Here is a 55365-nt window from a genome sequence, read left to right on the forward strand (position 1 = left end):
GCACCGCCACGAAGCTCATGCCCGAAATGCCGCCCCACCAGAGGGCAGCGATGAAGACCGGCAGGCGGCGCAACGGCATGTCGACCGGATCAGATGTAGCGCACGGCCACGATTTCAAAGCGGCGCGTGCCGCCCGGTGCCTGCACCTCGGCGGTGTCGCCCTCTTCCTTGCCGATCAGCGCGCGCGCAATCGGGCTGCTGAAGTTGACCAGGCCCAGCTTGAGATCGGCCTCGTCTTCGCCCACGATCTGGTAGGTCACCTCGTTGCCGCTGTCTTCGTCGGACAGGTCGACCGTGGAGCCGAACACCACGCGGCCACCCGCATCCAGCGTCGACGGGTCGATCACCTGCGCGGCCGAGAGCTTGCCTTCGACCTCGGCGATGCGGCCCTCGATGAAGCCCTGGCGTTCCTTGGCGGCGTCGTAGTCGGCGTTTTCGCTCAGGTCACCCTGCGCCCGCGCTTCGGCGATCGCCTGGATCACCGCAGGACGTTCGACGGTCTTGAGCTTGTGCAGCTCGGTCTTGAGCATTTCAGCGCCGCGCTTGGTGATGGGATAGGTCATCTTCGAACTCCGGGATCGGCAAAAAGCAAACCGCCGAACGTTTCCGGTCGGCGGCCATTGGCCCGGATTATGCCTCGAAACCCCGGCCGAAAAGACCGGGGAAACGCCCCTGGCGCTCAGTCCCGGCCGGCCAGCTCGATCGCGTCCGCCAGCCGCTTCGGGTCGGTGAAACACAGCTCGTGGCTGCCGGCGCATTCGACCAGCCGGAACAGGCCCAGCTTTTCCGACAGGCGTGGGTGCCAGGGCAGGCTGTGCGGCAGCGCCGTGTCCTGCTGGCAGTTGATGTAGCTCTTGCCCATGGTCATCGCCGCCAGCGGCATCGAGAGCTTCGCCTTGTCGGTGAAGGTCTTGTTGGGGTGCGGGTTGAGCAGGCCAAACGCCTTTTCGGCCAGGGCCGCGTCGGCGTCGTTGATGAAGGCCTCGCGCCAGATCGGGTACGGCAGCATCACCGCGCCGTGGTTCGCGGCGGCGATGCCGTCGAACAGCGCCACGTAGTGCGGCGGCACCAGGTCGTTGAGGCTCTCGCCGTCCAGCGGAACGAAGGCGTTCCAGTAGATCAGGCGCCGGATGCGGTGGCCCACCTGGTCGGCAGCGTGGCTGATCACCATGCCGCCGTAGCTGTGCCCCATCAGGCGCACGTCCTTCAGGTCGTGCTGGTCAAGGTAGTCGACCAGGGACGCGGCGGCGTCGGCCAGCCCGGTCGTGCGGCGGTCGTCGCCGGGGCGGTTGCCCGCCAGCGTCGGGCAGTGGACGGTGTGTCCTTTGGCGCGCAGGTGCTGCGCCACGGGTTCCATCAGCTCGCCGGTGTGCCAGGCGCCGTGGACCAGAACATAGGTATCGGCCATGAATGTCTCCTAGGGATGGGGTTGCAAGATGGCGGCCATCGGCCGCACACCCGCCAATCTAGAAGGCCATCGGTGAGAAGAATCGCCGGTTCGCGCCAGCGGTCTGGCCGGAATGCGCCAGGGCTGCCGACGGCACGGCGGCTCAGCCGCCGCGCTGCGAGCGCACCCAGCGCAGCGGCGTCTGGCCGAAGGCACGCTGGAAGTCGCGGGCGAAGTGGGAAGCGTCGGTGTAGCCGCAGCGCAGGCCGATGTCCGACATCGCCAGACCCGTCAGCCTCGGTTGCAACAGCAGCGCCCGCGCATGCTCCATTCGCAGCTGGCGCCAGCGGCCGGCCACCGTTTCACCAGCGCCGGTGAACGCGCGGTGCAGTGTGCGCAGCGACACGCCCAGCTCGGCCGCCAGATCGGCCGAGCGCCAGCCCGGCTGGTCCAGCCGTTCGCGCATGCGCTCCTGCGCCTTCTGGTGCAACGTCTGGTGTGGCCTCGGCGATCGGTCCGCAGACGCCGGCTCCAGCGCCGCGGTCAGCAAGGCGCCGAACTGCGACTCCAGCCAGTCGGGCGCCATCTGCAGCGCCAGCGCCGGCTGCCGTCCCAGTTGCAGGCAGAGCGCCGACAGCATCGCGCCCCAGCCCTGCTCCCGGTGCGCCACCCGCGCATGTGCCAGGTCGACGGTGCGCAGCCACTCGCCCACCCAGCTGCGCGGCATCTGCACCGACAGGCAGCCCACCGACTGCGGAAAATGCAGCTCATAGGGCTGCGCGGCGTCGACCAGCACCGCGTCGCCCGGCCTCAGGTGCAAGGTGTGCCCGCCCTGTCGCACATGCCAGGCGTGTTCGGTCTGGGTGATCAGGTAGAACGGCTGGGAGCGGCTGCGCGCGATGCCGGCCGGCGTGCGGTACACGTCCTGGGTCGATGCCCGGACCTGGTTCACCGCCAGCCGCTGCAGCGGCAGATGGGTCAGCTGCCCGTCAAAACATTCCGCGGCCCGCGAACTGCAGTCCATTTCCAGAAACGCCTCGCAGATCGCGCCCACCCAGTAATCCAGGCGCTCGGGCACGCGCGCCTGTGCGGTCGTCCATTCGCGCAGGCTGGTGGCAGGGGCTGAAAGCACAGCGGGCATGGCCGCAATCTAGCGACCATGCCCGCCGGGGACAAGAGGACTAACGCGGATCAGGCCGTCAGCTGCGCATGCATTTCCTGCACCGAGATCACGCCCAGGCTGTTCATGTGCTTCATGCCTTCGACCGCCGCTTCGGCGCCCGAGATGGTCGTGAAGGTGGTCACACGGGCCAGCAGGGCCGAGGTGCGGATCTGGCGCGAATCGGCGATCGCATTGCGGCGCTCTTCGACCGTGTTGATGACCAGGGCGATCTCGCCGTTCTTGATCATGTCCACGATGTGCGGACGGCCTTCGGTCACCTTGTTCACGGTGGTCACCGGCACACCGGCGGCCGAGATCGCGGCCGCGGTGCCACGGGTGGCGACCAGCTCGAAGCCCATGCCGTGCAGCTCGCGGGCCACGGCCACGGCGCGCGGCTTGTCGCCGTTCTTGACCGTGAGGAACACCCTGCCCGAGGTCGGCAGCTTGGTGCCGGCACCCAGCTGGCTCTTGACGAAGGCTTCGCCGAAGGTCTTGCCCACACCCATGACCTCGCCGGTCGACTTCATCTCGGGGCCGAGGATGGTGTCGACGCCCGGGAACTTCACGAACGGGAACACGGCTTCCTTGACGCTGAAGTACGGCGGGCTCACTTCCGCGCCGATGCCCTGCTGGTCCAGCGTCTGGCCGGCCATGCAGCGCGCCGCCACCTTGGCCAGCTGGATGCCCGTGGCCTTGGAGACGAAGGGCACCGTGCGCGAGGCGCGCGGGTTCACTTCGAGCACGTAGATCACGTCCTTGCCATCGACTTCCTGGATCGCGAACTGCACGTTCATCAGGCCGACCACCGACAGGCCTTCGGCCATGGCCGCGGTCTGGCGCTTGAGCTCGTCGACCGTGGCCTTGGAGAGGTAGTACGGCGGCAGCGAGCAGGCGGAGTCGCCCGAGTGCACGCCGGCCTGTTCGATGTGTTCCATCACGCCGCCGATGAAGACGCGGCCCGAGGCGTCGCGCACCGCGTCGACGTCGCACTCGATGGCGTCGTTCAGGAAGCGGTCCAGCAGCACCGGCGAATCGTTGCTCACCTTGACGGCTTCGCGCATGTAGCGTTCGAGGTCGCGCTGCTCGTGCACGATTTCCATCGCGCGTCCGCCCAGCACATAGCTGGGGCGCACCACCAGCGGGTAGCCCAGGGCCGAGGCTTTTTCCAGCGCTTCGGGTTCGGCGCGGGCGGTGGCGTTGGGCGGCTGGCGCAGACCCAGGTCGTGCAGCAGCTTCTGGAAGCGCTCACGGTCTTCGGCCGCGTCGATCATGTCGGGCGTGGTGCCGATGATGGGCACGCCGTTGGCTTCCAGGCCGAGCGCGAGCTTGAGCGGCGTCTGGCCGCCGTACTGCACGATCACGCCGACCGGCTTTTCCTTGTCGACGATTTCCAGCACGTCTTCCAGCGTCAGCGGCTCGAAGTACAGGCGGTCGCTGGTGTCGTAGTCGGTCGACACGGTTTCCGGGTTGCAGTTGACCATGATGGTCTCGTACCCGTCTTCGCGCATGGCCAGCGCGGCGTGCACGCAGCAGTAGTCGAACTCGATGCCCTGGCCGATGCGGTTGGGACCGCCGCCGAGCACCATGATCTTCTTGTTGTTGGTCGGCTCGGCTTCGCACTCGCCGTCACCGTGACCTTCGTAGGTCGAGTACAGGTAGGCGGTGTCGGTGGCGAATTCGGCGGCGCAGGTGTCCACGCGCTTGTAGACCGGGCGCACGTTGAACTGCTTGCGGCGCTCGCGCACGGCGGTGTCGGTGGTCTGCAGCAGCTTGGCGAGACGGCGGTCCGAGAAGCCCTTCTTCTTCAGGCCACGCAGCGTGTCGGCGTCGATCGCGTCCAGGCTGGTCTTCTCCAGCTGCAGTTCGATCTTCACGATCTCTTCGATCTGGATCAGGAACCACTTGTCGATCTTGGTGAAGTGGTGCACCTCGTCCAGCGTCCAGCCGGCGGCAAAGGCATCGCCCACGTACCAGATGCGCTCGGGGCCGGGCTCGCCCAGTTCACGTTCCAGGATCTCGCGATCCTGGGTCTTTTCGTTCATGCCGTCGACGCCGACTTCCAGACCGCGCAGGGCCTTCTGGAACGACTCCTGGAAGGTGCGGCCCATGGCCATCACCTCGCCCACCGACTTCATCTGTGTCGTCAGGCGGCTGTCGGCGGTCGGGAACTTCTCGAAGGCGAAACGCGGGATCTTGGTGACCACGTAGTCGATCGAGGGCTCGAACGACGCGGGCGTCGCGCCGCCGGTGATTTCGTTGCGCAGCTCGTCCAGCGTGTAGCCCACGGCCAGCTTGGCTGCGACCTTGGCGATCGGGAAACCGGTGGCCTTGGAGGCCAGGGCCGACGAACGCGACACACGCGGATTCATCTCGATCACCACCATGCGGCCGTCGGCCGGGTTGATGGAGAACTGCACGTTGGAGCCGCCGGTGTCCACACCGATCTCGCGCAGCACGGCCAGCGAGGCGTTGCGCAGGATCTGGTATTCCTTGTCGGTCAGCGTCTGGGCCGGCGCCACGGTGATCGAGTCGCCGGTGTGCACGCCCATCGGGTCCAGGTTCTCGATCGAGCAGACGATGATGCAGTTGTCCGCCTTGTCGCGCACCACTTCCATCTCGTACTCTTTCCAGCCGAGCAGCGACTCTTCGATCAGCAGCTCGTTGGTCGGCGAGGCTTCCAGGCCGCGCTTGCAGATGGTCTCGAACTCTTCCGGGTTGTAGGCGATGCCGCCGCCGGTGCCGCCCAGCGTGAAGCTGGGGCGGATCACGGTCGGGAAGCCGGTCATCTTCTGGACGGTCCAGGCCTCTTCCATGCTGTGGGCGATGCCCGAGCGCGCGGAGCCCAGACCGATCTTGGTCATGGCGTCCTTGAACTTCAGGCGGTCTTCGGCCTTGTCGATGGCTTCGGGCGTGGCACCGATCAGCTCGACCTTGTACTTGTCGAGCACGCCATTGCGCCACAGGTCCAGCGCGCAGTTCAGCGCGGTCTGGCCGCCCATGGTCGGCAGGATGGCGAAACCGCCAGCGGTCAGCGGACGCTCCTTGGCGATGATCTTCTCGACCGTCTGCCAGGTGATGGGCTCGATGTAGGTCACATCGGCCGTCGCCGGGTCGGTCATGATGGTGGCGGGGTTGCTGTTGATCAGCACCACCTTGTAGCCCTCTTCGCGCAGCGCCTTGCAGGCCTGCACGCCGGAGTAGTCGAACTCACAGGCCTGGCCGATGATGATCGGGCCGGCGCCGATGATGAGGACGGTCTGGATGTCTGTTCTTTTGGGCATGGGTTCGCGTGTGTGTCTTTGCGCCGGACTCAGGCCTGGCGCTGGGTTTCCAGTTTGTTCAGCAGCGCCTGGATGCGCTCGGCGGGCACGTTTTTCTGCATCAGCTGCAGCAGGCCGTCGCCTTCGATGATGGGCTTGAGCACCTCGACTTCGGCCGGGTAGAACAAAGCGTCCCAGGCGGCCATCTCGGTGTTGAAGGTCTCGTCGTCCCAGGTCTTGCCCTTGGCGATCAGGGTCACCAGCGGCGAGGCCTTGTTCTCGATGAAGGCCTTGCGGTAGGGCTTCTGGGCCCAGCGCTGGGCGAACCACTCCTTGTGGGGCGATTCGAGCACCAGCATGCGCTTGGCAATGGCTTTCTCGATGGCGAAGACCGGGAAACTGAAGAGCTTCATGTCAGACCTTGGCTTGTTCCATCAGGCCCACGAAACGGTCGAACAGGTAACCGATGTCGTGGGGACCGGGCGAGGCTTCCGGGTGGCCCTGGAAGCAGAAGGCCGGCTTGTCGGTGCGGGCCAGGCCCTGCAGCGTGCCGTCGAACAGGCTCACGTGCGTGGGGCGCAGGTTGGCCGGCAGGGTCTTCTCGTCCACCGCAAAACCGTGGTTCTGGCTGGTGATGGAGACGCGGCCGCTGTCCAGGTCCTTGACCGGGTGGTTGGCGCCGTGGTGGCCGAACTTCATCTTGAAGGTCTTGGCACCCGAGGCCAGCGCCATGATCTGGTGCCCCAGGCAGATGCCGAACGTCGGCGTGCCGGTCTCGATCAGTTCCCGGGCGGCGGCGATCGCGTAGTCGCAGGGCTCCGGGTCGCCGGGGCCGTTGGACAGGAAGATGCCATCGGGCTGGTGCTTGAGCACCTCGGCGGCCGGCGTCTGCGCGGGCACCACGGTGACCTTGCAGCCGCGCTCGGCCAGCATGCGCAGGATGTTTTTCTTGACGCCGAAGTCGTAGGCCACAACGTGGAACTTCGGTGCGGCCTGCTCGCCGTAGCCGCTGCCCAGCACCCACTCGGACTGGGTCCAGGGGTAGGCGGCGGTGGCCGAGACGACCTTGGCCAGATCCTGGCCCGCCATGCTGGGTGCGGCCTGTGCCGCGGCAACGGCCTGCACGCGGTGGGCATCGGTGATGGCCTGGCCAGCCGGCAGGGCCACGATGCAGCCGTTCTGTGCACCCTTGGTGCGCAGCAGGCGGGTCAGCGCGCGGGTGTCGAGGTCGGCGATGGCCACCGTGCCTTCACGCTGCAGGTATTGGGACAGGGTCTCTTCGCTGCGGAAGTTGGACGCCAGAAGGGGCAGGTCTTTGATGATCAGGCCGGCCGCATGGATGCGGTCAGCCTCCACGTCCTCACGGTTCACACCGGTGTTGCCGATGTGCGGGTACGTGAGGGTGACGATTTGCTGGCAGTAGCTCGGATCGGTGAGGATTTCCTGGTAGCCGGTGATCGAGGTGTTGAACACCACCTCGCCGGTCGTCTGACCGGTGGCGCCGATGGAAATCCCTGTAAAGACCGTGCCGTCGGCGAGCGCTAGTAGGGCTTTCGGATGGACGGGAAGCACGGTTTTCTCCAGAGGTGATTCGGACACTCCCACTGCCGCCATGGGACACAGACCGAGGAGATTCGCGCCCGCTCCCGCAGGGCCGCACCGGGGCGCGACAAGGGGGGAAAGGACGGGGGACCTGGGCAGGAGGCCGGGGCGGACGCGGTGGGATGCGTCGATTGCGGGTAAACCCCGGAATTATAGCCGCTCACCCTCTCCGATCACCCTGACAGGGGCCTGTCTGAACACTGTTTTTGCGCAGGACCCGGGTAGCCGGGGCATTCAGCGCGCAGCGGCGCTGGCGTGCAGGCAGATCGCCGCGGCGGCCGCCACGTTCAGCGACTCTTCGCCGCCGGGCTGGACGATGCGCACCGACTGGCTGGCCATGGCCTCCAGCGCGGCACCAACGCCCTGCCCTTCGTGGCCCAGCACCCAGGCACAGGGCCAGGGCAACGCGGCCTGGTGCAGGAAATCGCCGCGGTGGGAGCTGGTCACCAGCATCGGCACGCCCAGATCGCCAAGGTCCTCGGGAGCGAGTCCTTCCACCAGATGCAGCGCGAAATGCGCGCCCATGCCGGCGCGCAGCACCTTGGGCGACCACAGCGCGGCCGTGCCCTTGAGCGCCAGCACCTGGGCAAAGCCCATGGCCGCTGCGCTGCGCAGGATGGACCCCACATTGCCCGCATCCTGCAGGCGGTCGAGCACCACAGCCGCCAGCCCCAGTTGCGGCCCCACCGCTGCGGGCAGGTCCCACGCGAAGCCCACGCCCGCCGGCGACTCCAGACCGCTGATCCCCGCCATCAAGGCCTCGGGGATCAGCACCCGGTGCTCGCAGGCATCGCGCAAGGCGTGCGGCGCGACCGGCCAGTATGGCTCGCTGAACACGGCCGTGGCCGGGCGATGCCCGCGGGCCAGCAGGGCGCGGCAGAGATGGTCGCCTTCCAGCCAGACCTGCCCCTGCTTGCGGTAGGCGGTGCTGTCCTGCGCCAGCACGCGCAGGCGCTTGAGCAGCGGGTTGTCGCGCGACGTGATCAGCGACGGAGGGTTCATGCGCCTCGCTCCTGCAGCAGTTGGGCCACCGGTGCGAACGAGCGGCGGTGCTCCGGCAAAGGCCCCAGTTCGCGCAAGGCACGCAGGTGCTCGGCGGTGCCGTAACCCTTGTGGCGGTCAAACCCGTAGCCGGGATGCTGCAGATGCAGTTCACCAAGCATCCGGTCGCGCGTAACCTTGGCCAGAATGGACGCGGCCGAAATCGCGGGCACCAGCGCGTCGCCCGAGACGATCGCCTCGGCCACCACATCGAGCACCGGCAGCCGGTTGCCATCGACCAGCACCTTGGCCGGCTTCAGGCGCAGGCCCTTGACCGCCCGCTGCATCGCCAGCATCGTGGCCTGCAGGATGTTGAGGCGGTCGATCTCCTCCACCGTGGCCAGGGCCACGCTGCAGCACAGCGCCTTGGCACGGATCTCGTCGAACAGTTTCTCGCGGCGCAGCGCCGTCAGTTTCTTTGAGTCGGCCAGCCCCTTGATCGGCGCGTGGTCGTCCAGGATCACGGCCGCGGCCACCACCGGCCCGGCCAGCGGTCCGCGCCCGGCCTCGTCGACGCCGGCAACCAGACCCGGCACGTCCCAGGCCAGCGGCACCTGCTCAGCCTTCAAGAACTTTTTCGATCGCATCGGTGGCCAGTCGCGCGGTGTCGCGCTGCAGCAGGTGGTGCATGTCGGTGAAACGGGCCTGCAGCGCCTGCACGCGCTGCGGTGCATCGAGCCAGGCCAGCGTGGCGTCGGCCAGGGCTTGCGGCGTCGCGGCATCCTGCAGCAACTCGGGCACCAAGAACTCCTGGCTCAGGATGTTCGGCAGGCCGACCCAGGGTTGCAGCTGCTTGCGCCGCATGATGATCCATGAGAGCCAGTGCATGTTGTAGGCGATCACCATGGGTCGCTTGAACAGCGCGGCCTCCAGCGTGGCCGTGCCCGACGCGATCAGGGTCGCATCGCACGCGGCCAGCGCCTCGTGCGAACGGCCGTCGAGAATCAGCACATCGTCCAGCCCGGCCGCGCGCGCATGCCCGGCGATGGCCTCGCGCAAGGCTGGCACCGCCGGCACCACAAAACGCAGGCCGGGTCGCTGGGCCCGCATGCGCACCGCCGCGTCGAAGAAGCGGCGCGCCAGATATTGCACTTCGGAGCGGCGGCTGCCCGGCAGGATCGCGACCACTTCGCCGTGTTCGTCGAGGCCCAGTGCGCGCCGCGCGGCCACACGGTCAGGCACCAGCGGAATCACGTTCGCCAGCGGATGCCCGACATAGGTCGCGGCCACGCCATGGCGTGCCAGCAGTTCGGGCTCGAAGGGAAAGATGCAGAGCACGTGATCGGCCGCGGCCCGCAGCTTCAGCACCTTCTTCGGACGCCAGGCCCAGAACGACGGGCAGACGAAATGCACCGTGCGGATGCCTTCGGCCTTCAGCGCGGCTTCCAGGCCGAAGTTGAAATCGGGCGCGTCGACACCGATGAACAGGTCCGGGCGCGACACGCCCACCAGGCGCTGCCTGAGTTGTTTTCGGATGGCGAGGATTTCGCGCAGCCTGGGCAGCACTTCCACATAACCACGCACCGACAGCTTCTCGCTGGGCCACCAGACCTCAAACCCCTGGCGTGCCATGGAAGGACCACCGATGCCGGCAGCCGTCAGACCAGGCCAACGTCCCTTGAGTCCTTGCAGCAGCAGCTCGGCCAGCAGATCTCCCGAGGCCTCCCCGGCCACCAGCACAAAACGGCGGGTCGCGTCCATGGGAAGGCCAGTCCGGTCAGCGGGCAATGCCACGCGTGGCGGCAGCGAGGAAGCGGATCATCATGTCCACGTCCTCCGCGCATTCGGGCGTTTCCTGGCCCAGTGCCTCGATGCCCACGCGGGCCTGCTCCAGCGTCAGACCCTGGCGGTAGAGCAGCTTGTGCATCTGCTTGACAGCGCTGATGCGGGCCTGCGAGAAATCGCGGCGGCGCAGACCCACCTGATTGAAGCCGCGCACCGCCAGCGGATTGCCGTCCACCAGCATGAACGGTGGCACGTCCTGCGTGACGGCGCTGGCAAAACCGACCATGGCGTGGGCGCCGACCGAAACGAACTGGTGGATGCCGGTCAAACCACCGACCGTCACCCAGTCGGCCAGGTTCACGTGTCCCGCCAGCGTGGTGTTGTTGGCCAGCGTGGTGTGGTTGGCCACATGGCAATCGTGCGCGATGTGCGTGTAGGCCATGATCCAGTTGTGGTTTCCCACGGTGGTCACGCCGCCCGCCCCCGGCACGCCGAGGTTGAAGGTGCAGAACTCGCGGATCGTGTTGTGGTCGCCGATGATCAGTTCGGTCGGCTCGCCCGCGTACTTCTTGTCCTGCGGCACCGCGCCGATCGAGTTGAACTGGAAGATGCGGTTGTGCGCGCCGATCGTGGTGCGGCCTTCGATCACGCAGTGCGCGCCGATCGTGGTGCCGGCGCCCACCTTCACATGGGGACCGATGACGGTGTAAGGCCCGACCGATACCGAGCTGTCCAGTTCGGCGGCTGGGTCCACCAGGGCGGTGGCATGAACCTGCGTCATGACGCGCTCCCGGCCGGTCAGGAGACCGTGCGCATGGTGCACATCAGCTCGGCCTCGCACACCACGTCGTTGCCCACCCGGGTCACGCCCTTGAACTTGTAGATGCCGGCGCGCACGCGGTCCAGCTCGATGTCCATGATCAGCTGGTCGCCCGGTTCGACCGGACGCTTGAAGCGGGCGCCATCGATGCCAGCGAAGTAATAGACCGTGTTGTCGTCCATCGTCACGCCAGCGGTGTCGAACGCCAGCAGGGCCGCGGCCTGTGCCATGGCTTCGAGCATCAGCACACCCGGCATCACCGGGCGGTTCGGAAAGTGGCCACCGAAAAACGGCTCGTTGATCGTGACGTTCTTCAGCGCCTTGATGCGCTTGCCCTTTTCCAGCTCAAGCACCCGGTCCACCAGCAGGAACGGATAACGGTGTGGCAGTTGCTTGCGGATCTGGTGGATGTCCATGGTGAGGCTCAATTCTTGTTGGAGTCGATGTCGTTGCGTTGTTCGAGGGCACGCACGCGCTCGCGCAGGCGGTTGAGCTGCTTGAGCGAAACGGCGTTCTTTTCCCAGGACGCATTGTCGTCGATGGGGAACATGCCGGTGTACAGCCCCGGCTTGTGGATGGAGCGCGTGACCACCGTCGCGGCCGAGATGTTCACGCGGTCGGCCAGCGTCAGATGCCCCAGCACGATCGCGCCGCCACCGACGGTGCAATGCGCGCCGATGGTGGCGGTACCTGCCACGCCGACACAGCCGGCCATCGCCGTGTGATCGCCGATGTGCACGTTGTGGCCGACCTGGATCAGGTTGTCGAGCTTGACGCCGTTGCCGATGACCGTGTCATCGAGTGCGCCACGATCGATGCAGGTGTTGGCACCGATCTCGACGTCGTCACCGATGCGCACGGCACCCAGTTGCTCGATCTTGACCCACTCGCCCTGGTGCGGCGCGAAGCCGAAACCGTCGGCACCGATCACCACACCCGGATGAAGAATGCAGCGCTGACCGACCACACAGCGTTCGCCGATGGTGACATGCGCATACAGCAGCGCGCCTACGCCGACCGACGAATCCCTGCCCAGCACGCAATGCGATCCGATGCGGGAACCCGCACCCACGTGGACGCCCTCCCCGATCACCGCAAATGCCGCCACCGACACGTTCGCTCCGATCACCGCCGAGGAGTGGATGCTCGCCAGCGGATCGATCCGCGGAGGATCTGCGGGGGCGTGCTGCGCGCGCCACCACTGGGTCAGGCGTGCGAAATAGAGATAGGGGTCGTCGGTGACGATGCAGGCGCCACGCACGCTGGCAGCGTCCTGCAGCGCAGGCGGCACGATGAGCGCACCGGCTGCGGTGGTCTGGATCTGACTGGCGTAACGCGCCTGGGCGACGAACGACAGTTCACGGCCACCGGCGGTGGCCAGCGGAGCAAGACGTTCAATGGACAGCCGGGCGTCGCCCAGCAACTGCCCACCCAGGGCTTCGACGATGGCGCCGAGAGGCCGGGACACGATGGACCCCGGACCTTACTTGGCGCTGTTCAAGCCGTTGAGCACCTTGTCGGTGATGTCGTGCTTGGGATTGATGTACACCGCTTCCTGAAGGATCAGGTCGAATTTCTCGGCCTCGGCCACCTGCTTGATGACGCGGTTGGCCTTGTCGAGCACCAGTTGCAATTCTTCGTTCTTGCGCATGGTGACGTCCTCCTGGAACTCCCGCTGCTTGCGCTGGAAGTCGCGGTCCTGGTCGACCAGCTGCCGCTGGCGGGCCACGCGCTGCGCTTCAGGCAGCGTGGGTGCATCGCGCTCGAATTTGTCTGAAGCGGCCTTGAGCTGGGTGCCAACGGCCTGCAGGTCTTTTTCTCGGCGGGAAAACTCCTGCTCCAGCTTGGCCTGCGAAGCCTTGGCCATGTTGGCCTCGCGCAGCACGCGTTCGGTGTTCACGAAACCGATGCGGAAATCCTGGGCCATGGCCGACAGGCTCACGCAGGCAGCCGCCATCAGGACAAACAGAGGGCGGAGATTGCGGCGCTGGAGGGTCTTCATCAAAACGAGGTTCCGATCTGAAACTGGAATTTCTGGATTCTATCGCCCGAGAACTTGCGCACCGGGTTCGCCAGAGCGAAACGCAGAGGGCCGACCGGGGAGATCCAGCTCAAGCCAATGCCCACCGACGAGCGCATCTTGCTCAGGTCGACGCTCTCGGACTCGCCATACACATTGCCAGCATCGACAAAGGCAAACCAGCGCAGCGTGCGGTCATTGCCCGCACCGGGGAACGGCGCGATGAACTCGGCATTGAGCACGATGTTGCGGGAACCGCCGACGTTGACGGTTTCCCCCGTGGTCGATCCGGTGACCGGCGAGGTCGGGCCGAGGGTGCCCTGCTCGAAACCACGCACCGAACCGAGGCCGCCGCCATAGAAGTTGCGCAGCACCGGGAACGGCTTGCCACCCAACCCCTTGCCAACGCCCAGCTCGGTGTTGAACGCGAAGGTGTACTGGCGGGTGATCGGGAGATATTGCTGAAACTGGTAAGTCAGCTTGGCATAACGGCGGTCACCGCCGAGGCCGAATTCGGAGTTGATGCGCTGCAGCCGGCCGGTGGTCGGCACCAGCGCGCTGTCGCGGTTGTCGCGTGCCCAGCCGATGGTGGCCGGCAGATAGGTCCCGCCCTGGTCCGCATAGGCCTCGGGCAGCTTGTCACCGGCGGTGACCTTGACCCGTTCGGCGCCCACGCCGAAGAACACCGTGTCGGTCTCGGTGAACGGCACGCCGAAGCGGACACCGACCCCTGGCGTGGCGATCTCGTAGTCACCACCCTGCGCATCGTACGGACGCGTGGTCTTGTAGTAGACGTCGAAGGTCCGGGAAATGCCGTCCTGCGTGAAGTACGGGTTGGTCGTGCTCAGCACGAACTGGCGGTTGTACTTGCTGGTGTTCAGGTCCAGGCCGAGGTAGTTGCCGGTACCGAACACGTTCTCCTGCTTGATGCTGGCGATGAACGAAAGCTTGTCGGCCTGCGAATAACCAGCGCCGATGGAGAGGTTGCCGGTGGGCTTTTCGGCGACCGTCACGGTCACATCCACCTGGTCGTTGGTGCCCGGCACGGGCTCTGTCTCCACACCGACTTCGGTGAAGAAGCCCAAGCGATCGATGCGGTCGCGCGAGAGGCGGATGCGGTCGCTGTCGTACCAGGCCGACTCCAGCTGCCGGAACTCGCGGCGGATGATTTCGTCGCGGGTGCGGTTGTTGCCTTCGATGTTGATGCGGCGCACATACACCCGGCGCGAGGGCTGTGCGCGCAGGGCAAACGAGACACGGTTGTTGGCACGGTCGACCAGCGGCACCGCTTCGACCTGGGCGAACGCGTAGCCAAAGGCGCCGAAATAGTCGGTGAAGGCCTTGACGGTGCGGCTGACTTCCTCCGCGTTGTAGGCCTCGCCCGCCTTGATGCTCACCAGCGACTTGAACTCCTGCTCCTTGCCGAGGTATTCGCCCTCCAGCGAGATGCCGGACACCACGAAGCGGCTGCCTTCGCTCACGTTGACCGTGACCGACATGTCGCGCTTGTCGGGCGAGATCGCCACCTGCGTCGAGTCCACCTTGAACTCCAGATAACCGCGCGAGAGGTAGTAGGAGCGCAGCGTCTCCAGATCGGCGTTGAGCTTGGCGCGCGAATAGCGGTCGGCCTTGGTGTACCAGCTCATCCAGCCGCCGGTATCCAGGTCGAACAGGTCACGCAGGGTGGATTCGGAGAAGGCTTTGTTGCCGACAATCCGGATTTCCTTGATCTTGGCGACGTCGCCTTCGACCACATTGAAATTGAGGTTCACGCGGTTGCGCTCACCCGGCGTGACCGTGGTCACCACCTGGGCCGCGTACATGCTCTTGTTGATGTACTGGCGCTTGAGTTCCTGCTCGGCGCGGTCGGCGAGCGCCTTGTCGAACGGACGGCCTTCGGCCAGTCCCACCTCGCGCAAGGCCTTCTTGAGGATGTCGGCGTCGAATTCCTTGATGCCGGTGAAGCTGACATCGGCGACCGACGGACGCTCTTCGACGATCACCACCAGCACATCGCCATTGATCTGCAGACGCACATCGGAGAACAGCCCCAGGCCAAACAGCGCCCGGATCGCGGTCGAGCCCTTGTCGTCGTTGTACTGGTCACCGATGCGAAACGGCAGCGAGGCAAACACGGTCCCGGGCTCGACACGCTGCAGGCCTTCGACACGGATGTCCTTGAGCAGGAACGGGTCGACAGCCCAGGCAGGCAGCGCCATCAGGAGAGCAGAGGCAACGGCGGACAGCTTCAGTCCACGCAGGCCGGAGGTAATTGGTTTCATGAAGAGAGAGATCGTTCAGCCCACGAGACGGGAGATATCGTTGAAGAGGGCAACGCACATGAGGGCCAGCAGCACAGCCACTCCCCCTCGCTGCAGCCGCTCCAGCCAGACGTCGGACACGCCGCGGCCGGTCACACCCTCCCAAAGATAATACATCAGGTGCCCTCCATCGAGGACGGGCAAGGGCAGCAGATTGAGCACGCCAAGACTCACGCTGATCAGGGCCAGGAACACGAGGTATTGCGTGAATCCCATGGCGGCGGATTTGCCCGCGTAGTCGGCAATCGTCAGAGGGCCGCTGATGTTCTTGAGCGAGGCCTCCCCGACCACCATGCGGCCCATCATCTTCAGCGTCAGCCAGGACACCTCCCAGGTGCGCTGCACACCCATCCAGGCGCCCTCGAGAAAACCGTAACGAACCGTTGTCATGGCCGGTGCCGCGCCCACGAAGGCCCCGATGCGACCGATCCAGACCTCGCCGGCTTTTTCCGGCCGGGGCAGCACCGCCAGACTCAGCGACTGACCGGCCCGCACGATGTCCCACACCTGCTCGACCGCCTTGCCGTCAGCGTCCACGCCCGCACGGATCCGCTGGCGCAACGCTGCACCATCGACCACGGGTCTGCCGTCGACGCGCAGCACCCGATCACCTTCTCGCAGGCCCGCGGCGGCAGCCGCGCCGTCCGCCACGATCTGACCCATGACCGGCTCGGTCCAGGGCGACACGATGCCGATGCGCTGGAACAGCCGCGCATCAGCCTCCTTGACATCGAGCTCGCTCAGAGACAGCGTGATTTCGCGCGTCGCGCCGCCCTCTTCCCGCGCCACCGCCAACCGCATGTCGGTGTTCGACAGCGCCGCCTGGGTCAGGCGCCAGCGCAGGTCTTCAAAGGAGCGCACGGCCGCCGCGTCGTCCTCGCCAACCGCCGCCTCACGCACCCACTCCCCGCCCGACAAGCCGGCGCGCTCGGCCAGCGAACCCGCCACCGGGGCCGCCAGGACCGGCTTGGGTTCTTCGACCCCGCTCCAGTTCACCACCGCATACAGAACGACCGCCAGCAACAGGTTGGCCAGCGGCCCCGCCGCCACCACCATCGCCCGGGACCGCAGCGGCTGGGTATTGAAGGCCAGATGCCGCTCCGCCGGATCGATCGGCCCCTCCCGCTCGTCGAGCATGCGCACATACCCTCCCAGCGGCAGCGCGCAGAGCACGAACTCCGTGGGGCTACCGGCCTTCTGCCAGCGCAGCAAGGGCTTGCCGAATCCGACCGAAAACCGCAGCACCTTGATGCCACAGGCCACCGCCACCCGGTAGTGCCCGTACTCGTGCACGGCAATCAGCAAGCCAAGGGCGACGACAAACGCGATCAAAGTGGTCATGAATCCTCCGAAGTTCAAAAGGCCCGGGGCAGCCTGTCTGGCGCGGACGGGATCGAATCAACCGCCGCAGCGCACCACCTGGGCCGATGCCAGGGCACGCGCCCGGACATCCAGATCGAGCAGGTCTTCGAGACTGTGCGGCTTGGAGGGCACCAGCGCTTCCAAAGTTGCATGGTTGACCGCGTGGATCTGGTCAAACCGAAGCTTGCGCTCCAGAAACGCCGCCACCGCCACTTCGTTGGCGGCATTGAGCACCGCGGTGGTTCCCGAGGGACCTGCCAGCGCTTCCCAGGCCAGCCTCAGTCCCGGAAACCGCCGGTCGTCCGGCTTCTCGAAGGTCAGCGCCCCCAGCGTGGAAAAATCCAGCGCCGAAGCACCGGAGGCCATGCGCTCCGGCCAGGACAGACCGTACGCGATCGGCACCCGCATGTCGGGCGTGCCGAGCTGGGCGACCACCGAACGGTCGTGGTACTGCACCATGGAATGGATCACGCTCTGCGGATGGATCACCACCTCGATGCGCGACGGCTCCAGACCGAACAAGAAATGCGCCTCGATGACCTCCAGCGCCTTGTTCATCATCGTGGCCGAGTCGACCGAAATCTTGCGCCCCATCACCCAGTTCGGGTGCGCGCAGGCCTCCTCCGGCGTCACTTGCGACAGCGTCGCCGGGTCGCGCTGGCGGAACGGACCACCCGAGGCCGTCAGCAGGATCTTCTCGACCCGGCGCGACCAGGTCGACGCGTCTTCCGGCAAGGACTGGAACACCGCCGAATGCTCGCTGTCGATCGGCAGCAGCGTGGCGCCGCCATCGCGCACGGCCTGCATGAACCAGTCACCACCGACCACCAGCGCTTCCTTGTTCGCCAGCAGCAGCTTCTTGCCGGCGCGCGCCGCCGCCAGCGCCGGCTCCAGACCAGCAGCACCGACGATGGCGGCCATCACGGTGTCCACCTGCGGATCGGCACTGACCTCGCACAAGGCCCCGGCACCTTCCAGCACGGTCACCGGCAACCCCAGTTCCCGGACCTTGGCGGCAAGCTCGCGTGCATGCACCGGATTGGCCATCACGGCGTACTGCGGACGGAGGGCCTGGCACTGCGCCAGCAGCAGATCCACCTGGGTCGACGCGGTCAGCGCAAACACCCGATACCGGTCCGGATGGCGCGCAATCACGTCCAGCGTGTTGGTGCCGATCGATCCGGTGGACCCCAGGAGGGTGACGTTCTGCAATCGCAAGCTCATGTCTCCAGAAGTTGGGTCAGCAGCATCGCCACCGGCAGCACCGGCAGCAAGGCGTCGACCCGGTCCAGCACGCCACCATGACCTGGCAGCAGCTGGCTCGAATCCTTCATGCCGGCACCCCGCTTGACCAGCGACTCCAGCAAGTCACCGACCACGCTGGTCGCGGTCAGGAACACCACGGCCAGCACCAGCCACAGCGGCCCGGCGTCCCACAGGCGGCTGAACAGACTGGGCGCACCCGCACCGTACCTGGCGTCAAACCAGAGCCAGAACCCCGCCAGCAGGCCGACGCCGACGAAGCCACTGATGGCGCCTTCCCAGCTCTTGCCCGGGCTCAGGGTCGGCGCCAGCTTGCGTCGGCCAAAGGCCTTGCCGCCCGCATAGGCCGCGATGTCGGCCGCCCAGACCAGCGTCAGAATGGACAGCAGGAACACGAGTCCGATCTGGCGCGCCTGCACCAGTGCCAGCCAGGCACAGGCCAGCAACACCAGTCCGACAGCCAGACGCGGCAGCGCGGGCCAGGCCTGCCAGCCCGCCACCCCACGGCGCAGCATCACCAGCGCCAGCAGCAGCCACATGGCCGAGGCAGCAGCCCAGACCGGGAACCAGCCCCGACCAAGCCCGCCCCACCACCAGAACGCCAGCATCAGCAACCCCAGCGCAAGGCCCACCACACGGGAAACCGATGCACCACATCCGTTCAGGCGGGCCCACTCCCAGCCTGCGGCACCGACCATCAGCAGCGCCAGCGCAGCAAAGGGCCCGATCGACGAATGAAACATCGCCGGCAGCAACACCGCCAGCAGCAACAGCGCCGTGATGATGCGCTGCTTAAGCATGCGTCCGGCCGTGCGTGGCAGGCGAAGCCTGCGTCACCTGCTCCGAGGTCTGCCCGAAGCGGCGTTCACGGCCGGCGAAATCGGCAAACGCCCGGTCGAGTTCGTCGGCATCGAAATCCGGCCAGAGGCAGGGAGTGAAAAACAGCTCGGTGTAGGCGCACTGCCAAAGAAGAAAGTTGCTGATGCGCATCTCGCCGCCAGTGCGGATCAGCAGATCGGGGTCACCCACGTGCGCCAGGGCCGTGGTCTCGCACAAGGCGGCTTCGGTGATCTCCCTGCCCTGCGCCACCAGCTTGCGGGCCGCCTGGGCGATGTCCCAGCGGCCGCCGTAGTTGAAGCAGACATTGAGCACCATGCGATCGTTGGCGGCGGTGGTCTGCCGTGCTTTCTCCAGGCCTTGCAGAAGGCGTGGAGACAGTCCGGTCTCGTCGCCGGGAAAATGCAGGCGCACGCCGTTCTTGTTCAGCTTGGGCACCTCCCGCGACAGCGCCAGCACCAGCAGCTCCATCAGGCCAGACACCTCTTCCTGCGGCCGGTTCCAGTTCTCGGAGGAGAACGCAAACACGGTCAGCACCTGGACATTGCGCTCCAGACACGCGCGCACCGTGCGCCGCAAGGCGTCCACACCCTGCTTGTGACCGGCCACGCGCGGCAGATGCCGCTTCTTGGCCCAGCGCCCGTTGCCATCCATGACGATGGCCACATGGCGCGGCACCACCATGGCTGGCATGTCGACAGGTTGAGAGCGGGAAGGCATGGGGTTGGGGAGGACGGCGCTGAGGTCAGACCGCCAGGATTTCCTGTTCCTTGGACGCGACCAGTCTGTCCACTTCGACAATCATGCGGTCGGTCAGCTTCTGGATGTCTTCCACCGAGCGGCGCTCGTCGTCTTCCGACGCCAGCTTGTCTTTCACCAGCTTCTTGATGTGTTCATTGGCGTCGCGGCGCAGGTTGCGGATCGCCACCTTCGCGCCCTCGCCTTCACCCTTGACCATCTTGGTCATTTCCCTGCGGCGCTCTTCGGACATGGGCGGCATCGGCACACGGATCAGGTCGCCCTGACTCTGTGGATTCAGACCCAGATCGGACTCGCGGATCGCTCTTTCGATCTTGGCACCCATGCCTTTTTCCCAGGGCGCCACCCCGATGGTCCGCGCGTCGAGCATCGACAGGTTGGCCACCTGAGACAGCGGCAGCATGGACCCGTAGTAGTCCACATGCACGGTGTCCAGAATCTGGGGGTTGGGACGCCCGGTGCGCACCTTGGACAGGTTGCCCTTGAGCGACTCCAGCGACTGCTGCATCTTGTGCTCTGCGGTCTGACGGATTTCAGCGATGCTCATGAATACTCCTAAGAATCACGGGGGCCTTGTGCCACGCCTGCGTCAGACGTGAACCAGGGTTCCCTCGTCGCCACCCAGCACCACATTGCGCAGTGCGCCGGGCTTGAAAATCGAAAACACCTTGACCGGCAGCTTCTGGTCGCGGCACAGCGCAAACGCCGTGGCGTCCATCACCTGCAGGTTCTTGGCCATGGCCTCGTCGAAGGTCAGCGAGGCGTAGCGCGTGGCCTTGGGGTCCTTGTTGGGATCGGCCGTGTAGACGCCGTCCACCTTGGTGGCCTTGAGCACGATCTCGGCACCGATCTCGGCACCACGCAGGGCCGCAGCCGTGTCGGTGGTGAAGAACGGGTTGCCGGTACCGGCGGCAAACACCACCACCTTGCCCTCTTCAAGGTACTGCAGGGCCTTGGGGCGCACGTAGGGCTCAACCACCTGCTCGATGGCGATGGCGGACATCACGCGCGCCACCAGTCCGGCCTTGTCCATGGTGTCGGCCAGCGCCAGCGAGTTCATCACCGTGGCGAGCATGCCCATGTAGTCGGCCGTGGCGCGGTCCATGCCGACCGCTCCGCCTGCCACCCCGCGGAAGATATTGCCGCCACCGATCACGATCGCCACCTGGACGCCCAGTCGGGTCACCTCGGCGATCTCCTCCACCATGCGGACGATGGTGGCCCGGTTGATGCCGAAGGCATCGTCGCCCATCAGGGCTTCACCGGAGAGTTTCAGCAGAATGCGTTGGTAGGACGGCATGGACAATTTCCTGTGATTCAACTCTTGTTGTAGCGCTTGCTGTGTACCCAACCGGCAAGTGTAGCGAGGACCGGCACCCGATTCGGGGCACCACGGTCATGACTCCGTAAAAATCGCCCCGCCAGATGTGACAACGGGCCTTGCGGCCCGTTGTCTGGATCAGCGGCAGGCGGGATCCGCGGTATCAGGCACCCTTGGCGGCGGCGACCTGGGCAGCCACTTCGGCCGCGAAGTCGTCGACCTTCTTCTCGATGCCTTCACCGACCACGTACAGGAAGAAGCCCTTGGCCGTGGTATTGGAAGCCTTCAGGTAGGCACCCACGGTCTGCTTGCCGTCGGCGGCCTTCACGAAGACCTGATCGAACAGCGAGACTTCCTTGAGGTACTTCTGCACCGAACCGTCAACCATCTTGGCGACGATGTCGGCGGGCTTGCCGGACTCGGCGGCCTTGGCGGCGGCCACCGAGCGCTCGCGCTCGATCAGCTCGGCCGGCACATCGGCGCTGGTCAGGGAAACCGGCTTCATGGCGGCCACGTGCATGGCAACGTCCTTGGCGGCCACGGCATCACCGTCGAACTCCACGACCACACCGATGCGGGTGCCGTGCAGGTAACCAGCCAGCTGGCCACCATTGGCCCAGCGCTGGAAGCGGCGGAACGACATGTTTTCGCCGATCTTGCCGATCAGGCCCTTGCGCACGTCTTCCAGGGTGGGGCCGAAACCGTCCTGCTCATAGGCCAGGGCACCCAGGGCAGCGATGTCGGCCGGATTGTGGTCGGCGACCAGCTTGGCAGCAGCGTTGGCGAGTGCCAGGAAGCTGTCGTTCTTGGTGACGAAGTCGGTTTCGCAGTTGACTTCAATCAGGGCACCGGTGTTGCCATTGATGGCTGCGGCGACCACACCTTCGGCGGTCACGCGGCTGGCGGCCTTGCCGGCCTTGGTACCCAGCTTGACGCGCAGCAGCTCTTCGGCCTTGGCCATGTCGCCATCGGCTTCGGTCAGGGCCTTCTTGCACTCCATCATGGGAGCGTCGGTCTTGGCGCGCAGTTCGGCGACCATGCTTGCGGTAATTGCCATGTCAGTTCTCCGTTGTCCGGACCCGTCCGGCGGGTCCACACTGTTCATTGATCGGTTTCGCTTGTGAAAAAGGGGCTACTGGAGCCCCTCGTTCGCACAGGCGGCGAGGCTCAGGCGGCCGCGTCTTCCTTGACTTCGACGAACTCGTCGGAACCTTCGGCAGCGGCCTTGACCACGTCGGTCACGGCATTGGCACGGCCTTCGAGGATCGCGTCGGCGATGCCACGGGCGTACAGAGCCACGGCGCGGGCCGAGTCATCGTTGCCGGGGATCACGTAGTCGATGCCAACCGGCGAATGGTTGGTATCCACCACGCCCACCAGCGGAATGCCCAGCTTCTGGGCTTCCGAGATGGCGATCTTGTGGAAGCCCACGTCGATCACGAAGATGGCGTCCGGCAGGGCGTTCATGTCCTGGATGCCGCCGATGTCCTTTTCCAGCTTCTCCATCTCGCGGGCGAACATGAGCTGCTCTTTCTTGCTCATGCTTTCCAGGCCGGCTTCCTGCTGGGCCTGCATGTCCTTGAGGCGCTTGATGGAGGTCTTGACGGTCTTGAAGTTCGTCAGCATGCCACCCAGCCAGCGCTGGTCGACGAAGGGCACGCCGGCACGGCGGGCTTCGGCAGCCACGATGTCGCGCGAGGTGCGCTTGGTGCCGACCATCAGGATGGTGCCGCGGTTGGCGGACAGCTGCTTCACGAACTTGGCAGCGTCTTCGAACATCGGCAACGTCTTTTCGAGGTTGACGATGTGGATCTTGTTGCGATGGCCGAAGATGAACGGCGCCATCTTGGGGTTCCAGAAGCGGGTCTGGTGTCCGAAGTGGACGCCGGCTTCCAGCATTTCGCGCATGGAGATGGACATGATGTATTCCAGAGGTTGGGTCTAAAATCCAGCCCCGACCGGTTCATGCATACACGCCTAAAGGCGACTGATCGCTTGAACCGGCACCTGGTTGGGCTGGTTTGGGATTTGCTTCGATGGTTCGGGTGCAAGAGCAGCCCTCACCAGCAAAGCCAATCGATTATAGCAGGCCCATCCTTCCCTTCACCGAATGCGATGGCTGCCCTGACCCTTTTCGGGCAGCGGCCTGTTGCTGTCGCATGTGCCTCCATCCATGTCAGCCCACCACCAGCCCTTGCACCCTGCCCCCGCACCGACCCGGGGCACCACCCATTTCCACGGCACATCGATCCGGAGTTTCTCTTGAGACTGGCGGTCATTGGAGCCGGGGTCGTGGGCGTCACGACCGCTTTCGAGCTGACGCAAGACGGGCATGAGGTCACGGTGTTCGAGCGCCACAGCACCGCGGCGGAAGGCTCCAGTTTTGCCAACGCGGGCCTGCTGGCGCCCGAATGGATGGCCGCCCGCGCATCGACCGACTGGAAGCAGGAGCAGGCATCGGGCATGGGCGCCTGGTGGCAGCGGTTGCGGCGCAACAGACGCTCCACCAGCCTGGACCCTGGCCCCGATCTGCTGGCGCTGGCCCGCCTGGGTGCCGAACGGCTGGACGGACTGTGCGACCAGTTGCAGCTGACCCTCGACAGCCACCAGGGGATGATGGTGGTCTGGCGCGATGAACGCGACAGTGCCATGGCCGAAGACCTGCATGCCCGTGTGCGCGCCATGGAAGGCGAAAGCCGTCTGATGACCGCCGAGCAGGCCCGCTCGCTGGAACTGGCCCTCAACACCGAAACCCCGCTGCATGGCACCCTGGTCATGCCCGACGTCTGGTCGGTCAACTGTCGCCAGTTCACGCTCTTGTTGCGGGCGCGGGCGCAGCAGGAAGGCTGCCGGTTCGAGTTTGGCCAGCCGGTCCCGGGGCTGCAGCCCGGCCAGCAGATTCGCCTGACAACCCCGTCGGGAGCAGGCAGCACGGATCCGTTCGACGGCGTGGTGCTCTGCGCCGGAGCCGCTTCCGACGCACTGCTGCGCTCCCTGGGCGTCTCCCTTCCGCTGCAGACCCTGACAGGACACTCGCTGAGTGCATCGGTGCGAGAGTCGATCGACGCACCGGTCGCCGTGGTCCATGACCTGCGCCACCGCGTGTCGATCGCCCGCATGGCACAACGGGTGCGCGTCAGCGGACCGCTGAGCACGCCCGGCAAGACCGACCGGGCTGACGACGCCTTCAAACGGCTCTACAAGGTGCTGGATGACTGGTTCCCGGGCGCCATCCGTCTTGGCCAGGCCGGTGGGGTGCAGGAGTGGAGCACCCAGGTGAACACCACACCCGACGCACTGCCGGTGATCGGCGAGACCTCGGTGCCGCGGGTGTGGATCAACAGCGGGCATGGCATGCACGGCTGGGTCATGGCCTGTGCGAGCGCCCGCCTGCTGGCCGATCAGATCGCCGGGCAGGCGTCCGTGATCGATGCGGCGCCCTACAGCGCACGGCGCTGGACCAACTGATGGCGGTTGCCATCGCAGTGCCACGGGTTCGTGGTGAAATGCCATCAGAAACGCCCGCGACTGCGCAGAATTGACGCAAACACCTTCGGACAGGCCGCGCACGCTGGCGGCCGTCTTGACGTGCGGTGAACAGCCCCGCAGGATCGGCAAGCATTTTTTCTCAACCCCGAAGGAGTCAGATCATGGGAATGTTCAGTTTCATCAAGGAAGCCGGCGAAAAGCTGTTTGGCATCGGCCATGCACAGGCCGCGCAAGCCGCAGCACCTGCAGCCCCCGGCGCCGACGAGATCGCCGCGCTGAACCAGACCGCCGCCCAGGCGATCGCCAAGTACATCCAGAGCATGAACCTCAATGTGGAAGCACTGGACGTGGGCTACGACGCCGCCAGTGAAACGGTCACGGTGGCGGGTGTCGCACCGGACCAGACCACCAAGGAAAAGGTCATCCTGTGCTGCGGCAACGTGGCCAACGTCGCCAGCGTCAACGACCTGATGACGGTCTCGACCCCGGAACCCGAGTCGCAGATGTATACCGTGGTCAAGGGCGACAACCTGTCGAAGATCAGCAAGGAGTTCTACGGCACGCCCAACAAGTACCCGCAGATCTTCGAAGCCAACCGGCCGATGCTCAGCCACCCGGACAAGATCTACCCGGGACAGGTGCTGCGCATTCCTCCCGCCTGAGTGGCATGCGGCGGATCGGCAGCCACCACTCGGAGCCGCTGTACAGCGTGCAGGCCACGCGCGCCATCGAGCAGGCGCTGGCCTCTGCCCTTCCGCCCTTCGCCCTGATGTCCCGCGCCGGGACGGCGGTCGCGCAACTGGCCCGCGCGCTCGCCCCCCATGCCCGGCGCATCTGGATCGCCTGCGGACCGGGCAACAACGGCGGGGATGGTCTGGTGGCCGCCCGCCACCTGCACGAGTCCCGGCTCACCCAGCCCGGCGCCGCAGAAGTGGTGGTCACCCTGTGCTGCACCGATCCCGGCCGACTTCCCGAAGACGCGGCGCGGGCACTCGCCGAAGCACTGGCGGCCGGCGTCACCATCGCCCATGCCCCACCCGACAACGCCGACCTGGTGATCGACGCTTTGCTGGGCATCGGTGTGCGAGAGGCCCCCACCGGTGCGATCGCTGAACACCTCGAACGCATGCATGCCGTGGGTTGCCCAGTGTTCGCCGTCGATCTGCCCAGCGGTCTGATGGCCGACACCGGCGTCTACCGCGGACCGGCAGCACACGCTGCAAATGCGCCGCGCCACACGCTCACTCTGCTGACACTCAAACCCGGTCTCTTCACCGCCGATGGGCGCGACATGGCTGGCACCGTCTGGTTCGACCCGCTGGAACCCCATGGATCGGCGGGCCCTGCACCTGTCGCGCAACTGTTCGGACAGGTCAGCCCCCTCCCCGCACACCGTCCGCATGCCGCCCACAAAGGCTCCCAAGGCGATGTGGTCGTGATCGGCGGGCAGGACATCACCCACAGTGGCGCCGGCATGACCGGCGCCGCCATGCTGGCCGCGCGGGCCGCCCTGCACGCGGGTGCGGGCCGTGTCTACATCGGCTTGCTGGGCGACCACGGCGACGCCGTCCGCTGGGACCCGCTGTGTCCCGAGCTGATGTTCCGCCACCCCGGATTGCTGACGCAGGCACGGGACCTGATGGTGGACGCGACCGTGGTCTGCGGTTGCGGCGGAGGAACGGCGGTGGCCGACGCGCTGCCGGTTCTGCTGTCGACCTGTGCGTCGCTGGTGCTTGACGCCGATGCGCTCAACCGCGTGGCGGAGGACACCACACTGCAATCCCTGCTGGCGCAGCGCCAGGCGCGTGGTGTCCACACAGTGATCACACCCCACCCTCTTGAAGCGGCGCGGCTGCTGGACATGGGAACCAGGGACGTGATGGCAGACCGGTTGCGGGCAGCCACCGCCTTGGTCCAGCGTTTCGGCGTCACCTGCGTGCTCAAGGGCTCGGGCACCGTGGTCGCAGCGCCCGGGCAGATGCCGCGCATCAACAGCAGCGGCAATGCCGCTCTGGCCACCGCCGGCACCGGAGACGTGCTGGCCGGCTGGATCGGCGCCCTGCTGGCCCAGGCCAGGCGTTCAGGGAGGGATCCGCTGTTGGCGGTGCTCGACGCCGTGTTCTCCCATGGGGATCGGGCCGACCAGTGGGTGCGGGAGAACCGAGAAACGCTCACCGCCCACCGTCTCACGATGGGCATCGGCTCGGCCGACGCGCGCTGATCAGCCCAGCAGGATCAGACCGACCTGCAGCAGCACGATCAGCACGAGCACCGACAGGTCCACACCGCCGATCGGCGGCAACACCCGGCGCACCGGCTTGAGCACCGGACTGCACAGCCGGTCCAGCATGCCCATCGCAGGCGATCCGGGTTGCACCCAGGACAGCACCGCATAGACCAGCAGCATCACCATCAACCCCTGCAACATCACCCGCACCAGCAGCCTGAACGCCAGTTCGGGAATGGCCAGCAGGATCGACGACGACACCGAGGCCGGCAGCAAGGCCGCCTGCAGCAGCACCCACAGCACCGCATAAGCGAGCGCCAGCACCACCGCGGCGGTGAGACTGCCCCAGTCGATCCGGCTCTGCACCAGCGTCCGGGGCAGCAGCTTGCGCAGCGGCGCCACCAGCCAGTGGGTCAGGGCCATGACGAAGCGCCCAGGCTGGGCCGACATGTTCACCTTCACCTGGTTCATCCAGGCGCGCAGCAAAGCCGCGCCCACCATCAGGAAGCCCGCCGTCTCCAGCAGGAACAACAACACCGCCCGCATCAGCGACGCCCTTTCCGGGTCTTGCCCGGCGCTCCTCGGTCAGCACCCCGATCGGCTCCCCGTGCCGCCTTGCGCGCCGCGCGCGAACCAGATGGCTTCGGTGCCTTGGCCGGCTTGCCCTTGTCGGTGGCGCGCTCGTTGCGCGGTCGTTCACGCCCGCGGCTTTCGTCAGCGACCGCCTGCCCGCCGGTCTTGTCCCGCATCGCGCGCAACACGACATCGTCGTTGCCCGAAACCAGCCGGAAGTCGATGCGCCGGCCGTCCAGATCCACCCGGCTGACCTGCACCTGGACGCGCGAGCCCAGCGCGTAGCGGATGCCGGTGCGCTCTCCTCGCAACTCCTGGCGCGCCTCGTCGAACCGGAAATACTCGCCGCCCAGTTCGGTGATGTGCACCAGTCCTTCCACATACATGGCGTCGAGGGTCACGAACAGGCCGAAGCTGGTGACCGAGGTCACCACGCCGCTGAACTCCTCGCCCAGATGCTCGCGCATGTACTTGCACTTGAGCCAGGCCTCGACGTCGCGACTGGCCTCGTCGGCACGGCGCTCGTTGGCGCTGCAGTGCAGGCCTGCAGCCTGCCAGGCCATCTGGTCGGCCGACGGCTTCTTGGTGGTTTCACCGGCGGACGGGGGCTTGACCCGGCTGGCCAGGCGCTTGCTGAGCTTGGCGTGTGCCTCACCCGGTGTGGGCAAATCGGGAAGCTGGTACTTCTGCTTGGCGAGGATGGCCTTGATGACCCGGTGCACCAGCAGATCCGGATACCGGCGGATCGGGCTGGTGAAGTGGGTGTAGGCATCGAAGGCCAGACCGAAGTGGCCCTGATTCATCGGCGTGTAGATCGCCTGCGACATCGAGCGCAGCAGCATCATGTGGATCTGTTGCGCCTCCGGCCGGTCCTTGGTGGCATTGGCGATCTGCTGGAACTCCGACGGGTGCGGGTTGTCGCTGATCGTCAGCGGCACTCCCATGGCCTTGAGGTAGTTGCGCAGCGTCTCCTGCTTCTCCGGCGTCGGGCCTTCGTGCACACGGAACAGGCCCGCCTGTTTGCCCTGGGCAATGAACTCGGCCGAACAGACGTTGGCCGCCAGCATCGCCTCCTCGATCAGCTTGTGCGCATCGTTGCGGGTGCGCGGCACGATGCGCTCGATACGGCCCGATTCGTCGCAGACGATCTGGGTTTCCACCGTCTCGAAGTCCACCGCGCCACGCGCATTGCGCGCCGTCAGCAGCGCACGGTAGACGTCGTGCAGATTCAGCAGGTACGGCACCAGCGGTTTGCGGTTCTGTGCCTCGGGTCCACGCGTGTTCTGCAGGATCGCCGCCACCTCGGTGTAGGTGAAGCGCGCGTGGCTGAACATCACGGCGGGATAGAACTGGTAGGCGTGGATCTCGCCTTTGGCGTTGATCAGCATGTCGCAGACCATGCACAGGCGCTCGACTCCCGGGTTGAGCGAGCACAGGCCGTTGGAGAGCTTCTCCGGCAGCATGGGAATCACGCGGCGCGGGAAGTACACCGAGGTCGCACGGTCGTAGGCGTCGACGTCGATCGCCGAGCCGGTATGCACATAGTGGCTCACGTCGGCGATCGCCACCAGCAGGCGCCAGCCCTTGGCACGGCCGACCTTGGCCGGCTCGCAATACACCGCGTCGTCGAAGTCGCGCGCGTCTTCACCATCGATGGTGACCAGCGGCACATCGCGCAGATCGACCCGGTTCTTGTGGTCGCTGGAGCGCACGTGGTCGGGCAAGGCACGGGCCTGCGCCATGGCCGAGTCGGAGAACTCGTGCGGCACCCCGTACTTGCGCACCGCGATCTCGATTTCCATGCCCGGGTCATCGATCTCGCCCAGCACCTCCTTGACCCGGCCCACGGGTTGTCCGTACAGCGCAGGCGGCTCGGTCAGTTCGACCACCACCACCTGGCCCGGCTTGGCGGCGCCGGTCGCGCCCTTGGGCACGAGAACATCCTGTCCATAGCGTTTGTCTTCGGGTGCGACCAGCCAGACGCCACTTTCCTGCAGCAGACGTCCGATGATGGGAGCCGAAGAGCGCTCGATGATTTCGGTGACGCGCCCCTCGGGGCGCCCCTTGCGGTCCAGGCGCACGATCCGCGCCTTCACGCGGTCCTTGTGCAGCACCGCCCGCATTTCGTTGGAGGGAAGATAGATGTCGGGCTGTCCGTCGTCGCGGACCACAAAGCCATGTCCGTCGCGATGACCGGAGACGACACCTTCAAATTCGGCCAGCAGGCTATTTTTTTCGGTCAAGATTTTTCGTTTCTGTTTTTACTGCTACAATCGCTGTCTTCCTGAGATGCCCAGGTGGCGGAATTGGTAGACGCACTAGTTTCAGGTACTAGCGCCGAGAGGCGTGGAGGTTCGAGTCCTCTCTTGGGCACCAATCATAAGGGCTTGCAAACTCAGAGTTTGCAAGCCCTTTTCTTTTTTTGATCTGCACCTCGCAAAGTCCACAAGGACACACTGAACTACAGGATATAATGCTAGCTTCCTGAGATGCCCAGGTGGCGGAATTGGTAGACGCACTAGTTTCAGGTACTAGCGCTGAGAGGCGTGGAGGTTCGAGTCCTCTCTTGGGCACCATACACAATGGCTTGCAAACACATCGTTTGCAAGCCATTTCTGTTTTCCCCATCAGACCGGCAGCGCCACGAGATCGTGCCCCTCGGCCGCCACGATGCGGGCCTTGGTGAACTCACCCACCTTGAGCGTCTTGCTGATCTTCTCGGGCGGCAGCAGGCGCACCACGCCGTCGATCTCCGGCGCATCTGCATAGCTGCGCCCCACTCCGCCTTTCTTCCCCAGGCCCGGCGCCGAATCCACCAGCACCTGCATGGTCGCACCCACACGGGCCTGCAGCTTTTCCGCTGACACAGCCTCAGCCACTGCCATGAAGCGGGCCTGCCGTTCGGCACGCAGCGCGTCGGGCACCGGGTCCGGCAACTCGTTGGCCACCGCCCCGTTCACCGGCGAGTAAGCAAAGCAACCCGCGCGATCGATGCGCGCCTCAGCCACGAAGTCCAGCAGATGCTGGAACTCTGCATCGGTCTCACCCGGGAAGCCCGCGATGAAGGTGCTGCGCACCACGATCTCTGGGCAAAGTTCGCGCCAGCGCGCGATGCGCTCCAGATTCTTCTCGCCGCTGGCCGGCCGCTTCATGCGCCGGAGCACGTCGGGGTGGCTGTGCTGCAGCGGGACATCCAGGTACGGCAGCACCAACCCCTCCGCCATCAGCGGGATCACATCGTCCACATGCGGGTACGGGTACACATAGTGCAGGCGCACCCAGGCACCATAACCACGCGCCAGTTCGCCCAAGGTGCGCACCAGGTCAAGCATGCGGGTCTTGACCGGCTTGCCGTCCCAGAAGCCGGTGCGGTACTGCATGTCCACGCCATAGGCCGAGGTGTCCTGACTGACCACCAGCAGTTCCTTCACGCCGGCTTCGAACAGCTTGCGAGCTTCCGTGAGCACATCACCGATGGGCCGGCTCACCAGATCGCCGCGCATCGACGGAATGATGCAGAAGGTACAGCGGTGGTTGCAGCCCTCGCTGATCTTCAGATAGGCATAGTGGCGCGGCGTGAGCTTGATGCCCTGCGGCGGCACGAGATCGATGAAGGGGTCGTGGGGCTTGGGCAAGTGCCTGTGCACCGCCTCCATCACTTCGTGGGTGGCGTGCGGGCCGGTCACGGCAAGCACGCTGGGATGCATCTGCTGCACCATGTTGCCACCACCCTCGCCTTCGCGCGCTCCCAGGCAACCGGTCACGATCACCTTGCCGTTTTCGGCCAGCGCCTCACCGATGGTGTCGAGACTCTCCTTGACGGCGTCATCGATGAAGCCGCAGGTGTTGACGATGACGATGTCGGCACCGGCAAAGGTCTTGGAGGTCTGGTATCCCTCGGCGCTCAGTTGCGTGAGGATCAGCTCGGAGTCCGTGAGGGCCTTGGGGCAGCCAAGACTCACAAACCCGACTTTGGGCGCCACGGCGCCCGGGGAAACAGGGGATTCACTCATCCCCGGATTGTCTCAGACCGGCGCCCGCCGCTCAGCGTTTGAGGCCAAAGGCCGCCAGCATCTGCTCGCTGTTCTTCTGCATCTGCTCCTGCATCTGCGTGAAGGCGCTGCGAGACTGCTCCAGATAGGTCCCCATCATGCCCTGCATCATCGGCGACTGAACATTCATGAACTGCTTCCAGACTTCGGGGTTGAGCCCCTTGGACTGCTCGGCCATCTTCGTCTGCAGGTCCATGAAGATCTGCACGTTCTTTTCGAGATAAGCCCCCATGAAGTCCTGCATGGCGTGACCATAGAAACGGATGATGTTGGCCAGCACCTGTTCGGTGAAGATCGGCACACCGGCCGTTTCTTCTTCGAGAATGATCTGCAGCAGGATGCTGCGGGTCAGATCTTCGTTGGTCTTGGCATCACGCACCACGAATCGCTCGTTGTCCATGACCAGCGCCTTGACCTCGGCCAGCGTGATGTACGACGAGGTATCGGTGTCGTAGAGACGGCGGTTGGGGTATTTCTTGATGACCCGCACAGCCTCCGGGCTGGAGGCGTGGGCATCGGCCTTGCTTTTTTGCACAACGGGACCTTCACGTAAGACCGGAAAGCCTCCGGTTGCAGGAGGCCGCCCAAACGCACCATTCTAGAAAGCCCAGCCCCTTTCGGTCAGATGGGTTTTCCCTGTGCGAAGAGTCTGGATCATGCCATGCCGCAAGCAGCGCACCGCAAAGAAAAAGGGCCTGACGAAAACGTCGGGCCCTTGCGGTTTCGGAGATGTTTGGTAGGCGCGATTGGACTCGAACCAACGACCCCCACCATGTCAAGGTGGTGCTCTAACCAGCTGAGCTACGCGCCTACAAACTGTCCGAAGCCTCGCAGTATAGCAGCTTCTGAGCGATTTTTCGAATTGCTCCGGATCATTTGCGTCGCACCATGCGAACGCCGGCCACATCACCGACCACCGACATGGCCCGGGACACCTGGCGCGCATCGGTGACCTCGATGGTGAAGGTCATCCAGGCGATGCCCTTGACCGACTGGGTCTGCACGCCGATCACATTCATCTTCTCGCGCGCAAAAACGTCCGAGATGTCGCGCAGCAAGCCCTGGCGGTCGTTGGCCTCGACGGCGACGTCGACCGGATACACCGCGGCCCCACCGTCCCTCACGCCGGAAACAGCCCCACCCCATTGCACCTCGATCACCCGATCGGGGTTGGAGCGCTGCAGGTGGGCGAAATCGCTGCAATCGCTGCGGTGGATGCTGACGCCCTTGCCGCGGGTGACAAAGCCGCGAATGTCGTCCGGGGGCGCGGGCTTGCAGCATTTGGCCAGCTGGGTCATGAGCGAGTCGACGCCCACCACCAGCACGCCGCCGCTGGACCCTCCACGGGCCGGGCGTGGCTTCTTCATCCACGGCGGCACATCGTCGACCACCGGCTGCTCGCCGGGCCGCAGATGAACTTCCAGCGCACGCAGGGACAGTTCGTCCTTGCCCACCTGTTCGAACAGTTCTTGCGCCGAGGACAGGCCAACCATGCTGGCCAGCTCCTCGAACCGCACCGCCGTGCGCCCCTCGCGCTGCAACAGCCGTTCGACCGCTTCGCGCCCGCGCGCCACGGTCTCCTCCATCGCCAGCTGGTTGAACCAGGCGCGCACCTTGCTCTTGGCGCGGTGCCCGACCAGATACCCCAGCTCGGCGTTGAGCCAGTCGCGCGACGGGCCGCCCTCTTTCGCCGCGATGATCTCCACCGTCTGGCCGTTCTGCAACGGAGTGTTCAGCGGCACCATGGCACCGTCGACCCGCGCACCGCGGCAGCGGTGTCCCAGGTTGGTGTGCACCGAATAGGCAAAGTCCACCGGCGTCGCACCTTGCTGCAATTCCACTATGGCCGCGTCGGGCGTCAGCACATAGATGCGGTCGTCGAACAGACCCTTGGACGGGCCACTGAGGTCGCGCTCCCAGGCCAGCAGCTGGCGCAGCACCGCAATCTTCGCGTCGTACTCCGAACTCGCCGACACGCCCGCATAACCCTTGGTACCCGCCTCCTTGTAGGCCCAGTGCGCCGCCACACCATGCTCGGCATGGTCGTGCATCTCCTGCGAACGGATCTGGATCTCGAACGCACGGCCCTGGTCGTCACGCACCACGGTGTGCAGCGACTGGTAGCCATTGGGTTTGGGCTTGCCAATGTAGTCGTCGAACTCCTCGGGCACCGGCGTGAACTGGGCATGCACCAGCGCCAGCACGCTGTAGCAGTCGTCCTTGTCCGGCACCACCACGCGCAGGGCCCGGATGTCGAACACGCGGCTGAAATCCAGCGACTTGCCGCGCATCTTCTTGATGATGCTGTAGATGTGCTTGGGCCGGCCTTGTACCGAAGCCCGGATGCCATGCGCCTGAAGGTCCGTCTCCAGCTGCTGGCGCACCTGCTCGATGTGGGCCTCGCGCTCGGCACGCTTCTCGTCCAGCAGCCGCGCCACCTGCTTGTAGGTCTGCGGCTCCAGGAAACGGAATGCGAGGTCTTCCATCTCCCACTTGATCTGCCAGATGCCCAGCCGGTTGGCCAACGGCGCGAAGACATGCAGGGACTCGCTGGCCAGCGCAGCACCCGGATCGCCCTTGCAGGCCGCGAAATAGCGCAGCGTCTGCAAGCGCGAGGCCAGCCGCAGCATCACGACGCGCAGATCGCGAGAAAACGCCAGCAGCATCTTGCGCACGTTCTCGGTCTGGCTGGCCGCCAGTTCCGACACCGCCGTTTTGCCAGGCGATGCCACGGGCAGAGCCGCCTCCAGTGCCGCCTGGCGCTCTTCGGTTTTCTTGGCCTGGGCCTCGGCCGACTTGATGCGGGCCTGCCGCTGCAGTTGCACCAGCTTGGTGGTCTCCATCGCCAGCGCCGCGAAGTTGTCGCCAAAGGCCTTGGCGATCACCTCCTGTGGGCGGTTCAGGTGCTGGCAGGCATAGACCAGATAGGCCGCTGCCTGCATGGCCTCGGAACCACCGATGTCGCGCAGCACCGCTGCCACCGCGTCGGCGTGCTCCAGGATGTTCTCACCGGTGTCCAGTTGCTCGCAGGCCAGCAGTGGCTCGGCAAATGCGCGCGCACGCGCCAGCGCCTGGGCTTCCTGTGGCAGGCTGTCGGAGGTGGCGGCAACGATGGCCGCCTTCGGCGCGGAGGGCGCTGGGGTCGGATACTGCATGACCGTGTGGCGTCCTCAGGCGGCTGTCAGGAAATCACGGACACAGGCCACCTGATCGTCCGCCACCAGCGTCGGCGCGTGCCCCACCCCGGCAAACTCGACACAGCGCGCGCCGGGGCCACGTTCGCCCATGCTGCGCGCCGTCTCGCGGCTGAGCAGGTCGGAATCGCCACCGCGCAACAACAGGGTCCTGGCGGAGATGGTGTCGTACAAGCCCCAGAGAAAAGCTTCGCCGTCGGCCACCGACTTGCGGGCCGCAGCCTGGTCTGCACTGTCCGTGAGCGCCCGCACAGGCACCGCGATGGACGGGTCGTAATGCAGCCACCAGCGTCCGTCCCGCTCCCGCAACATCGGCCGGGTCAGCGCCATCCACTGGTCGTCAGTGTGCGGCCCGAAACCGGTCGAAATGGAGCGCAGGTAATCGGCCGCCTCCTGCTCGCTCGCAAACGAGGGGTTGCGGCCGAGGTAGCTGCCGATGCGGCACAAAGCCTCCCACTGGATCACCGGCCCGACATCGTTGAGCACCAGGCGACGGATGCCGATCTGCGGCTGCGCCGCCAGCACCAGCCCGATCAGACCCCCCATGCTGGTCCCGACCCAGTCGACCCTCAGCTCGGGGTCCACGGACCGCAGGCTGGCGATCAACTGCGCCATGTCCGCGGCATAGGTACCCACCTGATAGGCCATCGGATCGGCCAGCCAGTCGCTGTTGCCACGACCAGCCACATCCACCGCGATCACACGTGAATGGGCACCCAGTGCCGTCGCCAGCACGTCAAAATCCCGCCCCTGACGGGACAGGCCGTGCACGCAGATCACCACACGGCGAGGGTCGGCGCCCTGCTGGCCCGGCCAGTCCCAATATGCCAGGCGCCGGGGTTGGCCGGAGGCGGCCACAGCGCCGCCGACTTCAAGGAAACGCTGCGCTGGCGGCTGGCTGGAACCGTACATCCCAAGGGACTCCGTGATAATGGTTTGCATGTTGTTCAACCAATCGTAATGGAACTGGAGATCCCCCATGCTCGCGAACAAAACCGCTCTCGTCACCGGCTCCACCAGCGGCATCGGCCTGGGCATTGCCAAGGCACTCGCCCGCCAGGGCGCCAACATCGTGCTCAACGGTTTCGGTGACGCCGAAGCGCCCAAGGCCGAGATCGCGGCGCTGGGCGTGAAGGTCGCTTACCACGGCGCGGACATGAGCAAGCCGGCCGAGATCGAGGACATGATGAAGTTCGCCGCCGCGCAGTTTGGCCGCGTCGACATCCTCGTGAACAACGCCGGCATCCAGCACGTCGCCCGCGTCGAGGATTTCCCGGTCGAGAAGTGGGACGCAATCCTGGCCATCAACCTCTCCAGCGCCTTCCACGCCACGCGCCTGGCCCTGCCAGCCATGCGCGCCGCCGACTGGGGACGCATCATCAACGTGGCCTCGGTGCATGGCCTGGTGGCCTCGGCAGAGAAGTCGGCCTACGTCGCCGCCAAGCATGGCGTAGTGGGCCTGACCAAGGTGACGGCCCTGGAAAACGCCACCACGGGAGTGACCTGCAACGCCATCTGCCCGGGCTGGGTGCTGACACCGCTGGTGCAGAAGCAGGTCGACGCCAAGGCCGCCGCACAGGGTCTTTCCAATGAAGACGCCAAGAAGCTGCTGCTGGGGGAAAAGGAGCCGTCGATGCAGTTCACCACGCCCGAAGAACTGGGCGAACTGGCGGTGTTCTTCTGCTCGCCCGCGGGCGCCAACGTGCGTGGCGTGGCCTGGAACATGGACGGCGGCTGGACCGCCCAGTAAACCGCCGAGCAACAGACCTCAGCGCAGCTGGACCGAGCCGGAGACCGTGACCGTCACCTGGCTCTTGCCTGCTTCGACCGGCAGTGGCGCATCGGATGCGACGGACGCGGCCATCGGTGCCTGCTGAAATCGCGCATACACCGGCCGGTCGCCCTGACCGGCCGAACTCACCGACACCTCACGCAGGGTGTATCCGGCAAAACCAAACCCCTTGGCCACTTCCGTGGCCTTGGCCTTGAAGCGCTCGATCGCCATCGATTGCGCGTCGGATTCGAGCTTCTGCTGGGTTTCGCGCGAGAGCGAAAACGCCACGTTGCCGATGCCCATGGACGTGGCCTTGCCGGCGGTGCTGCTGATGCGCAGGAAATCGCGGCCTTCCAGAATCAGCTCTGCGGTGCCCTGCCAGCCAGCGATCTTGCCGTTGCTGCCATGGCGCGGGTAGACGCCAAAGGAGCCGGTCCGCACTTCCAGCTGCTTGGCCGCGACCTGCGGCTTGACCATTGCCAGGGCCGCATCGACCGCCTGACGCAACTGGGTCTGCACCAGCGCCGCGTCGCCGCCATCGCGCGACACCGTCAGCGTCATCGTCAGCCAGTCCTGAGGCACGTCGAGCTGCCCGCTGGCCGAGATGATCACCACATTGGCTGGTTGTTCGGGTTTGGCCGCCTGTGCCCGAGCCGCCCCGGCCAGCAACACGCCGGACAGGACCACAGCCAGACCGCGGCCCACGGGCGACGTGGCCGCCTTGAACATGCAAGAACTCATTTTTCGCGGGAAGCTTCGGTGGTGGTCTGGCCACGCAGCTGCTCCCGCAACCGCTGGCGCTCCTCGGGGCTGAGGCGGTAGGGCTTGCCCAGCGCTTCACCCTCGCTCATCGGCTGGCGCAAGGCGTCACGCAGGCGTGGCGCAGCAGGCCGCCCGTCCCCGGCGTCGGTGGGCGAAGCCGTCACGGGCACCACCACCAGCGTATGGACCGGCTGTTCGCGCTGCTCCAGCGCCACCGCGCACAGCGGGACGCCCAGCAAGGCGGCGGCAAAGGGAATTCGGAGGTGGGTCATGAATCCGGCAAATCAGAGCAATGGAAAGGATTCTGGGCGGGCACATGGTAACGGTGTGGGTGCCCCGGGCAACATTTGTAACTGCGTGTCAAAAAATCAAAAATCTAGCCCTGACAAGCACTTGGCGCTGACACAATCGGCTTTGTTACATTTACCGGGAGTTGCTTCCATGCCACAAAACGCCACCCGCCCCAACAAGATCCTGGTTGTTGACGACGATGTCCGCATCCGCGACCTGCTGCGCCGTTACCTGATGCAGGAGGGTTTCGAGGTCATGCTGGCCGAAGACGGCAAGGCGCTGAACCGGGTGCTGCAGCGCGAAGCGGTGGACCTGATCGTGCTGGACCTGATGATGCCGGGCGAGGACGGCCTGTCGATCTGCCGGCGCCTGCGTGCCAACGGCGACCGCACGCCGATCATCATGCTGACCGCCAAGAGCGAGGACGTGGACCGCATCGTGGGTCTGGAGGTCGGCGCCGACGACTACCTGGGCAAACCATTCAACCCGCGTGAATTGCTGGCCCGCGTGCACGCCGTGCTGCGCCGCCGCCCGCCCGCCGAGGTGCCGGGTGCGCCCTCGCAGGACGCCGAGGTGGTCAATTTCGGCCCGTTCGAGTTCGACCTGAGCCTGCGCACGCTGCGCAAGGACGGCGCCGACCTGCCGCTGACCACCGGTGAATTCGCCATGCTCAAGGCGCTGGTGCGCCACCCGCGCCAGCCGCTGTCGCGCGAGAAGCTGGCCCAGCTGGCGCGCGGTCGCGAGTTCGAGCCGTTCGACCGCAGCCTGGACGTGCAGGTCTCGCGCCTGCGCAAGCTGATTGAAGAAGATGCGGCCTCGCCCCGTTACCTGCAGACCGTCTGGGGGGTGGGCTACGTGTTTGTGCCGGACGGCAACGCCTGATGATCGACGAATCGCGGGTCCCGAGCTTCGAGACCGAGCCTGCCGCGCTGGAGACGCTCCCGGCCCCGCTGGATTCCCGGCGGCCCAGGGAAGTCAGCCTGTTCTGGCGGACTTTCTTTCTGCTGGGGCTGCTGCTGCTCGGTTGCATCGTGGCCTGGCTGCAGACCTTCCGGGCCCTGGAGTTCGAACCCCGCACGCTGCAGAGCGCGCAGCAGCTGGCCTCGCTGGTCAACCTGAGCCGGGCAGCGCTGGTGCACTCGGACTCGATCGCCCGCGTCTCGCTGGTCAAGACCATGGCCGACGAGGAAAAGGTGCGCATCGCGCCACGCGAGCCCGGCGACAAGTTCCGGCTGTACGACACCGACCCGCTCAGCCGCACGGTCAGTGCCCAGCTGAGCGCGCGGCTCGGACCGGACACGGTGGTGGCGCGCGAAGTCAATGGCAAACCCGGCCTGTGGATCGGCTTCTCGATCGACGGCGACCCGTACTGGCTGCAGGCCGACCCGTCGCGGGTGGAGCTGGTCACCGGCACGACCTGGATGATCTGGCTGAGCACCGCGGCGGTGCTGTCGCTGATGGGCGCCGCGCTGATCGCCCGCCTGATCAACCGGCCGCTGCAGAAGCTCTCGTTCGCGGCCAGCCGGGTGCGCGAAGGCGACTTCACCTCCAGCCGGCTCAACGAAGCCGTCGCCACCAGCGAGATCCGCCAGGTCAACATCGGCTTCAACCGCATGGCGCAGCGCCTGTCCAAGATCGAACAGGACCGCGCCCTGATGCTCGCCGGCATCTCGCACGACCTGCGCACCCCGCTGGCACGGCTGCGGCTGGAGACCGAGATGAGCGTGGCGGACCGCGAGGCGCGGGAGCACATGTCGGCCGACATCGAGCAGGTCAACGCGATCATCGACAAGTTCCTCGACTACGCGCGGCCGGACCACATCGAGAAGCACCTGGTCAACCTCAACGAGGTGATCGAGGCCGCGGTGTTCTCCCTGGGCAATCCGCCGGACGTCGCCGTGAAGACCAGCATCCCGCCAGAGACCCTGGTCATGGGTGACGCGGTCGAGCTCAACCGGGTGTTCTCCAACCTGCTGCAGAACGCGGTGCGCTACGGCCGCAGCCCGGTGACCGGCGTGACCGAAATCGACATCGGCGCCAAGACCAAGGAGAACTGGGTGCTGGTGAAGCTGAGGGACCATGGGCCGGGCGTGAACCCGGACATGCTGGCGCAGCTGACGCAGCCGTTTTTCCGGGGTGACGCCTCGCGCACCGCCGCCACCGGCACTGGCCTGGGTCTGGCGATCGTCGAGCGCGCGATTGCCCGCATGGGCGGCCGTTTCGCGCTGGCCAACAGCAGCTCGGGCGGTCTGGCCGCCCACATCAAGCTGCCGGTCGGCGAAAGCGAAAAGAAGTAACGACCCTCACTCCGCCGGGGCGTGGGTCACCTGTTTCAGCGGCGCACCAGCAGTGCGACCGCCCTCGCCTCGATCGACAGCCCCTGCCCCACCGGGCCGAGCTTCTCGGCGGTCTTGGCTTTCACGTTGACACAGCCCACCGGCACGCCTAGCGCCTGCGCGATGCGTTCGCACATGCCCGGGATGTGCGGGCCCAGCTTGGGCGCCTGTGCGACCACCGTGCTGTCGACGTTGCCGATCTCGAACCCCGCCTCGCGCACGCGGCGTGCGACTTCGGTCAGCAGCACCACCGAATCGGAGCCCTTGAAGCGCGGATCGGTGTCGGGAAAGTGCCGGCCGATGTCGCCCAGTGCGGCCGCGCCGAGCAGCGCGTCGGTGATCGCGTGCAGCAGCACGTCGGCGTCCGAATGGCCCAGCAGGCCGGTGCTGTGCGGAATCGTGACGCCACCAATGATCAGCGGCCGGCCCGGCACGAGAGCGTGGACGTCCCAGCCTTCACCGATGCGAAAAGGAATGTGGTTCATGGCGGTGGTCAGGTGCGGCTGGCCAGGATGGCTTCGGCCAGCGCAAAGTCTTCGGGATAGGTGACCTTGAAGTTCTGGGCACTGCCGGGCACCAGCAGCGGCCGGTGCCCTGCCATCTCCATCGCGCTGGCCTCGTCGGTCACGCCGGCAAAGCCGCTGGCCTGTTGCGCCGCCAGCGCGCTGCGCAACAGGCCCAGGCGGAACATCTGCGGCGTCTGCGCCAGCCATTTGTCCGAGCGGTCGACGGTCGCCGACACACGTCCGTCGCGCTCCGTCTTGAGCGTGTCGGGCAGCTTGAGCGCCAGCAGGCCGCCGACCGGATCGTTCCAGCAGGCGTCGATCAGCGCGCCAATCTGTGCCGGCGTGACCAGGCAACGCGCCGCGTCGTGCACCAGCACCCAGTCGCTGTCCGCCGCGCCACGCGCCTTCAGTGCCTCCAGCCCGTTGAACACGCTGTGCGCCCGGGTCGCGCCGCCGCATTGCGCCAGCAGCAGTTCGGGATAGTCGACGGTCAGGAAACGGTCTTCGGGCGCCACCACCAGCAGGGTCTGCGCAATGCGCGGGACCTCGTTGAAGGCGGCGAGCGTGTGCAGCACCATCGGCAGGCCCGCCACCGTCTGGTACTGCTTGGGGCCAGCCGTGCCGGCGCGCGAGCCCGTGCCGGCACACGGCAGCAGGGCATGGCATCGAGCAGGCACGGGAATGTCGGAAGAATCGTTCATGGTTCGAGGGGCATTCTAGAATCCCGGGCAGCACCCCCCTGCCACCGCGGCCGGGGGGTTTCGCCATTTCTGCCCGAATCCATGGACCTGCCCAAGCTCACCCCCGGCAAACGCTTCCAACTGCCCCGACCGGCCGGCGCCGCCGACGCCTTGCTGCTGGCCCAGCTGGCGCAGCGGGAAAAGGCCGCCGGACGGCCGACCGCCATCGTCACCGCCGACGCGACGGACGCACAGCGGCTGATGGACGAAATGGCGTTCTTCGCGCCCAACCTGCGCTGCGCCCTGTTCCCCGACTGGGAAACGCTGCCCTACGACAGCTTCTCGCCGCACCAGGACCTGATCTCCGAACGCCTTGCCACGCTCTGGCGCATCCAGCAACAGGACAAGGACACCGGCGCCGACGTGGTGCTGGTGCCGGCCACGACCGCGCTGTACCGGCTGGCGCCGCCGTCGTTCCTCGCGGGCTATACCTTCCAGTTCAAGGTCAAGCAGAAACTGGACGAAGCCAGACTCAAAGGGCAGCTCACGCTGGCGGGCTACAACCACGTGAGCCAGGTCGTGAGCCCCGGCGAATACGCGGTGCGCGGTGGCCTGATCGACCTGTTTCCCATGGGCTCGCAGGTGCCCTACCGCGTCGACCTGTTCGACGACGAGATCGACAGCATCCGCACCTTCGACCCCGACAGCCAGCGCAGCCTCTACCCGGTGCCCGAGGTGCGGCTGCTGCCCGGCCGCGAATTCCCGATGGACGAGCCGGCGCGCGCGCGCTTCCGCAGCCGCTGGCGCGAGCTGCTCGAAGGCGATCCGACCAAGAGCCGCATCTACAAGGACATGGGCAACGGCGTCGCCACCGCCGGCATCGAGTACTACCTGCCGCTGTTCTTCGAAGAGACCGCCACCGTCTTCGACTACCTCGGCGAGCAGGCCACGGTGGTGCTGCACGGCGACCTGGAGCCGTCCTTCCAGCGCTTCTGGCAGGACACGCAGGACCGCTACCGCATCGTGCGCAACGACCCGGACCGGCCGGCCCTGCCGCCCGAGAGCCTGTTCCTGTCGATCGAGCAGTTCTACGCGCTGTCCAACCGCCACGCCCAGCTCGCGATCCGTCCGGCCGTCGAGGACATCGCCGACAACGCCTTCGCCCAGAAGCTGCCCGACCTCACCGCCGTGCGCGGCGCCGAAGACCCGCTGTCCCGGCTGCAGGCCCACGTGGCGGCATCGCCGCACCGCGTGCTGCTGCTGGCCGAGAGCGACGGCCGGCGCGAGAGCCTGCTGGACTTCATCCGCGCCAGCGGCCTGAACCCACCGGCCTTCGACTCCCTGGACGAGTTCCGCGGCAGCGACGAGAAGATCGGCATCGCCACCTCGGGCCTGACCGTGGGCTTTGCCTGGCAGGAAGCGGGCATCGACTTCGTCACCGAGACCGAGCTCTTCGCCGCCGGCCCGACCACGCGCCGGCGCAAGAAGCAGGAACAGGTCAGCGACGTCGACGCGCTGATCAAGGACCTCTCCGAACTCAACGTGGGCGACCCGGTCGTGCACAGCGCCCACGGCATCGGCCGCTACCGCGGTCTCGTCAACCTGGACATGGGCGACAAGAACCCCGATGGCACGCCCGCGCTGCAGGAATTCCTGCACCTCGAATACGCCGACAAGGCGGTGCTCTACGTGCCGGTGAGCCAGCTCAGCCTGATCGGCCGCTACACCGGCGTCAGTGCCGACGAGGCGCCGCTGCACAAGCTCGGCAGCGGCCAGTGGGAAAAGGCCAAGCGCCGCGCGGCCGAACAGGTGCGCGACGCCGCGGCCGAGCTGCTGAACATCTACGCCCGCCGCGCCGCGCGCCAGGGCCACGCCTTCCGCTTCAGCGCGCAGGACTACGAGATCTTCGCCAACGACTTCGGCTTCGAAGAAACCGCCGACCAGAAGGCCGCGATCCACGCCGTGATCCAGGACATGATCAGCCCGCAGCCCATGGACCGCCTGGTCTGCGGCGACGTGGGTTTCGGCAAGACCGAGGTCGCGCTGCGAGCCGCCTTCGTCGCCATCACCGGCGGCAAGCAGGTCGCCTTCCTCGCCCCCACCACGCTGCTGGCCGAGCAGCACTACCAGACCCTGGTGGACCGCTTCGCCAAGTGGCCGGTGAAGGTGGCGGAGATGAGCCGCTTCCGCTCGCAGAAGGAAATCACCGCCGCGATGAAGGGCATCAACGACGGCAGCGTGGACATCGTGGTCGGCACGCACAAGCTGCTGTCGGAGAAGACGCAGTTCAAGAACCTGGGCCTGCTCATCATCGACGAGGAACACCGCTTCGGGGTGCGCCACAAGGAGGCGATGAAGCAGCTGCGCGCCGAGGTGGACGTGCTCACGCTGACCGCGACGCCGATCCCGCGCACGCTGGGCATGGCGCTCGAAGGCCTTCGCGACCTGAGCGTGATCGCGACCGCGCCGCAGCGCCGGCTGGCCATCAAGACCTTTGTGCGCAACGAGGGCAACGGTGTGATCCGCGAGGCGGTGCTGCGCGAGCTCAAGCGCGGCGGCCAGGTCTACTTCCTGCACAACGAGGTCGAGACAATCGAGAACCGCAAGCAGAAGCTGGAAGAAATCCTGCCTGAGGCGCGCATCGCCATCGCGCACGGCCAGATGCCCGAGCGCGACCTGGAGCGGGTCATGCGCGACTTCGTGGCCCAGCGCTACAACCTGCTGCTGTGCTCGACCATCATCGAGACCGGTATCGACGTGCCCACGGCCAACACCATCGTGATGAGCCGCGCCGACAAGTTCGGCCTGGCGCAGTTGCACCAGCTGCGCGGCCGCGTGGGCCGCAGCCACCACCAGGCCTACGCCTACCTGCTGGTGCCCGAGATCGAGGGCCTGACCAAGCAGGCGGCCCAGCGGCTGGACGCGATTCAGCAAATGGAAGAACTCGGCAGTGGCTTCTACCTCGCCATGCACGACCTGGAGATCCGCGGCGCCGGCGAGGTGCTGGGCGAGAACCAGAGCGGCAACATGCTCGAAGTGGGCTTCCAGCTTTACAACGAGATGCTGAGCGAGGCGGTGAGTGCGCTCAAGGCCGGGCGCGAGCCAGACCTGCTCTCGCCGCTCTCCGTGACCACCGACATCAACCTGCACGCGCCCGCCCTGCTGCCCAATGACTACTGCGGCGACGTGCACCTGCGCCTGTCGTTCTACAAGAAGCTGGCGACTGCCAAGACCACCGACCAAGTGGACGGCCTGCTCGAAGAAATCGTCGACCGCTTCGGCAAGCTGCCGGCGCAGACGCAGACGCTGATCGACGTGCACCGTCTCCGTGTGCTGTCGGCGCCCTACGGCGTGGTCAAGGTCGACGCGGCGCCGGGCGTGGTCAACATCACCTTCCGGCCCAACCCGCCGATCGAGCCGATGCGCATCATCGAGTTGATCCAGAAAAACAAGCACATCAAGCTGGCCGGCAACGAGAAACTGCGCATCGAACGCGCCCTGCCCGAGGTAAAAGACCGGGTGCAACTGGTGCGCGACGTGCTGCGTTCGCTGGGCCATCCGCTGAAGGCCGACGCGAAGGCCGCCTGACCCTGGTCCCGGCCTTGACCCACATCAAAAACGGGAGCACCCGGAGCACATGTTCACCCGGCGTTCATACAGTGACGATCAAACTTCAACACAGAAGCTTCAGCATCGAAGCCTTCAACTTGAAGGAAGAACAATGAACCTCTCCGCCCAACGCCCCTGGATCACCCCCGTCGTCATCGGCGCCTTTCTGCTCTCCGCCGTGACCGGCGTGCTGATGTTTTTCCACCTCGACTCGGGCCTGAACAAGACCGCCCACGAGTGGCTCAGCTGGGCCATGGTGATCGGCGTGACCCTGCATGTGCTGCTGAACATGCCGGCGTTCAAGCGCTACTTCAATCAGAACACCGGCCGCGCCATCGTCGGAGCGTTTGCCGTGGTGCTGGCGCTGAGCTTCATTCCCGCTGGCGGTGAAAGCGGTGGCGAGCCCGGCTTCGCACCGCCGGTACGCGCCCTGGCCAAGGCTCCGATCACCGTGCTGGCCCAGGTCGCCGGCACCAGCACCGACGACCTCAAGGCCAAGCTGCAGGCTCAGGGCCTGACCATCACCAGCGACCAGCAGTCGGTGGCCGACCTGGTGGGCAGTGACCTGCGCAAGCAGATCGGCACGATGTCCAAGGTGCTGCCCGCCGCGGCCAAGCCCTGACGGCGGGGGCCATCCCGGCTCCCGCGATAATTCCGAGATGACTTCTCCCACCGAATTCGCCCCGGGTCTCACGGTCCAGGGCATCACGCCGCCCCTGAACCTGCGCGATTTCAAGTTGATCGCGTTCGACATGGACTCCACGCTGATCAACATCGAATGCGTGGACGAGATCGCCGACGCCGCCGGCCGCAAGGCCGAGGTCGCGGCGATCACCGAAGCCGCCATGCGCGGCGAAATCACCGACTACAAGGACAGCCTGCGCCAGCGCGTCGCCCTGCTCAAGGGCGTGACCGAAGAGCACCTGGCCCAGGTCTACCGCTCGCGCCTGCGCCTGAACCCCGGCGCGGCCGAACTGGTGCTGGCCTGCAAGTCGGCTGGCCTGAAGGTGCTGCTGGTCAGCGGCGGTTTCACCTACTTCGCCGAGCGCCTGCGCGACCGGCTGGCGCTGGACTTCGCGCGCAGCAACCAGCTGGAGATCGTCGACGGCAAGCTCACCGGCCGCCTGCTCGACCAGAGCTGGGGCGACATCTGCGACGGCGCGATGAAGCGCGAGACCCTGCTGCGCACCTGCAGCCTGATCGGCTGTTCGCCGGCCCAGGCGATCGCCATGGGCGACGGCGCCAACGATCTGGAAATGATGGGTGTGGCCGGTCTCTCGGTGGCCTACCGCGCCAAGCCCAAGGTGCGCGCCCAGGCCAGGGTCGCGATCGACATGGGCGGGCTGGACCGCTTGCTCGAAGTGGTCCAGCCCTGACCTGCCGGCTGCTCAGGCCGGTTCCGGCACGCTGGGCAGCCCGGAGAGCGCCATCGCCAGTTCCTTCTCGTCGTAGGCATCGTCCGCCAGCTCACCGCTGAAGTACTTCTGGTACGCCGCCATGTCGAAGTGGCCGTGGCCCGACAGCGCGAACAGGATGGTTTCGCTCTTGCCTTCGCGCTTGCAGCGCAACGCTTCTTCGATGGCGGCCTTGACGGCGTGGTTGGCCTCGGGCGCTGGCACGATGCCCTCCGCGCGCGCAAAGGTCACACCGGCCTCGAAGCAGTGCTTCTGCGAGAAAGCCGCGGCCTCGATCAGGCCGAGGTCCTTGCAATGTGACACCAGCGGCGCCATGCCGTGGTAGCGCAGGCCGCCCGCGTGGGTGGCGGGCGGGGTGAAGGTGCTGCCCAGGGTGTGCATCTTGGTCAGCGGCGTCATGTGACCGGTGTCGCCGAAGTCGTAGGCGTATTTGCCGCGGGTCAGCGAGGGGCAGGACGAGGGCTCGGCCGCCAGGATGCGTGGCCGCTTGCCCCCGCGCAGCGCATGGCCGATGAACGGGAAGGCAATGCCCGCGAAGTTGGAGCCCCCGCCGGTGCAACCGATCACCGCGTCCGGCCAGGCGTCGGCCATCTGCATCTGCTCCATGGCTTCGAGGCCGATGATGGTCTGGTGCATCAGCACGTGGTTGAGCACCGAGCCCAGCGCGTACTTGGTGTCCTCGCGCTGCACGGCGAGTTCAACCGCTTCCGAGATCGCGATGCCCAGGCTGCCGGGATGGTCTGGGCGCTGGGCCAGCACGCTGCGGCCGTACTCGGTCTGGTTCGACGGCGAGGGCAGGCAGCGCGCGCCGTAGGTCTCCATGACGGCGCGGCGGTAGGGCTTCTGGTCGTAGGACACGCGCACCTGGAACACCAGCACCTCAAGGTCGAACAGCGAGCCCGCGAACGAGAGCGAGGTGCCCCACTGGCCGGCACCGGTCTCTGTGGTCAGGCGCTTGACGCCGGCCTGCTTGTTGTAGAAGGCCTGCGGGATCGCGGTGTTGGGTTTGTGGCTGCCGGCGGGGCTGACGCCTTCGTACTTGTAGAAGATCTTGGCTGGCGTGCCGAGCACCTTTTCCAGCCGGTGCGCACGGTACAGCGGCGCCGGGCGCCAGAGCCGGTAGATGTCACGCACCGGCTCGGGAATCTCGATCTCGCGCTCGGTGCTGACCTCCTGCAGGATCAGTTCCATCGGGAACAGCGGCGCCAGGTCGTCGGGGCCGATGGGCTGCAGCGTGCCGGGGTGCAACACGGCGGGCAGCGCCCTGGGCAGGTCGGCCTGGATGTTGTACCAGAACTTGGGCATCTGGCTTTCGTCGAGCAGGTACTTGGTCTGCAGGCTCATGGCGGGTCTCCTGAAAGATTGGGACAGGGTGCGGACAGCGGACCGGGCCATTCTGGAAGCGGCCCGCCGCCGCGACCATCCGCGAAACGAACGCGGGTATCCGATAAGTGAAAAACCCCGGGTAATCACTAACATGCGCCGCATGGCCCCCAGCCCCGCGCCCTCCCCCTCGGCCCTCTCCGCAGCCACGCCCGGCTGGCTGGACCGCCACGAGCCGCGCGGCGCACCCTGGGCGGCGCTGTCGGTGCTGGCCTCCGACGACCTCGACGAAACCCGCGAGCAGATCGCGCGCATCTACAAGCCGCACGACCTGTCGGTGGTCGGCGCCCGACAGCGCGTGCGCGCCCGCATGCACCACCGCGCACTCGGCCCCTCGGTCTCGCTCAACCGCCTCGCGCACGGTGCGGCGGTGCGCATCGACCCGGACCGGCTGGACGATTTTTTCCTGGTGCAGATGCCACTGGCCGGCGAGGCCGCGGTGTGGCACCAGAACGCGCGGCACAACTGTGCCGCGGGGCATGCCACGGTGATCTCGCCGCAGGACACGGTGCGCATGGAATGGTCGGGCAGTTGCGACCAGTTCATGCTGCGCATCGACCGCCAGCGGCTGATGCACGTGGCGGCGGCGATCAGCGGCCAGGAAACGGCCGCCGCCTTGCGACTGGCGCCGCAGCTGGACCTGCGCCGGGGTTCGGGCGCGCACTGGTGGCAGCTGATGCACTACCTGGCGGCCCTGCTGCAGCCCGGCGGAGACCACCCTTCATCCGGCCTGCACACGGCGATGCTGGAAGACCATGTGCTGGCCATGCTGCTGCGCGTGGCCTGGGCGCCGGCAACCGTGAGCCGCGCGCCGGCCTCGGCCACCCTGCCCAGGCTGCGGCAGCTGGAGGACCACATCGAGGCCCACCTGGACCAGCCGCTGACGGTCGCCGATCTGGCGCGGGCCATCCACAGCAGCGTGCGGCTGGTGCAGCAGCTGTTCGCCCGCGAACGCGGCACCACACCCATGGCGCACATCCGCCGGCTGCGGCTGGAGCGCGTGCGCCACGATCTCATGCACCCCGGCGCCGAGACCCGCGTGCTGCAGACGGCGGCCCGCTGGGGCTTCGACCACCCGGGCCGTTTCGCCGCCGCCTACCAGCAGGCCTACGGCGAAAGCCCGAGCACCACGCTGGCGCGGAGCCAGTGACCCGCGCCGCAGCGGCACGTGCAGGAAAGGGGCCAGCCGCCGGGCCGCCCCAAGGCAGGCCCAGCCCCCTCGGGGGGCAGCGACCCGCGCAGCGGTGGAGCGTGGGGGCTCCCGTTCAATTCCTGTGGTTGTGCTTCTTGCGGTAGATGTTGCGGCTTGCGCGGTCCTGCGCATGCTCCATGTGAACCGCTTCCTTGCCGGTCACCTTGCCGTCGGCCTCGACGCGGTCTTCCATGTTCGCAATGTGCGTCTGCTGGTGGCGCAGACGGCGCTGCTCGCGCGGGGTCAGCTGGCCGGATGCCGCGCCCTGGTCGATGCGTGCGTCCTGCCGCGCCTGGCGGTTGTCGACGCGTTGTGCCTGCAGTTCGGCGGGCGTGGCCGCCTGAGCGAGGGACGCGGCGCCGAGGCCCAGGGCGAAGGCGGTGACGGTCAGGGGTTTGAGCCAGAATGACATGAATGTTCCTTGAGTGGGGTGTGACAGACACGGAAGGTCCGTGTCCCTGTTGAACCCGGACCAGGACGCCCGCTTACGGGGCCGGGGTCAATAACCCACCGCCACCGTCGGATATCACGTAAGTGAAAGACCGCCAGCAGGTTCAAGTACCGTCACCGAACCTGTGCCCTGCACCGTTGCCGCCATGCCACCCCCGATTGCCAAGCCCCTGATCCGCTGCCTGCTCGGAGCCGCGCTGCTGTGGACCGCGGTGGCACAGGCCGGCCCGCTGATGGTGCCGGACGCCCGCGACTGGTCGCGCCTCACGCCCGAACAGCAGGCGCTGCGGCAGGCCGAGATCCGCGCACAGCTGCGGGCCGCCAGTCCGGCCGAACGCAAGGCCTTCCGCGAGCAGTTGCGCCAGCAGCTGGAATCGATCACGCCACAGGAACGCCAGGCCCTGATCGACGGTGCCCGCGAACGCTGGCAGGCCATGACACCGCAGGAGCGGCAACGGCTGGCCGACGAGCGCCGCGACAAAGTGCGCCAGATGACGCCCGGCGAACGCCGCGAGCTGCTGATGCAGCGGCGCGAAATGCTCGACCGCATGAGCCCGGCCGAGCGCCGCGCGCTGCGCGAGAAGCTGTCGGCGGAGTGACGGCGGCATGAGTCCACCACCCGCCGCCACCGGCCTGGGCGCCACCCTGAACAGCTTCGGCCGCTGGGTCGGCAAGACCCTGGCGCCACCGTCCGTCACCATCCCGAGGGATGCCGGCTGGACGCTCTGGCAGGCCGCCTGCAGCGGCGACGAGGGCAGCGCCACCGCACTGGTGCGCCAGCTTACGCCGCAGGCCATGGGCCTGGCGAGACAGCTGCTGCCACGGCAGGAGGACGCCGAAGACATGGTGCAGGAAGCCTTCCTGCGCCTGTGGAGCGCCCGGCCGGACGAGGCCCGGGGCGCGGCGCTGGCGACCTACTTCAACACCATCGTCATCAACCGCTGCAAGACCTGGCTGACGCGGCGGCGCGAACTGAGCACCGATCCGGAAGAGCTGACTGGCTGGGCCGACGCACAGATGCCGGACCAAGGCATGGGCGATCCGGCCGGACCGGCGCTGGACGCGCTGCACCTGCAGGCCGCGATGCACAGGCTGCCACCGCGCCAGCGCATGGCCCTGGCGATGTGGGCCTACGCCGACGCCGACGCGGCGGAGATCGCCCGGGCGCTGGACCTCGACACCAACGCCGCCCACCAGTTGCTGCACCGGGCCCGCCAGGCCCTGCGCCGCTGTTTTCAGGAGAACCCGCCATGACCGCCCCCACCCCGCACGACGCAGACAGCGAACGCGACCAGGCCCTGCGGCAGCAGCTCAAGAGCGGCCTGAACAGCACCCGGCCCGACGACACCCAGGCGCTGCAGGCGCGGGTGCTCACGCAGTGGCGGCAGGGACGTTCGCACCCGCTGGTGACCGTGGGCGCCGGGCCGGCCGCCACCCTGCGGGCCGCCTGGCGCCAGCACCCGCTGCGCTGGACTGGCGCAGTGTTGCTGCTGGCACTGGGCCTGTGGCTGCTGCGGCCGGCGCAGGACCCCGCGCTGGACGAGCTGATGCAGCCCGATGTGCTGTCGCTGATCTCGATGGGCGAGCTGTAGTCGGTGCCCCCACGCTCCGCCGCTGCGCGGGTCGCTGCCCGCCGAGGGGGCTGGGCCTGCCTTGGGGCGGCCAGGCGGCTGGCCCTCTCCCACGCTCCGTCGCTGCGCGGGGCGCGTTGTTCAACCGCCGGCGCGCTTGACGGTGTGGCCCTGGGCCTTGAGCGTTTCGATCACGCGCTCGACGTGATCGCCCTGCACCTCGATCACACCGTCCTTGACCGTGCCACCGCTGCCACAGGCCGTGCGCAGCTGCTTGCCCAGCGTCGCCAGGCCCGCCGCATCGAGCGCGGCGCCCTTGACCACGGTCACGGCCTTGCCCCCCCGGCCCTTGGTTTCGCGCGACACGCGCAGCACACCGTCGCCCTTGGGCAGCACGGTCACACCGCAACGACAGGCGGCGATGGGCTGGCGGCAATCGGGGCACATGCGGCCCGATTCGGTCGAGTAGACGAGGCCGCCGGAAGAGGCGCGGGATTTCATGGAGCGGGATCGTAGCGCGTCGCCGACAATCGCCCCATGCCTTTTTCTTCCCTGGGCCTCGCGCCCGCCCTCGCGCAGGCCGCCGCCGACCTCGGCTTCACCCAACCCACCCCGATCCAGAGCGAGGCCGTTCCGGCCGTGCTGGCCGGTCGCGACGTGCTCGCCACCGCCCGCACCGGCTCGGGCAAGACGGCCGCCTATGCCCTGCCCTTGCTGCAGCGCTGGCTGTCGACGCCAGCGGACGGCCCGCGCCGCACCCGCGCACTGGTGCTGGTGCCGACGCGCGAGCTGGCGGCGCAGGTCGGCGAGGTCTTGCGTTCACTCGCCCAGGCGCTGACGCCCAGACCCAAGCTGGTGGTCGTCTTCGGTGGTGTGTCGATCAACCCGCAGCTGATGGCGCTGCGCGGCGGCGCCGACGTGGTGGTCGCCACGCCCGGCCGGCTGCTGGACCTGGTCGACCACAACGGCCTCCGGCTCGGTGGCGTCGACACCCTGGTGCTCGACGAAGCCGACCGGCTGTTCGACCTGGGCTTTGCCGAGGAACTGGCCCGCGTGCTGGCGCTGCTGCCGCCGCGCCGGCAGAACCTGCTGTTCTCCGCCACCTTCCCGGCCGCCGTCGAATCGCTGGCGCGCGAGATGCTGCACGAGCCGGCCCGCATCGATGTGCCCACACCCGCCGACGAGGTGGCGCCCATGGTGTTGCAGCGCGCGATCGCGGTCGACGAAAAACGCCGTACCCAGTTGCTGCGGCAGCTGATGAAGGCCGAGGGCTGGAAGCAGGTGCTGGTGTTCGTGGCCTCGCAGTACGCCGCCGAGCGGCTGGCGACCAAGCTGCACCAGGACGAGGTCTATGCGACCGCCTTCCACGGCGGCCTGAGCCAGGGCGCGCGCCGCACGACGCTGGACGAGTTCAAGGCCAAGCGCTGGGACGTGCTGGTGACCACCGACCTGGCCGCGCGCGGCATCCACATCGAGGGCCTGCCGGTGGTGGTGAACTTCGACCTGCCGCGCTCGCCGGTGGACCATGTGCACCGCATCGGGCGCACCGGCCGCGCGGGGCAGAACGGGCTGGCGGTGAGTTTCGTGACCGCCGCCACGCTGGCGCACTGGCGTCTGATCGAGAAGCGCCAGGGCCTGAGCCTGCCGCTGGAAACGGTGGAAGGCTTCGAGCCGACCGAGACGCCCCCTGAACCGGTCAACGGCGAGGGCAACGGCGGCATCAAGGGCAAGCGCCCGAGCAAAAAAGACAAGCTGCGGGCTGCAGCGCAGAAATAGCCCCCACGCTCCGCCGCTGCGCGGGTCGCTGCCCCCAAGGGGGTTGGGCCTGCCTTGGGGCGGCCCGGCGGCTGGCCCGTAGCCCCCACGCTCCGCCGCTGCGCGGGTCGCTGCCCCCCAAAGGGGGCTGGGCCTGCCTTGGGGCGGCCCGGCGGCTGGCCCGTAGCCCCCACGCTCCGCCGCTGCGCGGGTCGCTGCCCGGCGGCGAAACCCCTTACTCTTCGTCGCTGACTGCTTCGGGCTCAGCACCTGCCGGACGGGGCTGGCGCACCGCCGGCTTGGCCAGCAGTTCGACATAACACTGCGGCGCGCCTTCCTTGGCCAGGGCATCCAGCAGGGCGATCAGTTCGCCCGGGTGCACGGTCTGCGCGCTGTCCTTGTCGGCACCGAAGCGGCAGTCGAAGTCCCAGAAATGGGCGCCTTCGGGCAGCTCACGGCGGCGTTCGCGCTTCTGGTACTTGCGGATGTCGTGCTTGACGGCGTCGAGCACGCGGTCGGGGTGCTTGCCTTCGGGGCGCAGCGGATAGGTTTTTCTCATGGGGGATGTCCTTCGGTGGGTGCGTTCGCCCCGGCAGGACGTGAAACGGACCCGGATTATGCGGGCAGCACGATCTCGTAGCCGCCCTCGTCGAGGTGCCGGTGCGGGCCGAACACGGCTTCGAGCGCGGCCGATTCGGCCTGCTGCCAGTGCTCCAGCACCGTGCGCTCGTCCACCGTCAGCGCCTCAGGGTCGGGCGTCTCGCCGTGTTGCCCCAGGATCGCGAGGTAGGCGCTGTAGACCGGCGCCACCAGCGCGGCGTCGCCCAGCGCCGCTTCCAGCGCCTCGCGGAACCGCCGCTCGGCCGCCTGGCGCTGACCGGGCGGTGTGTCGTCGGGGACGTAGAGCTTGAGGGTGTAGGACATGGTGGCAGGCACAATGCAACGATTATCCCCGCGCCCCGCCCCCCTGGCGGACGCACAGCACACCATGAACACCACCCGCGCCACCCCCGGCAAGGACGAGATCGCCCTGCTGCCGGAATTTGCCCGCCTCGGGCTGGACCGCATCGCACTGGTCGACTCGGCGGTGGCAGCACGCGAAGCCGTGGCGGCCCTGCGCGACCAGGCCGACTGGGGTTTCGACACCGAGAGCAAGCCGACCTTCGTGCAGGGAGAGGTCTCCGACGGGCCACACATCCTGCAGCTGGCCACGCTCGAACGCGCCTGGGTGTTCCTGCTGCACGACACGGCCAGCCGCGACCTGGGCGCGCAGCTGCTGGCCGATGCCGGGCACGCCAAGGCCGGCTTCGGCCTGGGCGACGACACCAAGCGCATCCGTGCCAAGCTGGGCGTGGAGCCGACGGGCGTGATCGAGCTCAACCACCTGTTCCGTGCGCGCGGCTACCGCAAGGACATGGGCGTCAAGGGCGCGGTCGCGGTGCTGTTCGGACAGCGCTTCATCAAGTCCAAGAAGGCCGCGACGTCCAACTGGGCCAATCCGCGCCTGACCGAGTCCCAGCTGATCTACGCGGCCAACGACGCCTGGGCCGCCGCGGTGGTGCACCGCGCCCTGAAAGACCGCCCGGCCGAACCGCTCAGCGCGAAGCCTTGAGGCGGCGCAACGGGGTGAGCAGCTCCTCCAGGCCGTTGTGGTCGATCTCGTGCATGAGCGCGATCAGCCGGCCGAGATCGCCTTTGGGGAACCCCTCGCGGGCGAACCAGTTCAGGTAATGCCCCGGCAGGTCGGCGATCACCCGCCCCTTGTACTTGCCGTAGGGCATCTCCACCGTCAGCAGGCGCTCCAGGTCTTCGGGCTTCATCGCAGCATGGTGCCCCGGTCGAGCCATTGCCGCACGGCGCGGTTGAAAGCCTGCGGCTGCTGCTTCATCAGCCAGTGGCCAGACTCCAGGCCGTGGACCTCGCAGCCCGGCGTGGAGCCCAGCTGTGCGAGCCAGCGCTCGGAATGGAACATGAAGGGTTTGCACTTGCCGTAGAAGAACAGCGTCGGCAGCTTCGGGCCGAACACCTTGTCGACCCGCGCCACCCCGCGCAGGCCACCGAACACGCCGAACCACTGCATCGCATACGGGTAGTTCATCTGCCAGCCGATCTCGGCGGCCGGCGTGCGGCAGCCGATGGTCCGCGCCATCCAGCGCGTCATCCGGTCGGCCAGGCCCGGCGTCAGCGGCCCGAGTTTCCAGGCGATCGCCAGCCAGAGCTGGTAGCCCGCGATCATCAGCTTCTCCTTGGCGGTCAGCGCCTTGAGATAGGCGCCTGCATTGGTGTCGCCGATGTCGGCGCCGACCACACGCGCCACCCGGTCCTGGTGCCGTGCCGCGTATTCGTAACCGAAGAAACAGCCCCAGTCGTGCAGCATCAGTGTCACCGGAGCATCCGGGCTGACCGCGTCGACGATGGCGGCCACAAGATCGCACATCTGGTCCACCGACACCGGACGCGGCGGCTGGCGCAGGTCGTAGCCGGGCAGCGCAAACCGCACGCAGCGGTAGCCATCCTGCAACTCGGCCACCGCCTGGTCCCACAGCGCCGGCGAATCGGGCCAGCCATGCAGCATGACCACGGTCGGGCCTGCGCCATCGATGCGGACCTCGATGCCCTGCACATTCAGTGTCTCGCTCATGGGTCGGTTCTCTGTCGGAATCATGGCGAGCGATGGTAGCGCGCGGGCCGCGAACCGCGGTCGCCCGCGCGTCATCGGCGATACTCCCCCGATGCAGCGCACGATCTTCACCACGCCCGTGGTCAACACGTTATTGCGGGGGTTTTCGGTGGCGTTCCTGCGGCTGACCGGCTGGACGGTCGAGGGCAGCTTGCCGTCCCGGGCCGGCAAGAGCGTCTTCATCGCCGCGCCACACACCAGCAACTGGGACCTGCCCTACACCCTGATGGTCGCGTTCGCATTGCGGCTCCATCCGTACTGGATGGGCAAGGCCAGCATCTTCCGGTTTCCATTCGGCGGCCTGATGCGCTGGCTCGGCGGCATCGAGGTCGACCGATCGAAAGCCAACAACCTCGTCGCCGCCTCGGCCCAGGCCATCACCGACGCCGACGGCCCGCTGCAACTCATCGTGCCGCCCGAGGGCACGCGCAGCAAGACGCGCTACTGGAAAACCGGCTTCTACTACATCGCCACCACCGCACAGGTGCCGATCATCCTGGCCTACATGGACTACGCCAGCAAACGCAGCGGCCTCGGCCCGGTGTT

The 55365-nt window shown here is 66.9% G+C and carries 56 protein-coding genes and 3 tRNA genes (2 of these 59 running past the window's edge); 18 read left to right on the forward strand and 41 right to left on the reverse strand.

The features are described 5' to 3' along the window. The 23 genes from ACS5NL_RS09930 to rpsB form a co-directional block, all read right to left on the reverse strand. On the reverse strand, nucleotides 1–79 hold the 5' end (the start) of the coding sequence (locus ACS5NL_RS09930; protein WP_439353583.1) for a DUF4149 domain-containing protein. Its footprint begins 386 nt before the window's first position; 79 of the gene's 465 nt are visible here — the first part of the coding sequence; the start codon lies at nucleotides 77–79; the stop codon falls past the left edge of the window. Nucleotides 80–89: 10 nt separating this feature from the next. After that, nucleotides 90–563, reverse strand: a complete 474-nt coding sequence (gene greA, locus ACS5NL_RS09935) for a transcription elongation factor GreA (protein ID WP_439353584.1) — start codon at nucleotides 561–563, stop codon at nucleotides 90–92. A gap of 116 nt (nucleotides 564–679) precedes the next feature. Continuing rightward, nucleotides 680–1408 (reverse strand): alpha/beta fold hydrolase, encoded by a 729-nt coding sequence (locus ACS5NL_RS09940; RefSeq protein WP_439353586.1) that lies wholly within the window; start codon nucleotides 1406–1408, stop codon nucleotides 680–682. Nucleotides 1409–1550: 142 nt separating this feature from the next. After that, nucleotides 1551–2528 carry a helix-turn-helix domain-containing protein gene (locus ACS5NL_RS09945; RefSeq protein WP_439353588.1) on the reverse strand — a complete coding sequence of 326 codons (978 nt, stop codon included), beginning with the start codon at nucleotides 2526–2528 and terminating at the stop codon, nucleotides 1551–1553. A gap of 50 nt (nucleotides 2529–2578) precedes the next feature. Continuing rightward, nucleotides 2579–5830 carry a carbamoyl-phosphate synthase large subunit gene (carB, locus tag ACS5NL_RS09950; RefSeq protein WP_439353590.1) on the reverse strand — a complete coding sequence of 1084 codons (3252 nt, stop codon included), beginning with the start codon at nucleotides 5828–5830 and terminating at the stop codon, nucleotides 2579–2581. Nucleotides 5831–5859: 29 nt separating this feature from the next. Beyond that, on the reverse strand, nucleotides 5860–6222 hold the full coding sequence (locus ACS5NL_RS09955) for a hypothetical protein (RefSeq protein WP_439353592.1): 363 nt from the start codon (nucleotides 6220–6222) through the stop codon (nucleotides 5860–5862). Between the two features lies 1 nt (nucleotide 6223). Further along, nucleotides 6224–7381 (reverse strand): glutamine-hydrolyzing carbamoyl-phosphate synthase small subunit, encoded by a 1158-nt coding sequence (gene carA / locus ACS5NL_RS09960; protein WP_439353593.1) that lies wholly within the window; start codon nucleotides 7379–7381, stop codon nucleotides 6224–6226. 264 nt (nucleotides 7382–7645) lie between these two features. Then, nucleotides 7646–8413, reverse strand: coding sequence for a TrmH family RNA methyltransferase (locus ACS5NL_RS09965; RefSeq protein WP_439353595.1), 768 nt, complete (start codon nucleotides 8411–8413; stop codon nucleotides 7646–7648). Further along, nucleotides 8410–9039, reverse strand: a complete 630-nt coding sequence (rnhB, locus tag ACS5NL_RS09970) for a ribonuclease HII (protein ID WP_439353596.1) — start codon at nucleotides 9037–9039, stop codon at nucleotides 8410–8412. The genes ACS5NL_RS09965 and rnhB overlap by 4 nt, the downstream gene beginning before the upstream one ends. Further along, on the reverse strand, nucleotides 9011–10153 hold the full coding sequence (gene lpxB, locus ACS5NL_RS09975) for a lipid-A-disaccharide synthase (RefSeq protein ID WP_439353598.1): 1143 nt from the start codon (nucleotides 10151–10153) through the stop codon (nucleotides 9011–9013). Before lpxB ends, rnhB begins: the two co-directional genes overlap by 29 nt. A gap of 16 nt (nucleotides 10154–10169) precedes the next feature. Further along, a complete protein-coding gene (gene lpxA / locus ACS5NL_RS09980; protein WP_439353599.1) occupies nucleotides 10170–10958 on the reverse strand; it encodes an acyl-ACP--UDP-N-acetylglucosamine O-acyltransferase in 789 nt (262 codons plus the stop codon). A 17-nt stretch (nucleotides 10959–10975) separates the two neighbouring features. After that, entirely contained in the window at nucleotides 10976–11413 is a 438-nt protein-coding gene (fabZ, locus tag ACS5NL_RS09985; protein WP_439353600.1) for a 3-hydroxyacyl-ACP dehydratase FabZ, read from the reverse strand. 8 nt (nucleotides 11414–11421) lie between these two features. Next, the gene (gene lpxD, locus ACS5NL_RS09990) at nucleotides 11422–12465 is read right to left on the reverse strand and encodes a UDP-3-O-(3-hydroxymyristoyl)glucosamine N-acyltransferase (RefSeq protein ID WP_439353601.1); all 1044 of its coding nucleotides are present in this window, start codon (nucleotides 12463–12465) and stop codon (nucleotides 11422–11424) included. 15 nt (nucleotides 12466–12480) lie between these two features. Further along, nucleotides 12481–12999, reverse strand: a complete 519-nt coding sequence (locus ACS5NL_RS09995) for an OmpH/Skp family outer membrane protein (protein WP_439353602.1) — start codon at nucleotides 12997–12999, stop codon at nucleotides 12481–12483. Beyond that, a complete protein-coding gene (gene bamA, locus ACS5NL_RS10000; RefSeq protein WP_439353604.1) occupies nucleotides 12999–15299 on the reverse strand; it encodes an outer membrane protein assembly factor BamA in 2301 nt (766 codons plus the stop codon). Before bamA ends, ACS5NL_RS09995 begins: the two co-directional genes overlap by 1 nt. Nucleotides 15300–15314: 15 nt before the next feature. Then, complete coding sequence (gene rseP / locus ACS5NL_RS10005) at nucleotides 15315–16679, reverse strand: RIP metalloprotease RseP (protein ID WP_439353606.1); 1365 nt, start codon at nucleotides 16677–16679, stop codon at nucleotides 15315–15317. 57 nt (nucleotides 16680–16736) lie between these two features. Next, the gene (ispC, locus tag ACS5NL_RS10010) at nucleotides 16737–17924 is read right to left on the reverse strand and encodes a 1-deoxy-D-xylulose-5-phosphate reductoisomerase (protein WP_439353607.1); all 1188 of its coding nucleotides are present in this window, start codon (nucleotides 17922–17924) and stop codon (nucleotides 16737–16739) included. After that, complete coding sequence (locus ACS5NL_RS10015; RefSeq protein WP_439353609.1) at nucleotides 17921–18763, reverse strand: phosphatidate cytidylyltransferase; 843 nt, start codon at nucleotides 18761–18763, stop codon at nucleotides 17921–17923. The genes ispC and ACS5NL_RS10015 overlap by 4 nt, the downstream gene beginning before the upstream one ends. Continuing rightward, nucleotides 18756–19520 carry a polyprenyl diphosphate synthase gene (gene uppS, locus ACS5NL_RS10020; protein ID WP_439353611.1) on the reverse strand — a complete coding sequence of 255 codons (765 nt, stop codon included), beginning with the start codon at nucleotides 19518–19520 and terminating at the stop codon, nucleotides 18756–18758. Before uppS ends, ACS5NL_RS10015 begins: the two co-directional genes overlap by 8 nt. Before the next feature lie 25 nt (nucleotides 19521–19545). Next, nucleotides 19546–20106: a ribosome recycling factor gene (frr, locus tag ACS5NL_RS10025; protein WP_439353612.1), complete on the reverse strand. Its 561-nt coding sequence runs from the start codon at nucleotides 20104–20106 to the stop codon at nucleotides 19546–19548. Nucleotides 20107–20148: 42 nt separating this feature from the next. After that, complete coding sequence (gene pyrH, locus ACS5NL_RS10030; RefSeq protein WP_411364231.1) at nucleotides 20149–20859, reverse strand: UMP kinase; 711 nt, start codon at nucleotides 20857–20859, stop codon at nucleotides 20149–20151. A 184-nt stretch (nucleotides 20860–21043) separates the two neighbouring features. Then, nucleotides 21044–21937 (reverse strand): translation elongation factor Ts, encoded by an 894-nt coding sequence (gene tsf, locus ACS5NL_RS10035; protein WP_439353615.1) that lies wholly within the window; start codon nucleotides 21935–21937, stop codon nucleotides 21044–21046. A 110-nt stretch (nucleotides 21938–22047) separates the two neighbouring features. Beyond that, nucleotides 22048–22800: a 30S ribosomal protein S2 gene (rpsB, locus tag ACS5NL_RS10040; RefSeq protein ID WP_439353617.1), complete on the reverse strand. Its 753-nt coding sequence runs from the start codon at nucleotides 22798–22800 to the stop codon at nucleotides 22048–22050. Nucleotides 22801–23142: 342 nt separating this feature from the next. On the opposite strand from rpsB, the gene ACS5NL_RS10045 reads away from it, so the two are divergent. The 3 genes from ACS5NL_RS10045 (at nucleotide 23143) to ACS5NL_RS10055 (ending at nucleotide 26590) form a co-directional block, all read left to right on the forward strand. Beyond that, nucleotides 23143–24348, forward strand: coding sequence for an FAD-dependent oxidoreductase (locus tag ACS5NL_RS10045; RefSeq protein WP_439353618.1), 1206 nt, complete (start codon nucleotides 23143–23145; stop codon nucleotides 24346–24348). A 182-nt stretch (nucleotides 24349–24530) separates the two neighbouring features. After that, nucleotides 24531–25031 (forward strand): peptidoglycan-binding protein LysM, encoded by a 501-nt coding sequence (gene lysM, locus ACS5NL_RS10050; RefSeq protein WP_439353620.1) that lies wholly within the window; start codon nucleotides 24531–24533, stop codon nucleotides 25029–25031. 5 nt (nucleotides 25032–25036) lie between these two features. Continuing rightward, nucleotides 25037–26590, forward strand: coding sequence for an NAD(P)H-hydrate dehydratase (locus ACS5NL_RS10055; RefSeq protein ID WP_439353621.1), 1554 nt, complete (start codon nucleotides 25037–25039; stop codon nucleotides 26588–26590). Here ACS5NL_RS10055 and ACS5NL_RS10060 read toward each other — a convergent pair whose 3' ends face one another. Next, nucleotides 26591–27142, reverse strand: a complete 552-nt coding sequence (locus ACS5NL_RS10060) for a YggT family protein (RefSeq protein WP_439353623.1) — start codon at nucleotides 27140–27142, stop codon at nucleotides 26591–26593. Beyond that, nucleotides 27142–29412 (reverse strand): ribonuclease R, encoded by a 2271-nt coding sequence (rnr, locus tag ACS5NL_RS10065; protein WP_439353625.1) that lies wholly within the window; start codon nucleotides 29410–29412, stop codon nucleotides 27142–27144. The genes ACS5NL_RS10060 and rnr overlap by 1 nt, the downstream gene beginning before the upstream one ends. A 48-nt stretch (nucleotides 29413–29460) precedes the next feature. Between rnr and ACS5NL_RS10070 the strand changes: the two genes are divergently transcribed. Beyond that, nucleotides 29461–29545, forward strand: a tRNA-Leu gene (locus tag ACS5NL_RS10070). Between the two features lie 115 nt (nucleotides 29546–29660). Beyond that, nucleotides 29661–29745, forward strand: a tRNA-Leu gene (locus ACS5NL_RS10075). Between the two features lie 51 nt (nucleotides 29746–29796). Here ACS5NL_RS10075 and rimO read toward each other — a convergent pair. From rimO to ACS5NL_RS10100, 5 genes are all read right to left on the reverse strand, one after another. Further along, nucleotides 29797–31182: a 30S ribosomal protein S12 methylthiotransferase RimO gene (rimO, locus tag ACS5NL_RS10080; protein WP_439353626.1), complete on the reverse strand. Its 1386-nt coding sequence runs from the start codon at nucleotides 31180–31182 to the stop codon at nucleotides 29797–29799. A gap of 31 nt (nucleotides 31183–31213) precedes the next feature. Continuing rightward, nucleotides 31214–31756: a polyhydroxyalkanoate synthesis repressor PhaR gene (phaR, locus tag ACS5NL_RS10085; RefSeq protein ID WP_439353628.1), complete on the reverse strand. Its 543-nt coding sequence runs from the start codon at nucleotides 31754–31756 to the stop codon at nucleotides 31214–31216. A 199-nt stretch (nucleotides 31757–31955) separates the two neighbouring features. Next, a tRNA-Val gene (locus ACS5NL_RS10090) sits at nucleotides 31956–32032 on the reverse strand. A 61-nt stretch (nucleotides 32033–32093) separates the two neighbouring features. Further along, nucleotides 32094–34376: a RelA/SpoT family protein gene (locus ACS5NL_RS10095; protein ID WP_439353630.1), complete on the reverse strand. Its 2283-nt coding sequence runs from the start codon at nucleotides 34374–34376 to the stop codon at nucleotides 32094–32096. A gap of 15 nt (nucleotides 34377–34391) precedes the next feature. Beyond that, nucleotides 34392–35357 (reverse strand): alpha/beta fold hydrolase, encoded by a 966-nt coding sequence (locus ACS5NL_RS10100; protein ID WP_439353632.1) that lies wholly within the window; start codon nucleotides 35355–35357, stop codon nucleotides 34392–34394. Nucleotides 35358–35394: 37 nt separating this feature from the next. Between ACS5NL_RS10100 and ACS5NL_RS10105 the strand changes: the two genes are divergently transcribed. Then, entirely contained in the window at nucleotides 35395–36165 is a 771-nt protein-coding gene (locus tag ACS5NL_RS10105; protein ID WP_439353634.1) for a 3-hydroxybutyrate dehydrogenase, read from the forward strand. Between the two features lie 18 nt (nucleotides 36166–36183). Here ACS5NL_RS10105 and ACS5NL_RS10110 read toward each other — a convergent pair whose 3' ends face one another. Both ACS5NL_RS10110 and ACS5NL_RS10115 read right to left on the reverse strand, forming a co-directional pair. Further along, complete coding sequence (locus tag ACS5NL_RS10110) at nucleotides 36184–36918, reverse strand: SIMPL domain-containing protein (RefSeq protein WP_439353636.1); 735 nt, start codon at nucleotides 36916–36918, stop codon at nucleotides 36184–36186. Nucleotides 36919–36926: 8 nt separating this feature from the next. Then, nucleotides 36927–37223 carry a hypothetical protein gene (locus ACS5NL_RS10115; RefSeq protein ID WP_439353637.1) on the reverse strand — a complete coding sequence of 99 codons (297 nt, stop codon included), beginning with the start codon at nucleotides 37221–37223 and terminating at the stop codon, nucleotides 36927–36929. 169 nt (nucleotides 37224–37392) lie between these two features. Between ACS5NL_RS10115 and ompR the strand changes: the two genes are divergently transcribed. Further along, a complete protein-coding gene (gene ompR / locus ACS5NL_RS10120; RefSeq protein ID WP_411364218.1) occupies nucleotides 37393–38124 on the forward strand; it encodes an osmolarity response regulator transcription factor OmpR in 732 nt (243 codons plus the stop codon). Continuing rightward, on the forward strand, nucleotides 38124–39539 hold the full coding sequence (locus ACS5NL_RS10125) for a sensor histidine kinase family protein (RefSeq protein ID WP_439353640.1): 1416 nt from the start codon (nucleotides 38124–38126) through the stop codon (nucleotides 39537–39539). The genes ompR and ACS5NL_RS10125 overlap by 1 nt, the downstream gene beginning before the upstream one ends. Nucleotides 39540–39574: 35 nt before the next feature. On the opposite strand, the gene ispF is transcribed toward ACS5NL_RS10125, so the two are convergent. Then, nucleotides 39575–40054, reverse strand: a complete 480-nt coding sequence (gene ispF / locus ACS5NL_RS10130; RefSeq protein WP_439353862.1) for a 2-C-methyl-D-erythritol 2,4-cyclodiphosphate synthase — start codon at nucleotides 40052–40054, stop codon at nucleotides 39575–39577. Between the two features lie 17 nt (nucleotides 40055–40071). Further along, complete coding sequence (ispD, locus tag ACS5NL_RS10135) at nucleotides 40072–40785, reverse strand: 2-C-methyl-D-erythritol 4-phosphate cytidylyltransferase (protein WP_439353642.1); 714 nt, start codon at nucleotides 40783–40785, stop codon at nucleotides 40072–40074. 81 nt (nucleotides 40786–40866) lie between these two features. Between ispD and mfd the strand changes: the two genes are divergently transcribed. The 3 genes from mfd (at nucleotide 40867) to serB (ending at nucleotide 45749) form a co-directional block, all read left to right on the forward strand. After that, nucleotides 40867–44352: a transcription-repair coupling factor gene (mfd, locus tag ACS5NL_RS10140; protein WP_439353644.1), complete on the forward strand. Its 3486-nt coding sequence runs from the start codon at nucleotides 40867–40869 to the stop codon at nucleotides 44350–44352. Between the two features lie 133 nt (nucleotides 44353–44485). Beyond that, entirely contained in the window at nucleotides 44486–44995 is a 510-nt protein-coding gene (locus ACS5NL_RS10145) for a DUF4405 domain-containing protein (protein WP_439353646.1), read from the forward strand. Nucleotides 44996–45032: 37 nt separating this feature from the next. Then, complete coding sequence (gene serB / locus ACS5NL_RS10150) at nucleotides 45033–45749, forward strand: phosphoserine phosphatase SerB (RefSeq protein ID WP_439353649.1); 717 nt, start codon at nucleotides 45033–45035, stop codon at nucleotides 45747–45749. A 12-nt stretch (nucleotides 45750–45761) separates the two neighbouring features. Here serB and ACS5NL_RS10155 read toward each other — a convergent pair whose 3' ends face one another. Beyond that, on the reverse strand, nucleotides 45762–47132 hold the full coding sequence (locus ACS5NL_RS10155; RefSeq protein ID WP_439353650.1) for a TrpB-like pyridoxal phosphate-dependent enzyme: 1371 nt from the start codon (nucleotides 47130–47132) through the stop codon (nucleotides 45762–45764). Nucleotides 47133–47274: 142 nt separating this feature from the next. Here ACS5NL_RS10155 and ACS5NL_RS10160 point away from each other — a divergent pair, with 142 nt between their 5' ends. Beyond that, entirely contained in the window at nucleotides 47275–48321 is a 1047-nt protein-coding gene (locus ACS5NL_RS10160) for an AraC family transcriptional regulator (RefSeq protein WP_439353651.1), read from the forward strand. Nucleotides 48322–48436: 115 nt separating this feature from the next. Here ACS5NL_RS10160 and ACS5NL_RS10165 read toward each other — a convergent pair whose 3' ends face one another. Continuing rightward, nucleotides 48437–48775, reverse strand: coding sequence for a hypothetical protein (locus ACS5NL_RS10165; RefSeq protein WP_439353654.1), 339 nt, complete (start codon nucleotides 48773–48775; stop codon nucleotides 48437–48439). Between the two features lie 184 nt (nucleotides 48776–48959). Here ACS5NL_RS10165 and ACS5NL_RS10170 point away from each other — a divergent pair, with 184 nt between their 5' ends. The 3 genes from ACS5NL_RS10170 to ACS5NL_RS10180 are packed head-to-tail and all read left to right on the forward strand — an operon-like array spanning nucleotide 48960 to nucleotide 50405. After that, on the forward strand, nucleotides 48960–49412 hold the full coding sequence (locus ACS5NL_RS10170; protein ID WP_439353656.1) for a DUF3106 domain-containing protein: 453 nt from the start codon (nucleotides 48960–48962) through the stop codon (nucleotides 49410–49412). A 7-nt stretch (nucleotides 49413–49419) separates the two neighbouring features. Continuing rightward, nucleotides 49420–50067 carry an RNA polymerase sigma factor gene (locus tag ACS5NL_RS10175; RefSeq protein WP_439353659.1) on the forward strand — a complete coding sequence of 216 codons (648 nt, stop codon included), beginning with the start codon at nucleotides 49420–49422 and terminating at the stop codon, nucleotides 50065–50067. Then, nucleotides 50064–50405, forward strand: coding sequence for a hypothetical protein (locus ACS5NL_RS10180; RefSeq protein WP_439353661.1), 342 nt, complete (start codon nucleotides 50064–50066; stop codon nucleotides 50403–50405). The genes ACS5NL_RS10175 and ACS5NL_RS10180 overlap by 4 nt, the downstream gene beginning before the upstream one ends. A gap of 120 nt (nucleotides 50406–50525) precedes the next feature. Here the strand turns inward: ACS5NL_RS10180 and ACS5NL_RS10185 are convergent, their stop codons facing one another. Then, a complete protein-coding gene (locus ACS5NL_RS10185) occupies nucleotides 50526–50885 on the reverse strand; it encodes a translation initiation factor Sui1 (RefSeq protein WP_439353664.1) in 360 nt (119 codons plus the stop codon). A gap of 36 nt (nucleotides 50886–50921) precedes the next feature. On the opposite strand from ACS5NL_RS10185, the gene ACS5NL_RS10190 reads away from it, so the two are divergent. Continuing rightward, the gene (locus ACS5NL_RS10190; RefSeq protein WP_439353666.1) at nucleotides 50922–52160 is read left to right on the forward strand and encodes a DEAD/DEAH box helicase; all 1239 of its coding nucleotides are present in this window, start codon (nucleotides 50922–50924) and stop codon (nucleotides 52158–52160) included. A 214-nt stretch (nucleotides 52161–52374) separates the two neighbouring features. Here the strand turns inward: ACS5NL_RS10190 and ACS5NL_RS10195 are convergent, their stop codons facing one another. Then, nucleotides 52375–52698: a DUF6172 family protein gene (locus ACS5NL_RS10195; protein ID WP_439353669.1), complete on the reverse strand. Its 324-nt coding sequence runs from the start codon at nucleotides 52696–52698 to the stop codon at nucleotides 52375–52377. Between the two features lie 56 nt (nucleotides 52699–52754). After that, nucleotides 52755–53063 (reverse strand): hypothetical protein, encoded by a 309-nt coding sequence (locus ACS5NL_RS10200; RefSeq protein WP_439353671.1) that lies wholly within the window; start codon nucleotides 53061–53063, stop codon nucleotides 52755–52757. Between the two features lie 64 nt (nucleotides 53064–53127). Here ACS5NL_RS10200 and ACS5NL_RS10205 point away from each other — a divergent pair, with 64 nt between their 5' ends. Next, nucleotides 53128–53751, forward strand: a complete 624-nt coding sequence (locus ACS5NL_RS10205) for a 3'-5' exonuclease (protein WP_439353674.1) — start codon at nucleotides 53128–53130, stop codon at nucleotides 53749–53751. Here ACS5NL_RS10205 and ACS5NL_RS10210 read toward each other — a convergent pair. Beyond that, complete coding sequence (locus ACS5NL_RS10210; RefSeq protein ID WP_439353676.1) at nucleotides 53735–53959, reverse strand: DUF3820 family protein; 225 nt, start codon at nucleotides 53957–53959, stop codon at nucleotides 53735–53737. The genes ACS5NL_RS10205 and ACS5NL_RS10210 overlap by 17 nt on opposite strands. Further along, nucleotides 53956–54780 (reverse strand): alpha/beta fold hydrolase, encoded by an 825-nt coding sequence (locus tag ACS5NL_RS10215; RefSeq protein ID WP_439353677.1) that lies wholly within the window; start codon nucleotides 54778–54780, stop codon nucleotides 53956–53958. The genes ACS5NL_RS10210 and ACS5NL_RS10215 overlap by 4 nt, the downstream gene beginning before the upstream one ends. Nucleotides 54781–54871: 91 nt before the next feature. Between ACS5NL_RS10215 and ACS5NL_RS10220 the strand changes: the two genes are divergently transcribed. After that, nucleotides 54872–55365, forward strand: partial view of a lysophospholipid acyltransferase family protein gene (locus tag ACS5NL_RS10220; protein ID WP_439353679.1) — the 5' portion only. 109 nt of this gene lie beyond the right edge of the window; only the first 494 of its 603 coding nucleotides appear in the window; its start codon is at nucleotides 54872–54874; its stop codon lies off the right edge, out of view.

The sequence above is a fragment of the Hydrogenophaga sedimenti genome (genome assembly GCF_051857515.1).
GTDB lineage: Bacteria > Pseudomonadota > Gammaproteobacteria > Burkholderiales > Burkholderiaceae_C > Hydrogenophaga.

Coding starts and splice junctions, on each gene's coding strand:
- ACS5NL_RS10185 (WP_439353664.1), bottom strand. CDS start 50,885: ATGAAATCCCGCGCCTCTTCCGGCGGCCTCGTCTACTCGACCGAATCG.
- ACS5NL_RS10200 (WP_439353671.1), bottom strand. CDS start 53,063: ATGTCCTACACCCTCAAGCTCTACGTCCCCGACGACACACCGCCCGGT.
- ACS5NL_RS10210 (WP_439353676.1), bottom strand. CDS start 53,959: ATGAAGCCCGAAGACCTGGAGCGCCTGCTGACGGTGGAGATGCCCTAC.
- ACS5NL_RS10155 (WP_439353650.1), bottom strand. CDS start 47,132: ATGAGCCTGCAGACCAAGTACCTGCTCGACGAAAGCCAGATGCCCAAG.
- ACS5NL_RS10015 (WP_439353609.1), bottom strand. CDS start 18,763: ATGCTTAAGCAGCGCATCATCACGGCGCTGTTGCTGCTGGCGGTGTTG.
- rpsB (WP_439353617.1), bottom strand. CDS start 22,800: ATGTCCATCTCCATGCGCGAAATGCTGGAAGCCGGCGTCCACTTCGGA.
- ACS5NL_RS10060 (WP_439353623.1), bottom strand. CDS start 27,142: ATGCGGGCGGTGTTGTTGTTCCTGCTGGAGACGGCGGGCTTCCTGATG.
- bamA (WP_439353604.1), bottom strand. CDS start 15,299: ATGAAACCAATTACCTCCGGCCTGCGTGGACTGAAGCTGTCCGCCGTT.
- ACS5NL_RS10190 (WP_439353666.1), top strand. CDS start 50,922: ATGCCTTTTTCTTCCCTGGGCCTCGCGCCCGCCCTCGCGCAGGCCGCC.
- ACS5NL_RS10170 (WP_439353656.1), top strand. CDS start 48,960: ATGCCACCCCCGATTGCCAAGCCCCTGATCCGCTGCCTGCTCGGAGCC.
- frr (WP_439353612.1), bottom strand. CDS start 20,106: ATGAGCATCGCTGAAATCCGTCAGACCGCAGAGCACAAGATGCAGCAG.
- ACS5NL_RS10055 (WP_439353621.1), top strand. CDS start 25,037: ATGCGGCGGATCGGCAGCCACCACTCGGAGCCGCTGTACAGCGTGCAG.
- tsf (WP_439353615.1), bottom strand. CDS start 21,937: ATGGCAATTACCGCAAGCATGGTCGCCGAACTGCGCGCCAAGACCGAC.
- lpxA (WP_439353599.1), bottom strand. CDS start 10,958: ATGACGCAGGTTCATGCCACCGCCCTGGTGGACCCAGCCGCCGAACTG.
- ACS5NL_RS10175 (WP_439353659.1), top strand. CDS start 49,420: ATGAGTCCACCACCCGCCGCCACCGGCCTGGGCGCCACCCTGAACAGC.
- ACS5NL_RS10160 (WP_439353651.1), top strand. CDS start 47,275: ATGGCCCCCAGCCCCGCGCCCTCCCCCTCGGCCCTCTCCGCAGCCACG.
- ACS5NL_RS10215 (WP_439353677.1), bottom strand. CDS start 54,780: ATGAGCGAGACACTGAATGTGCAGGGCATCGAGGTCCGCATCGATGGC.
- ACS5NL_RS10205 (WP_439353674.1), top strand. CDS start 53,128: ATGAACACCACCCGCGCCACCCCCGGCAAGGACGAGATCGCCCTGCTG.
- ACS5NL_RS10125 (WP_439353640.1), top strand. CDS start 38,124: ATGATCGACGAATCGCGGGTCCCGAGCTTCGAGACCGAGCCTGCCGCG.
- ACS5NL_RS10100 (WP_439353632.1), bottom strand. CDS start 35,357: ATGCAAACCATTATCACGGAGTCCCTTGGGATGTACGGTTCCAGCCAG.
- ACS5NL_RS10095 (WP_439353630.1), bottom strand. CDS start 34,376: ATGCAGTATCCGACCCCAGCGCCCTCCGCGCCGAAGGCGGCCATCGTT.
- rseP (WP_439353606.1), bottom strand. CDS start 16,679: ATGACCACTTTGATCGCGTTTGTCGTCGCCCTTGGCTTGCTGATTGCC.
- ispC (WP_439353607.1), bottom strand. CDS start 17,924: ATGAGCTTGCGATTGCAGAACGTCACCCTCCTGGGGTCCACCGGATCG.
- rnhB (WP_439353596.1), bottom strand. CDS start 9,039: ATGCGATCGAAAAAGTTCTTGAAGGCTGAGCAGGTGCCGCTGGCCTGG.
- pyrH (WP_411364231.1), bottom strand. CDS start 20,859: ATGCCGTCCTACCAACGCATTCTGCTGAAACTCTCCGGTGAAGCCCTG.
- ACS5NL_RS10110 (WP_439353636.1), bottom strand. CDS start 36,918: ATGTTCAAGGCGGCCACGTCGCCCGTGGGCCGCGGTCTGGCTGTGGTC.
- lpxB (WP_439353598.1), bottom strand. CDS start 10,153: ATGGACGCGACCCGCCGTTTTGTGCTGGTGGCCGGGGAGGCCTCGGGA.
- fabZ (WP_439353600.1), bottom strand. CDS start 11,413: ATGGACATCCACCAGATCCGCAAGCAACTGCCACACCGTTATCCGTTC.
- ACS5NL_RS10105 (WP_439353634.1), top strand. CDS start 35,395: ATGCTCGCGAACAAAACCGCTCTCGTCACCGGCTCCACCAGCGGCATC.
- ACS5NL_RS09955 (WP_439353592.1), bottom strand. CDS start 6,222: ATGAAGCTCTTCAGTTTCCCGGTCTTCGCCATCGAGAAAGCCATTGCC.
- serB (WP_439353649.1), top strand. CDS start 45,033: ATGACTTCTCCCACCGAATTCGCCCCGGGTCTCACGGTCCAGGGCATC.
- carB (WP_439353590.1), bottom strand. CDS start 5,830: ATGCCCAAAAGAACAGACATCCAGACCGTCCTCATCATCGGCGCCGGC.
- ACS5NL_RS09995 (WP_439353602.1), bottom strand. CDS start 12,999: ATGAAGACCCTCCAGCGCCGCAATCTCCGCCCTCTGTTTGTCCTGATG.
- uppS (WP_439353611.1), bottom strand. CDS start 19,520: ATGCCTTCCCGCTCTCAACCTGTCGACATGCCAGCCATGGTGGTGCCG.
- ACS5NL_RS10180 (WP_439353661.1), top strand. CDS start 50,064: ATGACCGCCCCCACCCCGCACGACGCAGACAGCGAACGCGACCAGGCC.
- mfd (WP_439353644.1), top strand. CDS start 40,867: ATGGACCTGCCCAAGCTCACCCCCGGCAAACGCTTCCAACTGCCCCGA.
- ACS5NL_RS09965 (WP_439353595.1), bottom strand. CDS start 8,413: ATGAACCCTCCGTCGCTGATCACGTCGCGCGACAACCCGCTGCTCAAG.
- ompR (WP_411364218.1), top strand. CDS start 37,393: ATGCCACAAAACGCCACCCGCCCCAACAAGATCCTGGTTGTTGACGAC.
- rimO (WP_439353626.1), bottom strand. CDS start 31,182: ATGAGTGAATCCCCTGTTTCCCCGGGCGCCGTGGCGCCCAAAGTCGGG.
- lysM (WP_439353620.1), top strand. CDS start 24,531: ATGGGAATGTTCAGTTTCATCAAGGAAGCCGGCGAAAAGCTGTTTGGC.
- ACS5NL_RS10195 (WP_439353669.1), bottom strand. CDS start 52,698: ATGAGAAAAACCTATCCGCTGCGCCCCGAAGGCAAGCACCCCGACCGC.
- ACS5NL_RS09945 (WP_439353588.1), bottom strand. CDS start 2,528: ATGCCCGCTGTGCTTTCAGCCCCTGCCACCAGCCTGCGCGAATGGACG.
- greA (WP_439353584.1), bottom strand. CDS start 563: ATGACCTATCCCATCACCAAGCGCGGCGCTGAAATGCTCAAGACCGAG.
- ACS5NL_RS10165 (WP_439353654.1), bottom strand. CDS start 48,775: ATGTCATTCTGGCTCAAACCCCTGACCGTCACCGCCTTCGCCCTGGGC.
- ACS5NL_RS10145 (WP_439353646.1), top strand. CDS start 44,486: ATGAACCTCTCCGCCCAACGCCCCTGGATCACCCCCGTCGTCATCGGC.
- ispD (WP_439353642.1), bottom strand. CDS start 40,785: ATGAACGATTCTTCCGACATTCCCGTGCCTGCTCGATGCCATGCCCTG.
- ACS5NL_RS09940 (WP_439353586.1), bottom strand. CDS start 1,408: ATGGCCGATACCTATGTTCTGGTCCACGGCGCCTGGCACACCGGCGAG.
- ACS5NL_RS10115 (WP_439353637.1), bottom strand. CDS start 37,223: ATGACCCACCTCCGAATTCCCTTTGCCGCCGCCTTGCTGGGCGTCCCG.